This is a genomic window from Nostoc sp. UHCC 0252, assembly GCF_034931145.1.
Taxonomy (GTDB): domain Bacteria; phylum Cyanobacteriota; class Cyanobacteriia; order Cyanobacteriales; family Nostocaceae; genus Nostoc.
Genome location: NZ_JAYGHE010000003.1, coordinates 44219 through 101889, shown reverse-complemented (window position 1 = coordinate 101889; position 57671 = coordinate 44219). Strand labels below are relative to the sequence as shown.

General features: G+C 40.7%; 53 protein-coding genes, 1 pseudogene and 1 CRISPR repeat array (1 of these 55 cut by a window edge). Of the genes and pseudogenes, 24 read left to right on the top strand and 30 right to left on the bottom strand.

The annotated features are described in order from the left end of the window. The 3 genes from cas4 to cas2 all read left to right on the top strand — a co-directional run. Positions 1-337, top strand: partial view of a CRISPR-associated protein Cas4 gene (cas4, locus tag VB732_RS02645; protein WP_323229262.1) — the 3' portion only. 257 nt of this gene lie to the left of the window's left edge; 337 of the gene's 594 nt are visible here — the last part of the coding sequence; the start codon falls outside the window, past its left edge; it ends in the stop codon at positions 335-337. A 149-nt stretch (positions 338-486) separates the two neighbouring features. Continuing rightward, positions 487-1491 carry a type I-D CRISPR-associated endonuclease Cas1d gene (cas1d, locus tag VB732_RS02640; RefSeq protein WP_323229260.1) on the top strand — a complete coding sequence of 335 codons (1005 nt, stop codon included), beginning with the start codon at positions 487-489 and terminating at the stop codon, positions 1489-1491. 46 nt (positions 1492-1537) lie between these two features. Further along, on the top strand, positions 1538-1825 hold the full coding sequence (gene cas2 / locus VB732_RS02635) for a CRISPR-associated endonuclease Cas2 (protein ID WP_323229259.1): 288 nt from the start codon (positions 1538-1540) through the stop codon (positions 1823-1825). A 268-nt stretch (positions 1826-2093) separates the two neighbouring features. Further along, positions 2094-3863: direct repeats of the CRISPR family, unit length 37 nt; unit sequence ATTGCAATTTATCAAAATCCCTATCAGGGATTGAAAC. A 61-nt stretch (positions 3864-3924) separates the two neighbouring features. On the opposite strand, the gene VB732_RS35920 is transcribed toward cas2, so the two are convergent. Together VB732_RS35920 and VB732_RS02625 are read right to left on the bottom strand one after the other, a co-directional pair. Beyond that, positions 3925-4467 (bottom strand): DUF29 family protein, encoded by a 543-nt coding sequence (locus VB732_RS35920; RefSeq protein WP_416235723.1) that lies wholly within the window; start codon positions 4465-4467, stop codon positions 3925-3927. Between the two features lie 104 nt (positions 4468-4571). Then, complete coding sequence (locus tag VB732_RS02625; RefSeq protein WP_323229258.1) at positions 4572-5195, bottom strand: class I SAM-dependent methyltransferase; 624 nt, start codon at positions 5193-5195, stop codon at positions 4572-4574. Between the two features lie 94 nt (positions 5196-5289). Between VB732_RS02625 and hemH the strand changes: the two genes are divergently transcribed. Continuing rightward, the gene (gene hemH / locus VB732_RS02620) at positions 5290-6456 is read left to right on the top strand and encodes a ferrochelatase (protein WP_323229257.1); all 1167 of its coding nucleotides are present in this window, start codon (positions 5290-5292) and stop codon (positions 6454-6456) included. A 125-nt stretch (positions 6457-6581) separates the two neighbouring features. Here hemH and VB732_RS02615 read toward each other — a convergent pair whose 3' ends face one another. Then, positions 6582-7121 (bottom strand): DUF4126 domain-containing protein, encoded by a 540-nt coding sequence (locus VB732_RS02615; protein WP_323229255.1) that lies wholly within the window; start codon positions 7119-7121, stop codon positions 6582-6584. 454 nt (positions 7122-7575) lie between these two features. Here VB732_RS02615 and VB732_RS02610 point away from each other — a divergent pair. Further along, positions 7576-7790, top strand: a pseudogene (locus VB732_RS02610) (transposase); the annotation flags it as partial. A 175-nt stretch (positions 7791-7965) separates the two neighbouring features. On the opposite strand, the gene VB732_RS02605 reads toward VB732_RS02610, so the two are convergent. From VB732_RS02605 to VB732_RS02595, 3 genes are all read right to left on the bottom strand, one after another. Further along, positions 7966-9561 carry a nickel-dependent hydrogenase large subunit gene (locus VB732_RS02605; RefSeq protein ID WP_323229254.1) on the bottom strand — a complete coding sequence of 532 codons (1596 nt, stop codon included), beginning with the start codon at positions 9559-9561 and terminating at the stop codon, positions 7966-7968. A gap of 192 nt (positions 9562-9753) precedes the next feature. Next, on the bottom strand, positions 9754-10716 hold the full coding sequence (locus VB732_RS02600) for a hydrogenase small subunit (protein WP_323229253.1): 963 nt from the start codon (positions 10714-10716) through the stop codon (positions 9754-9756). A gap of 511 nt (positions 10717-11227) precedes the next feature. Next, entirely contained in the window at positions 11228-12043 is an 816-nt protein-coding gene (locus tag VB732_RS02595; RefSeq protein ID WP_323229252.1) for an Rpn family recombination-promoting nuclease/putative transposase, read from the bottom strand. 467 nt (positions 12044-12510) lie between these two features. Here VB732_RS02595 and VB732_RS02590 point away from each other — a divergent pair, with 467 nt between their 5' ends. From VB732_RS02590 to VB732_RS02530, 13 genes are all read left to right on the top strand, one after another. Beyond that, on the top strand, positions 12511-13479 hold the full coding sequence (locus tag VB732_RS02590; protein ID WP_323229251.1) for a hypothetical protein: 969 nt from the start codon (positions 12511-12513) through the stop codon (positions 13477-13479). Positions 13480-13533: 54 nt separating this feature from the next. After that, positions 13534-13800 carry a hypothetical protein gene (locus tag VB732_RS02585; RefSeq protein ID WP_323229249.1) on the top strand — a complete coding sequence of 89 codons (267 nt, stop codon included), beginning with the start codon at positions 13534-13536 and terminating at the stop codon, positions 13798-13800. A gap of 7 nt (positions 13801-13807) precedes the next feature. Continuing rightward, positions 13808-14032, top strand: coding sequence for a hypothetical protein (locus VB732_RS02580; protein WP_100900555.1), 225 nt, complete (start codon positions 13808-13810; stop codon positions 14030-14032). A 56-nt stretch (positions 14033-14088) separates the two neighbouring features. After that, entirely contained in the window at positions 14089-14934 is an 846-nt protein-coding gene (locus VB732_RS02575) for a NifU family protein (protein ID WP_323229247.1), read from the top strand. A 239-nt stretch (positions 14935-15173) separates the two neighbouring features. Beyond that, a complete protein-coding gene (locus VB732_RS02570; protein ID WP_323229245.1) occupies positions 15174-15416 on the top strand; it encodes a hypothetical protein in 243 nt (80 codons plus the stop codon). A gap of 142 nt (positions 15417-15558) precedes the next feature. After that, positions 15559-16773: a hypothetical protein gene (locus VB732_RS02565; RefSeq protein WP_323229244.1), complete on the top strand. Its 1215-nt coding sequence runs from the start codon at positions 15559-15561 to the stop codon at positions 16771-16773. 20 nt (positions 16774-16793) lie between these two features. Beyond that, positions 16794-19139, top strand: coding sequence for a carbamoyltransferase HypF (hypF, locus tag VB732_RS02560; RefSeq protein WP_323229243.1), 2346 nt, complete (start codon positions 16794-16796; stop codon positions 19137-19139). Between the two features lie 82 nt (positions 19140-19221). Beyond that, positions 19222-19497, top strand: coding sequence for a HypC/HybG/HupF family hydrogenase formation chaperone (locus VB732_RS02555; protein WP_323229242.1), 276 nt, complete (start codon positions 19222-19224; stop codon positions 19495-19497). A 245-nt stretch (positions 19498-19742) separates the two neighbouring features. After that, positions 19743-20921: a hydrogenase formation protein HypD gene (gene hypD / locus VB732_RS02550; protein WP_323229241.1), complete on the top strand. Its 1179-nt coding sequence runs from the start codon at positions 19743-19745 to the stop codon at positions 20919-20921. 59 nt (positions 20922-20980) lie between these two features. Further along, on the top strand, positions 20981-22069 hold the full coding sequence (gene hypE / locus VB732_RS02545; protein WP_323229239.1) for a hydrogenase expression/formation protein HypE: 1089 nt from the start codon (positions 20981-20983) through the stop codon (positions 22067-22069). 13 nt (positions 22070-22082) lie between these two features. After that, positions 22083-22424, top strand: coding sequence for a hydrogenase maturation nickel metallochaperone HypA (hypA, locus tag VB732_RS02540; RefSeq protein ID WP_323229238.1), 342 nt, complete (start codon positions 22083-22085; stop codon positions 22422-22424). Beyond that, a complete protein-coding gene (gene hypB, locus VB732_RS02535) occupies positions 22415-23266 on the top strand; it encodes a hydrogenase nickel incorporation protein HypB (protein ID WP_323229237.1) in 852 nt (283 codons plus the stop codon). Before hypA ends, hypB begins: the two co-directional genes overlap by 10 nt. A gap of 214 nt (positions 23267-23480) precedes the next feature. Continuing rightward, positions 23481-25064 (top strand): alpha-amylase family glycosyl hydrolase, encoded by a 1584-nt coding sequence (locus tag VB732_RS02530; RefSeq protein ID WP_323229236.1) that lies wholly within the window; start codon positions 23481-23483, stop codon positions 25062-25064. A gap of 583 nt (positions 25065-25647) precedes the next feature. On the opposite strand, the gene VB732_RS02525 is transcribed toward VB732_RS02530, so the two are convergent. From VB732_RS02525 to VB732_RS02500, 6 genes are all read right to left on the bottom strand, one after another. Beyond that, a complete protein-coding gene (locus VB732_RS02525; RefSeq protein ID WP_323229234.1) occupies positions 25648-26022 on the bottom strand; it encodes a hypothetical protein in 375 nt (124 codons plus the stop codon). Beyond that, positions 26012-27019: an LLM class flavin-dependent oxidoreductase gene (locus VB732_RS02520; protein WP_323229233.1), complete on the bottom strand. Its 1008-nt coding sequence runs from the start codon at positions 27017-27019 to the stop codon at positions 26012-26014. Before VB732_RS02520 ends, VB732_RS02525 begins: the two co-directional genes overlap by 11 nt. Before the next feature lie 135 nt (positions 27020-27154). Then, the gene (locus VB732_RS02515; RefSeq protein ID WP_323229232.1) at positions 27155-27517 is read right to left on the bottom strand and encodes a hypothetical protein; all 363 of its coding nucleotides are present in this window, start codon (positions 27515-27517) and stop codon (positions 27155-27157) included. 261 nt (positions 27518-27778) lie between these two features. Next, entirely contained in the window at positions 27779-28090 is a 312-nt protein-coding gene (locus VB732_RS02510) for a hypothetical protein (RefSeq protein WP_012407155.1), read from the bottom strand. A gap of 2 nt (positions 28091-28092) precedes the next feature. Beyond that, the gene (locus VB732_RS02505; RefSeq protein WP_174710804.1) at positions 28093-28374 is read right to left on the bottom strand and encodes a hypothetical protein; all 282 of its coding nucleotides are present in this window, start codon (positions 28372-28374) and stop codon (positions 28093-28095) included. Between the two features lie 44 nt (positions 28375-28418). Then, a complete protein-coding gene (locus VB732_RS02500; protein WP_323229231.1) occupies positions 28419-28841 on the bottom strand; it encodes a hypothetical protein in 423 nt (140 codons plus the stop codon). A gap of 995 nt (positions 28842-29836) precedes the next feature. On the opposite strand from VB732_RS02500, the gene cysK reads away from it, so the two are divergent. Continuing rightward, the gene (gene cysK / locus VB732_RS02495; protein WP_323229230.1) at positions 29837-30796 is read left to right on the top strand and encodes a cysteine synthase A; all 960 of its coding nucleotides are present in this window, start codon (positions 29837-29839) and stop codon (positions 30794-30796) included. A 224-nt stretch (positions 30797-31020) separates the two neighbouring features. On the opposite strand, the gene VB732_RS02490 is transcribed toward cysK, so the two are convergent. From VB732_RS02490 to VB732_RS02480, 3 genes are all read right to left on the bottom strand, one after another. Next, positions 31021-36513 carry an AAA family ATPase gene (locus VB732_RS02490; protein WP_323229229.1) on the bottom strand — a complete coding sequence of 1831 codons (5493 nt, stop codon included), beginning with the start codon at positions 36511-36513 and terminating at the stop codon, positions 31021-31023. A gap of 344 nt (positions 36514-36857) precedes the next feature. Further along, positions 36858-37343 (bottom strand): ArsC/Spx/MgsR family protein, encoded by a 486-nt coding sequence (locus VB732_RS02485; RefSeq protein WP_323229228.1) that lies wholly within the window; start codon positions 37341-37343, stop codon positions 36858-36860. Between the two features lie 56 nt (positions 37344-37399). After that, positions 37400-38011, bottom strand: a complete 612-nt coding sequence (locus VB732_RS02480) for a cupin (protein ID WP_323229227.1) — start codon at positions 38009-38011, stop codon at positions 37400-37402. Between the two features lie 36 nt (positions 38012-38047). On the opposite strand from VB732_RS02480, the gene VB732_RS02475 reads away from it, so the two are divergent. Continuing rightward, positions 38048-38215 (top strand): hypothetical protein, encoded by a 168-nt coding sequence (locus VB732_RS02475; protein WP_323229225.1) that lies wholly within the window; start codon positions 38048-38050, stop codon positions 38213-38215. Here VB732_RS02475 and VB732_RS02470 read toward each other — a convergent pair. From VB732_RS02470 to fdxB, 5 genes are all read right to left on the bottom strand, one after another. Then, the gene (locus VB732_RS02470; RefSeq protein WP_323229224.1) at positions 38212-38697 is read right to left on the bottom strand and encodes a hypothetical protein; all 486 of its coding nucleotides are present in this window, start codon (positions 38695-38697) and stop codon (positions 38212-38214) included. The genes VB732_RS02475 and VB732_RS02470 overlap by 4 nt on opposite strands. An 86-nt stretch (positions 38698-38783) precedes the next feature. Next, a complete protein-coding gene (locus VB732_RS02465) occupies positions 38784-39371 on the bottom strand; it encodes a heme-copper oxidase subunit III (protein WP_323229223.1) in 588 nt (195 codons plus the stop codon). A 160-nt stretch (positions 39372-39531) separates the two neighbouring features. Continuing rightward, on the bottom strand, positions 39532-41220 hold the full coding sequence (gene ctaD / locus VB732_RS02460; protein WP_323229222.1) for a cytochrome c oxidase subunit I: 1689 nt from the start codon (positions 41218-41220) through the stop codon (positions 39532-39534). A 154-nt stretch (positions 41221-41374) separates the two neighbouring features. Next, the gene (locus tag VB732_RS02455) at positions 41375-42364 is read right to left on the bottom strand and encodes a cytochrome c oxidase subunit II (protein WP_323229221.1); all 990 of its coding nucleotides are present in this window, start codon (positions 42362-42364) and stop codon (positions 41375-41377) included. Positions 42365-42925: 561 nt separating this feature from the next. Further along, the gene (gene fdxB / locus VB732_RS02450; protein ID WP_190730863.1) at positions 42926-43219 is read right to left on the bottom strand and encodes a ferredoxin III, nif-specific; all 294 of its coding nucleotides are present in this window, start codon (positions 43217-43219) and stop codon (positions 42926-42928) included. Between the two features lie 1401 nt (positions 43220-44620). Between fdxB and VB732_RS02445 the strand changes: the two genes are divergently transcribed. After that, entirely contained in the window at positions 44621-46216 is a 1596-nt protein-coding gene (locus tag VB732_RS02445; protein ID WP_323229219.1) for a helix-turn-helix domain-containing protein, read from the top strand. 135 nt (positions 46217-46351) lie between these two features. On the opposite strand, the gene VB732_RS02440 is transcribed toward VB732_RS02445, so the two are convergent. Beyond that, on the bottom strand, positions 46352-47329 hold the full coding sequence (locus VB732_RS02440) for a sucrase ferredoxin (RefSeq protein WP_323229218.1): 978 nt from the start codon (positions 47327-47329) through the stop codon (positions 46352-46354). Positions 47330-48378: 1049 nt separating this feature from the next. Between VB732_RS02440 and VB732_RS02435 the strand changes: the two genes are divergently transcribed. Next, positions 48379-49131, top strand: a complete 753-nt coding sequence (locus VB732_RS02435) for a Mut7-C RNAse domain-containing protein (RefSeq protein WP_323229400.1) — start codon at positions 48379-48381, stop codon at positions 49129-49131. Positions 49132-49142: 11 nt separating this feature from the next. On the opposite strand, the gene VB732_RS02430 is transcribed toward VB732_RS02435, so the two are convergent. Beyond that, a complete protein-coding gene (locus VB732_RS02430) occupies positions 49143-49376 on the bottom strand; it encodes a hypothetical protein (RefSeq protein ID WP_323229217.1) in 234 nt (77 codons plus the stop codon). Positions 49377-49572: 196 nt separating this feature from the next. Between VB732_RS02430 and VB732_RS02425 the strand changes: the two genes are divergently transcribed. Beyond that, positions 49573-49830, top strand: coding sequence for a hypothetical protein (locus VB732_RS02425; protein ID WP_323229216.1), 258 nt, complete (start codon positions 49573-49575; stop codon positions 49828-49830). A 45-nt stretch (positions 49831-49875) separates the two neighbouring features. On the opposite strand, the gene VB732_RS02420 is transcribed toward VB732_RS02425, so the two are convergent. From VB732_RS02420 to VB732_RS02410, 3 genes are all read right to left on the bottom strand, one after another. After that, the gene (locus VB732_RS02420; RefSeq protein ID WP_323229215.1) at positions 49876-50466 is read right to left on the bottom strand and encodes a Uma2 family endonuclease; all 591 of its coding nucleotides are present in this window, start codon (positions 50464-50466) and stop codon (positions 49876-49878) included. A 52-nt stretch (positions 50467-50518) separates the two neighbouring features. Next, complete coding sequence (proB, locus tag VB732_RS02415; RefSeq protein ID WP_323229214.1) at positions 50519-51622, bottom strand: glutamate 5-kinase; 1104 nt, start codon at positions 51620-51622, stop codon at positions 50519-50521. A gap of 287 nt (positions 51623-51909) precedes the next feature. Continuing rightward, a complete protein-coding gene (locus VB732_RS02410; protein WP_323229213.1) occupies positions 51910-52449 on the bottom strand; it encodes a YqeG family HAD IIIA-type phosphatase in 540 nt (179 codons plus the stop codon). A gap of 592 nt (positions 52450-53041) precedes the next feature. Between VB732_RS02410 and VB732_RS02405 the strand changes: the two genes are divergently transcribed. Then, positions 53042-53842 carry an RMD1 family protein gene (locus VB732_RS02405; protein ID WP_323229212.1) on the top strand — a complete coding sequence of 267 codons (801 nt, stop codon included), beginning with the start codon at positions 53042-53044 and terminating at the stop codon, positions 53840-53842. Positions 53843-54083: 241 nt separating this feature from the next. On the opposite strand, the gene VB732_RS02400 is transcribed toward VB732_RS02405, so the two are convergent. The 5 genes from VB732_RS02400 to VB732_RS02380 form a co-directional block, all read right to left on the bottom strand. Next, a complete protein-coding gene (locus VB732_RS02400; protein WP_323229211.1) occupies positions 54084-54656 on the bottom strand; it encodes a DUF3727 domain-containing protein in 573 nt (190 codons plus the stop codon). A 141-nt stretch (positions 54657-54797) separates the two neighbouring features. Then, complete coding sequence (gene ruvX, locus VB732_RS02395) at positions 54798-55274, bottom strand: Holliday junction resolvase RuvX (protein ID WP_323229210.1); 477 nt, start codon at positions 55272-55274, stop codon at positions 54798-54800. Beyond that, positions 55271-56512 (bottom strand): GNAT family N-acetyltransferase, encoded by a 1242-nt coding sequence (locus tag VB732_RS02390; protein ID WP_323229209.1) that lies wholly within the window; start codon positions 56510-56512, stop codon positions 55271-55273. The genes ruvX and VB732_RS02390 overlap by 4 nt, the downstream gene beginning before the upstream one ends. Positions 56513-56735: 223 nt before the next feature. Beyond that, positions 56736-56942, bottom strand: a complete 207-nt coding sequence (locus VB732_RS02385) for a hypothetical protein (protein WP_012407131.1) — start codon at positions 56940-56942, stop codon at positions 56736-56738. A gap of 124 nt (positions 56943-57066) precedes the next feature. Next, entirely contained in the window at positions 57067-57558 is a 492-nt protein-coding gene (locus VB732_RS02380) for a hypothetical protein (RefSeq protein WP_323229399.1), read from the bottom strand. Between the last annotated feature and the right edge of the window lie 113 nt (positions 57559-57671).

Sequence of the window (57671 nt, the reverse complement as noted above, 5' to 3'; positions counted from 1 at the left end):
AATTTATCCAGTCGAATACAAACGAGGACGCAAAGGCGAATGGGATAACGATGAGTTGCAAGTTTGTGCCCAAGCCTTATGTTTAGAAGAAATGACAGGAAAACCAGTTAACACTGGATATGTCTATTATGCCCACTCCCATCAACGGCAATTAGTAGAGATTAATGCAGAGTTACGGCAAAGTGCGATCGCAACTATTCAATCTGTCACAAATCTCCTAGAAACAGGAGCAATGCCAAAACCAGTTTACAGCAAACGCTGCCAAGGATGCAGCCTTTATTCGCAATGTTTGCCCAAAGCAACCGATAAAGTCAAAAGTTACCAAGAAGTAAATTAAATCATACCCCAAAACCATCATGTAGAGACGCGATAAATCGCGTCTTAAAAGACCAATTGTCTACACCAGCAACCCTTGCTAACCCGTATTTAATTATACCCGACAAATCTATTCACCCAAGCCCAAATTATTACTAGGAAGAATCAAAAATGGGAACACTTTACGTAACACAAGCCGATGCTTTTATCGGTAAAGTTGACGAACGTCTCACCGTCAAAGCTGAACAAAAAATAATCTTGGATATCCCTTTAATTAAAATAGAGGGAATTGTAGTACTAGGACGGGCTACTATTTCTCCCGCCGTCGTCAATGAACTTTTAGAACGTCACATTTGCTTAACATTTCTCACACAAAACGGACGATATTTAGGGCGTTTAGAACCAGAAGCTACTAAAAATATCTTTGTTCGTAAAGCCCAATGGCAAGCTGTGGGAGAATCACAACCAGCAATCCATTTAGTTAGAGGATTTGTACGGGGTAAATTGAAAAATTACCGCCATAGCTTACTTCGCACTCAGCGAGAACATCCTGATACTGACCTGAATAATAACATCACTCGATTGGAAAACGCGATCGCACCAATCGAAAAAACTAGCAGTATTGATTCCCTCAGAGGTTTAGAAGGTGCTGGTAGTGCAGCCTATTTCGGTTGTTTTCAACAACTAATCAAAACTTCAGAATTCCGATTTAAAGCCAGAAACCGCCGTCCACCAACCGATCCGGTTAATGCCCTACTGAGTTTCGGGTATTCATTGCTACGTCATGATGTGCAAAGTGCTTTAAATATTGTCGGCTTCGATCCTTATCTAGGATACTTACACGTTGAACGTTATGGTAGACCTTCCCTAGCCTTGGATTTGATGGAAGAATTTCGTCCCTTAATAGTGGATGCTGTAGTGTTGTCGCTGATTAACAAGCGATCGCTAACCCTAACTGACTTTACCACCGAACCCCTCAGTGGTGCTGTGTCTTTAACCAAAGAAGGACTGCATACATTCCTTCGCGCCTACCAACAAAAGAAACTATCGAGTTTCAAACATCCAGTCATGGGAAACAAATGCACCTACCAAGAATCCTTTGAAATTCAGGCGAGGTTATTAAGTAAATACCTCATGAACGAAATCGACAAATATCCTCCCCTAGTTCTCAAATAACTTGTAATTTCTCCCCATTCCCCATTCCCCATTCCCTATTCCCTTCATGTATATTGTTGTCAGCTACGACATTCCAGAAGATAAACGCCGGACTAAAATCCATTCGATTCTTAAGTCTTACGGACAATGGATGCAACTGAGTGTGTTCGAGTGCGATATCACTCTCACTCAGTATGCTAAACTGCGATCGCGTTTATCTAAATTGATTAAACCCGATACCGATAGTGTGCGTTTTTATTTTCTCTGTGGCTGTTGTCAGCGAAAAGTCGAACGCATTGGCGGAGAACAGCCACGAAACGAAACAATTTTCTTTGCTGAATCTCCTTCAGGCTAGGTTCCTGCATCTCAAATGCGCGGAGGGGTAGGTGTACAAATTTCACAGCTAGAAAAAAGTGCTTCTATCCCAACTCCAGCAAGGCTTTCAACCTCTTAGTCGCCTAATCCTCATCCGCGCAATCTCTGAAATGCTTATCAAAACACGATTTCAGCCTTTAAATTTTCCTAGCGCTCTTTCCAAACGAATTCTCTAATGCTATGATTGCCCTTGAACCGCGAAACTGCACCTTGAAAACTAAATACAGCTTGGGTTTCAGGCTCCTGCTATTGCAATTTATCAAAATCCCTATCAGGGATTGAAACAAATATTGCCAAATCTGAGGAATGGCTGCTAAGAATTGCAATTTATCAAAATCCCTATCAGGGATTGAAACCAAGCTTCTTTACCTATACAATTTTTACCACCAAATTGCAATTTATCAAAATCCCTATCAGGGATTGAAACCCCCAGTTCCAAGTACTGCAACTGCGGGAGCTATAAATTGCAATTTATCAAAATCCCTATCAGGGATTGAAACCAATGGAAACCGCATAATCTTTTTGGCGCTCAAGATTGCAATTTATCAAAATCCCTATCAGGGATTGAAACTTGTTTATATAGATTGATGCTAAGGGGAATTTATGATTGCAATTTATCAAAATCCCTATCAGGGATTGAAACCTTTAGCTCCTCAGTTCTGGTTTAAATTCTCATGATTGCAATTTATCAAAATCCCTATCAGGGATTGAAACAAATAAATTCTATTACAGAATTAATTGCCTGGATGATTGCAATTTATCAAAATCCCTATCAGGGATTGAAACACAAATCAAAGCAGCTTACGAGTGGGCAAAGAAAGAATTGCAATTTATCAAAATCCCTATCAGGGATTGAAACAATTAGCCACTTCTTTGGATGCTCATTTAAGTGTATTGCAATTTATCAAAATCCCTATCAGGGATTGAAACTTCCTTCGAGGTACGCGGCTGAGATTTCGGCGCAATTGCAATTTATCAAAATCCCTATCAGGGATTGAAACTTTGACTTTACTAGCAATCGCAAATCATAGCCCATTGCAATTTATCAAAATCCCTATCAGGGATTGAAACAGAACTTATGTTGAAAGAGATTTAGTCCCGCGTATTGAAGCAACAGATTGCAATTTATCAAAATCCCTATCAGGGATTGAAACTGACGCAGATGTAACAGGACAAGTTATCAATACAAATTGCAATTTATCAAAATCCCTATCAGGGATTGAAACCCCGATCTAAATAAGTACCATGCAAAAGTTAAACAATTGCAATTTATCAAAATCCCTATCAGGGATTGAAACATCTTCTCTATGATTAATTGTATCCTGGAAATTGCAATTTATCAAAATCCCTATCAGGGATTGAAACTTTTTATAAGCGATCGCATCATCTGGATCAAGAAATTGCAATTTATCAAAATCCCTATCAGGGATTGAAACGCGAGAGACAATAGCAATCCCTAAACTGTTGGATTGCAATTTATCAAAATCCCTATCAGGGATTGAAACACCGCAGACGATTGGGATTATCTGCAAGCAAATGATTGCAATTTATCAAAATCCCTATCAGGGATTGAAACAAAATTATGACCAACACACTGGCAGAATTCATGAAAATTGCAATTTATCAAAATCCCTATCAGGGATTGAAACACTGGTGGCCCCTCATAGTTAGCAGCATCAAAATTAGATTGCAATTTATCAAAATCCCTATCAGGGATTGAAACATCCGACCGATTATCTTCATGCTTACGACTTGAGTATTGCAATTTATCAAAATCCCTATCAGGGATTGAAACAATCCAGAAGCTGTTGATATGCTCGTTCGGATGGCAGAATTGCAATTTATCAAAATCCCTATCAGGGATTGAAACGAAGCTACGGTAACTCAATCCACAGGAGTAGCAGCAGAATTGCAATTTATCAAAATCCCTATTAGGGATTGAAACATTAGCATATTGTAAAGCGTTCTTTAATTGAGTGAAATTGCAATTCATCAAAATCCCTATTAGGGATTGAAACAAACTACCCCAGAATGACCACTTGGCGCGGACGCATTGCAAATTGCAATCTATCAATTTTTTTACCGCCTACCTGCTTTCCAATCTTCTCCACCGATTAGCTGAGTTAAAGTTTCAGCCACAGATAAGGCTAACTCTTTAGCTGAATAAGAATAAGTTAGTGCTAAAAACTTCAAAGCAGTCTGATTTATCTGGTTTTTGTCTACCATTTCAGCCAGTTGGAATTGATTATATGCCCCACTCATCACTTCTTCACTAGCATCTGCGTTGGCGTAGCCCGCCGCAGGCATCGCATCTTCAATAATTTCTTCTTCTATCAAATTCTCCCATTCATCTAAATTAATATAGTAAGATGTTTTATTATCTTTAAGATTCAGCTTTTTAATTTCTCGGATAGAATTACGAATAGAATTAGCCCATGAACCAGTTAATCGTTGTTCTACTTGGTTCTTAATCAAATGAATCAGCAGAATCCTTAAATAAGCTTGGATATTCCGCAAAATAGCTTGTTTACTCATGCCTTCTAATTCATCAACAATTGCCAAGGCATCTGTGTAACGTCCTTCCTGAATACAAGTTCTGAGGTCTATTAATTCCTGTGTCATGTTTATTAACCTCAAAATTTAATCATGCTAATTTGAATATAACAATTACTCATCTTTGATGGATAGAGCAGGTAAAATACCTGCTTTTATTTAAGCAGTATGCTTCACTTGTTAGCCTGTATCACTTGCAAACTGCCACCTGCGTATAAAGTTGGCTCACTCACATTAAACCCAACTTCACTTAACAATCCAGCCAAATCAGTTTTCAACAATTTCCAAGCTGTTTCCGTCTCAAACAAGAACAAAAATAGTGAGATTCCAGGCCAAAATATCGGATTTGTTGGAGCGTGAAAATCTACCAGTGTAAACACCCCTCCTGGCTTCAACACCCGATAAACTTCATTAATAATTTTTCGTAATTGCTGAGGCTGCATCTCATGTAATGCAACGCTGATATGCACCACATCAAACAGATTATCTGCAAATGGCATCTCCTCAGCAAAAGATTCAACATAAGACGCTTCAGGGACATTTAGCCGCGCCCGTTCCAAAGACTTAGGTGAGGCATCCAATCCTGTTACATTTTGTGAAAATTTTACTAAAAATTGTGTTGTTTGACCACTACCGCAACATAAATCCAAAACCTGACTATCTGAGTGAATTGTTAAGCCTTGCAAAGCAAGTTGCCGAAAACGCGCTTCACCACCTAAACTTAAGGCTGCTAAACGAGAGATACCATCATAAAACCACTGATAGCGGTAACTCCAATCCCTTAAAATTGTTGCCATTGCATATTTCCTTGCTATTAAGCTTTATTATTTAATAAAGATATATTGTTAACATTAGTAAAAAATCTGAAAAGATTGGGGGAAAGTAACAGCTATGGGTCGTGTAGGCGTCTTATTACTCAATCTCGGTGGCCCTGATAAGCTAGAAGATGTCGGGCCGTTTTTGTATAACCTATTTTCCGATCCAGAAATTATTCGCCTACCGTTTCGCTGGTTGCAAAAGCCCTTAGCCTGGTTTATTGCCTCGCGGCGAACCAGAACATCTCAAGAAAATTATAAGCAAATCGGTGGTGGTTCCCCACTGCGGCGGATCACAGAAGCGCAAGGTCAAGCTTTAAAAGAACAACTGGGTCATTTAGGACAAGAAGCCAATATCTACGTGGGAATGCGTTATTGGCATCCTTATACAGAAGAAGCGATCGCACAGATCACGCAAGACAATATAGAACACCTGGTAATATTACCACTATATCCCCAGTTTTCTATCAGTACTAGTGGTTCCAGCTTCCGGCTTTTAGATAAGCTTTGGCAAGAAGACCCAAAACTTCAGCCCATTGAATATACCGTTATTCCTTCTTGGTACAAACAACCGGGCTACCTCCAATCAATGGCCCAACTCATAGCCCAAGAACTTGAGCAGTTTCCTAATCCAGACGAGGTTCATATATTCTTCAGCGCTCACGGCGTTCCGAAAAGCTATGTTGAAGAGGCTGGCGACCCTTACCAGCAAGAAATTGAGGAATGTACTGCTCTGATTATGCAGACCCTCAATCGTCCCAATGTTCACACCTTAGCTTATCAAAGTCGTGTCGGCCCAGTAGAATGGTTGCAACCTTATACTGAAGATGCGCTCAAAGAATTAGGCGCACAAGGCGTTAAAGATTTGGTTGTCGTGCCAATCAGTTTTGTCTCAGAGCATATTGAGACACTGCAAGAAATTGATATTGAGTATCGAGAAGTAGCAGAAGAATCAGGAATTCACAACTTCCGCCGCGTTCCTGCGCCTAATACCCATCCAGTATTTATTAATGCACTTGCAGACTTAGTAATTGATGCGCTGAAAAACCCCAGCTTCAAGCTTTCGCAAGCAGCCCAAATGAAAAAAATGGTGAAAATGTACCCCCAAGAGCGTTGGGAATGGGGTCTAACTACTAGCGCTGAAGTCTGGAATGGTCGAATTGCTATGCTAGGCTTTATCGCCTTAATTATCGAGTTGATTACCGGTCACGGCTTCTTGCACATGATTGGGCTTTTGCAATAAAGGGAATTGGGAGTTGGGAAGAGGACTTGGGGACAAGGAAAATTGGGGACAAGGGGAAAGTATTTGTTTCAAGTTCTCACCTCTTGTCCCCTTGTCCCCCTGCCCCCTGCCCCCTGCCCCCTGCCCTATCCCCTTCTGTGATACCAGTCATACCACTGCTTGGCGCTACGAACTGCAAACCAAAGCAGTATTAAAGCAATTAATCCTCCTTGCCAGGGAGCATCAAAGGCAAAAAGTACTAGAGCAATGCACAAGGTATCTTGAAGAAAGACCGCCCACAAGGGTAAGCCACGTAAGCGATAGAACCAACCAACTTGAACTAGCTGAAGTACCAAAGCTAATGAACCCCCAATACAGGCAATCAACCAGTGTGGTGTTGCTGTTGCATTAGCGACTGCTAAACCCATAATTGCCCCCACGATGGGAGACATGAATAACTGAACCAGTTGTAACAATCTTTGTCCCCATAGCTTTTTTGAGGCTAATAGTTCAACTAAAGACCAAAAGGTGAGGCAGCCTAACAATAGTGGTGGGGAAATGTGAGATAAAATTGGAACTTGTGACCATAAGTTACTACCCTGCAATAGTCCAATAATTAGCAAAGGTATGCCTATTCTCATTCCTGCTGCGGCAGAGGCAGAAAGTGTGGCTAGGATTTCAATCATTAAGGTACTCGTAGGACTAACAAATAAGTAAGTATTTGTTATGTATACTACCCAGTGCTAAGAATAATTCCAGCATTAAACATCCGGTATTCAGCAATAGACTAGGATGTTGACTTTGATGAAATTTAGTGATTTTCGGTTCATGCTATTTTTGTGAGAGTCAAAAATATCTCTTTTGTCATTGCGAGCGGAGCGAAGCAATCCCAGGCGATTGCTTCACTCCGCTCGCAATGACTACACAAATTTTGCATGATTTTTTACCTCCTCAAAAGGCATAGAGTTAAAACCCTAGCAATAGACCTCTTGCAAAAATCCTTGAATCACCCCTCCCCTTGTGAAGGCTATCTATTACCCAGATATTTCTTAACAAACAGACAAAATACTTAAAATTTAGACCAAAACGGTTGATGGATATAGTTGTGAGAGAAAGTATAGTTGTGGGTGATGGTGCATCATGCAAAAATGGGCAGAGTCAGAATTGCAACAAGCAGACTTAGGGGATACGAGAAGAAACAAGCGCCTTGTACGTATTGTGAAAGATTTGGCAGCCCAGCTAGTAGCGTACCTCAAGCTTGGGGAGACATAGCAGCGACAAGTGCAGCGTATGATTTTTGGAATTTACCATATTTTCAGCCATCAAATATCCGTAATGCCCACATCAAAAGCACTTGTTTAACATAGTAAAAAACACAGCTAATGACTAACTGAATAAATAATTAGCCATTAGCTATCAGGACTTACGCAAAATCATGAAAAAACGAACCGCAAAGGACGCAAAGGACGCAAAGGAATAAGGTTTCAGAGAGTTATTGCGTAAGTCCTAGCTATTAGAAAGTAGCATCCTTTAAGCAGTCCGAAAACGCGCTAACTCTTCACCAGTCTTCGCATCGTGGGCGTGGACTGTACACACCAAACATGAATCAAACGATCGCGCCACATGACCAACTTCCACTGGATCGCTAGAATCGTAAATGGGTGTCCCAATTAAAGCTTCTTCAATGGGGCCGCGGATTCCTTCACCGTCACGAGGGCCGATATTCCAAGTACCTGGGGCAATCACTTGGTAATTTTTAATCTTACCACCCTCCACTTCCACCCAGTGAGATAAAGAACCGCGTGCTGCTTCGGTTGCACCCCAACCGCGTCCATCTTTTTCTGTGGGTTTGATATACCAAGGGTCGTTTAATTTGAATTCGCGCAAACAATGTTCAGCTTGCCGATATAACTTGACAAGTTCGTGAACTCGTGCTAGCTGACGCACATGAATACTAGCACCACCCATCTCTTTGAATACATCTAGGATAAATCCGTCGTAGTGTTGCCAAGATTCGCCATGTTTACCACCGGCGACTAATTGACGCGCTAAGGGGCCAGTTTCCAAGCGTCCGAAGTCTTTGTGCAGGACTGCACTCGACCAAGAATAGGCGTTATCGAAGTCCTTTGTATTGATTGCAGTGGGTTTAGTGGTGCGATCGCTAGGGTGAATATCCTCTGTCCCCTCATCGTACCAAGAGTGAGTTGTATTCTCGCGGGTAAATGACTGATCCATTAAAACGTGAGTGTCTGCGAAGCTGTCGTACACTCCACTTTTCATGATCATTGCCGCATTTCGCCCTTCGATAGTCGGCTTTTGGTATTTATCTTCATGGGCTAAATATCCCCAAGTCACATATTTACCAACACCAGCGCCATATCTATCTAGACCGATATCTAAACCCATGCGCCAATAAAAACCTAAGTCGGAATCTCGATGATTTCGGTCTTCATCCAACCAGTCTCTAAAGTCATCATAAGTTTGGATTTGTTCATAGCGTTCTAATGAACAACCTAACCACACTGGTTCTAACCAATTAGTGCGGAAATATTCGAGAATCGCCCAAGCGCGGGTAATGTCTGTTAAGGTTGGGGCGCACATCACGCCACCGGGAACCATGTAGCTAGAATGTGGCCATTGTCCGCCTAAGAGTGCATAAATTTCTACGGGTTTAGCGGAAATTGTTATGCCTAGTTCGTAAGATTTGCCAGTGAAGGCGGCAAAGCGTTTAACAGCTTCCTCATAAAAGCGACTATTGCGGTATTTTCTATTTGTTAAGTCAATAGCAAACAAACCATAAAAATAGCGGGGGATGCTTTGAATTGTCTCGACAATTTGACCGAGATTTCTCGCCAAAATTGCATTGCGAGGAACTTCTGTTTCCCAAGCTGTATCTAATGCCCAAGATGCACAAGTTAAGTGAGAACCGCCGCAAATACCGCAAATGCGAGGTGTAACTATTAATCCGGCTTGGGGGTCTTTACCGCGTAGGATAACTTCAAATCCGCGAAATAGTTCCGCGTGTGTCCAGGCGTTGACTACTCTTCCGTGTTCAATATCGACTCGGACATCTAAATCGCCTTCAACTCTACCAACGGGCGAAATGTCTAATGATTGAATTGTCATTTGTCATTTGTCCTTTGTTATTTGTCATTTGTCCTTTGTCATTAGTCATTTATCATTGGTAATTATTCACTCGCCTCCCTGTAAAATGGTCGAAATACTTGATTTTTCGTTGAAGGGTAGAGGGGAGTATGAAAAATTATAGTCATTGGTCAAATCACAAAGGACAAATGACTAATGACCAATGACCAATGACTAAACTGTAAAAAAGTCTTCTTCTGCCCAAGGTGGCGCTGCATCTTTTGCAACCATTGTGAGTAAGGCGTAGTCTTTTTTGTTGACTCCTGGCGGTAATTCTTTGGGAACTCCCATTACTGTTTGGGTTTTAAATACGGTTCCTGGTTTGAGGTCAAAGAAGGGAAATTCTGGTTCTGTGCAACCTAAACAAGGCATTCCGGCGCGAGTTTTGGATGAGACGCGGTTCCATAAGATGCGGTTGCAGGAGGAATGAGTCATGGGGCCACGACAACCCAAGTCATAAAATAGGCAGCCTTTGCGCTGACCAAATTCGGCGGTTGATGCTTTGTAGGCAAAGTGGACGTTGCGGGTACAACCTGTTTGGGTATAGGTGTTGAAGAAGGTTTGAGGACGATTAAGTTCATCGAAAGCAATGTCTGCTATGCGTCCAGTAGCGATCGCAACTAATATCTGCGTAATCCAGTCGGGATGGGCGGGACATCCAGGTATATTAATTACAGGTAATCCGGCTTGAGACACAAAGTCTTTCCCTAAAAAGCCGCCTTCTTGACGTTTGAGAAATTGTAAACCTTCCGATTCGCTGGGGTTGGGTGACATGGCAGGAATTCCTCCCCATGTGGCACAATCTCCCACGGCTACAATAAATTTAGCGACTTTGGCGAGGTCTGCTAACCAATCTTTCATGGCGCGATCGGCAAACCGATTCCATTCACCAGTGCCGTTGGGGGCGTTAACAACGCTGCCTTCAAATACCAAGATATCTAAAGGAATTGTGCCAGAAATACAATCCCGCAGCAGCTTTTGTAAGTTGTTACCTAGTTCCAATCCCAAGGAAGGATGCCAAAGTAAATTGATGCCAAAGTCGGCAATTAAATCGCAGACTGTCGGTTCTTCGGCATTGAGAAATGACATGGTGTTGCCTGAACAAGCACCACCTTGTAGCCATAGTACGTTAGTCATCGGCTAGGTATTTTTCTATTGTTTACCATGCATGATGTAGGTGATAATGCTTGTAAAGTCTCACCTGTTTATCAATATTTATTTTTTAATTTTAAGATATTTTTTGTCTAATTCACTTTCATTAAAAAAGAATTAATCATTAACAATAACTGAGTTTTTATCAAGCTCATTTTAAATGATTATCTCTATTGTATCTGTAACATATTTAACAAATAAAGAATAGTAAAAATATTAGCTTTTTTTTGACATCATGACATTAAATAACCTTTACGTACTGAATTTATTTTGGTTATAGCTCTGTTATGAACAATAAGATCCCCGACTTCTCAAAGAAGTCGGGGATCTTAGTCTCTCGATTTTCACAACTAATTTAGGATTACTATATAAACTGTTAATTTGTGCAAAAGGATAAGTATTTGAAGCAGTTAGATTTTAATGCAATAACCGATTCAAATTCAGTAAAATCTTGGGGTACAACACTTTGCACCCCGTCAGCTATATATAAGTTGTTTTAAGATTTTGGTTGTGCAGCTTGCCTAACAATTTGTTCGTCCAAACCTAACGCTTGAGCTATCTGTTCAATACTCAAACCCAACCTTAGTAACTGGGGTATCGTTTCTAACTTACCTTCTTGCCTACCTTCTTGTTTACCTTCTTGTTTGCCTTCTTGTTTACCCTCTTCAAAAACATCTTGGTAAAATCTAGTTTGCCTTAAGTCATTTAATCCAAACATTTTTCCTATCTCCTCCTGGGTCAATCGTGGCAACTTATAGATTAATATCGTCTCTATCAATTGTATAATTTCCCTAATAGTAGCGACATCTGGAATTTGCTGTCGGGCACTGTTGACTATCTCTATAGCTCTTGTTGTCGCAGTTGATTCGGGTTCAATGATGAGTTTAACTGTCTCTATACCGATTGATGATGTTTCAATTGAGCTTAATTCGTCAAGATAGACGCGAGTTACTCGTTGGGAGTTGAGTAATTCTGTATATCTTTCGGTATCTCCAGTATCAACGCTGCGGTTGGGGAAGATGACAACACCACGCCAATTGTTGGTTAATTCAGTTTTGTCGAGATAGTTAAAGATTTCAGTAAATAAGCGTGAGTAGAATTTTTTGTCTGGTTGAAATTGCACTTCAGCAAAATAAATCGGTAAGTCTGGCGTATTTGGGAGAAAAACACCATCGATTCTAAACGCCAGTTGTTTGACTTCTACTGAAGAAAATTGGTAAACATTAGCTAGTTGGGGCGGTTGGTTAATCAGTTCAAAGAAAGTAGTAGGAATACTCTGAAAGATCCGATAGAAGATACTGTCTGTTTTCAAGGTAGCTTGTTTTACAGTCGTTGATGAATATATTTTACACTTCGACGATCCCGTGACAAATCTTTTGAGTATACAAAAATTAACTGGTAAGATAGTGCATATATGTATGTCAACAATTCAATAAATAATATTCGGATTGTGTCGAGTGATGATACAAAAAGTGTTTTCAAAATATTAGGTGTTTAAAGCTGACATTAATATTAGCAATTACCCCCTAGAATTTTAGAAATAGGGTGTTTTATAGTAAACAAATTGATTCGGCATGGGGTATTGGATATTGGACATGGGATCGATTTCCCTAGTCCTTAATCATTAGCCCTAGTCTCAGATAAAAAAGGGGAATTCCGCCTAAAGGACTCGAAGCCTGCGTAAATCAGTATGGCCCGTGATGAAATGCGTAAACGTGTCTCGTTCGTTCATGGGTGTTAACAGACTCAATTCCCAATTGGCTAGAGTACGGCAGAGTTATGACCCCCAGCATTACAGATTCAGCAGTGAAGGCTGCGGTAGCAGCTGTTGCTTCAGAGTCAGCCTCAGCAGAAGAAAAAATCCAGATGCTGATTGAGATAGCACAGGGTTTTCAAAAAAAGCCCAAAGCTGCCCAAGACTTGCGAAATGCAGTTGGGTTATATTACCGGGCCTATGAAATGTGTGGTGAGGAGTATCCCCTATTAAAAGCCAGGGCCCAGGTGGGTATGGCGGGGACGTTACAGGCAATACCGGATGCTGATTACCAACTGTTGATGCAAGCTAAAGTCGGTTATGAAGAGGCATTACCGATTTTACAACAATTAGCAACGCCAGAGGAAGTGGCAGAGACGCAAATGAATTTTGGGCTGGTGTTGCAGTCGCTTGTGCCATTCAATTTGGCGCGGATAACCGACAGCATCCAGGCTTATCATGAGGCGTTGCGGGTGTTTACTTGGGAGGATTACCCCCAAGAATACGCGATTTTGTATAACAATATTGCGATCGCTTACCTTTCTATGCCCCTAGCATCAGAACGGGAATACTTGCGTCAAGGGTTAGCTGTGCAATCATTTGAGGTGGCACTAAAGCACATTAATTTGATTGACCATCCTAGAGAATATGCGATGTTGCAAAACAACTTAGGCAACGCTTTGCAATATCTAGTGAGTTCCCATCCTGTGGAGAATAACTTAAGAGCGATCGCAGCTTATGACGAAGCGTTAAAAGTGCGTAATCTCAAAGATACACCTTTAGAGTACGCTAACACAATTTCAAACAAAGCCAACGCCCTATTCAATTTACCAGACGACCCAGAAAAACCGGAAGCTGGTAATCCTAAAAATCTTTTGCAAGCGCGTGCTTACTATCAAGCTGCTTTAAAAGTATTTACGGAATATCAACAAATTGAACAAGCAGAGGTGGTAGTTCAAGCACTACAAGATGTAGAAGCAGAAATGAAGGGTTAGGAGTTATGAGCCTCATTTAATTCCTATCACTTTAACAATGAGCAAAAAAACAGCATGAGAGATATTTTAACAACGCCAAATCTGATAAATTTTCTCACTAGTTTAGCAGATGGCGAGCTGAACATAGCAACAGAATTAGTGTGGCTAATCATAGCAGCAGCCTTATCTATGGTTGGCGGTGCAATTGGTGGAATGCTATTAGCTGGAAAGGATATAGGCTATCAGTTTTCAGCAATGCTTGGAGCATTATTTGCCCCTGCGGGTGTAATTCCCGCCATCCTCTTAGGGCTTGCCGCCTTAAATTTCTTGGCAAATTATTAGGAGAAAAATGTTAGAGATAGGTTGGTTTTCTGCTAAGTTATTTTTTAAAGGAAAACTACTACGCGACCCAGTGTATTTTGTCAAGCAAACTACTATTGGTATTGCTGTAGGTTTCTTACTGCTCGTGTTACTCGCACAAGCCCCGATTCCCTTCTACCTACCAATAATATTATCTAGCTTAGTAACGGGCATGATTATGCCATTCCTCCTCAAAGACTTCAAAATGAAGTGATTTGTCATTGATGAATAACCAATGCCTAATGTCCAATGACAAATGACAAATGACAAATGACAAACCTGGAAGAATTGGTTCAAGAAATTAACCGTTTTGAGGCAATTATATCCGAGTGGGATGAAAGCCAACGGTGTGTAGCAGTAGGTTTAAAAAGAGCAATTGAAGCTTTGCATAAGGCTGCATTTACTAATTTGATTAAAAGCCTGAAAGAAGAATCAATGCCAGCTTTGCGCCATGCAGTTGCAGATGAAGTAGTCTATGCAGTGCTACTTTATCATGAATTAGTCAAACCACCAAAACCTCCGCTTTCACAACGCATTCAGATAGCACTTGAAGAAGTTCGCCCAGCTTTAAAAAGCCATAACGGTGATGTAGAATTAGTGGCAATTAAACCACCAGATACAGTAGAAGTTAAATTAATCGGAACTTGCAGCAGTTGTCCGACTTCTACTTTAACTTTATCTCAGGGAATAGAACAGGCAATAAAAAACCATTGTCCCGAAATTACCAAAGTAGTGGCAGTCAATAACAGTTCTACTGTTAATAACGCTCATTCTAGTTTAATCAGTCCGTTTTCTGCAAAAATAACTTGTACTTGGATGAAAGTAGCGACCCTTGATGAAGTTCCTGAATTTAGCGTAGTGGTAGTACAACTTGCTGGTACTTCACTAATTTTACATCGCCAAGGTGCTACAGTAAAATGCTATCGTAATGGTTGCGCTCATTTAGGATCTCCCTTAGAAAAGGGTAAAGTTGAAAATGGTATTATTACCTGCCCTTCTCACGGATTCCAGTACAAATTAGAGACAGGTGAATGCTTAACTGCACCTGATATTTCGCTTCAGTCGTATCCAGTCAAGATTAAAGGCGATAAGGTTTTTGTGAAACTGCAAAAATGATGCAAAGGTAACACGGCAAATATACTTGACGATTAGTCAATCACAGCTACTTTGCTTTTTCATTTCAGTAGTTCGCGCATTGCTTTTAGTATTTTGTGCAAGCCAAATGTCTGAATGCTTCCTCAATATCTTTAAATTAATTCTCATTTGTGTAATTTAGGTATTGATTTTAGTGTTTTGAGAAAGTAAAGAGGCATATTACTTTCTCAAAAGGTCATTTGACTTATTCAAACCCCTGTTTGCTTACTCATTTTGGTGTTTTCCGCAAGCAAAATCAGCTTTTACTTTCTCAAAAGCAGCTTTCACTTATTCATTTTGGTGTTTTCCGTAAGCAAAAGCAGCTTTTACTTACTCATTTTGGTGTTTTCCGTAAGCAAAATCAGCTTTTACTTTCTCAAACCCCAGTTCGCTTACTCATTTCAGTACATCGCGCACTCATGCAAAAGATTCGCCATGTAGCAAAAGTTACTAAGGTTAGCTAGATTTTTTTAGAATTGATTAATACCGAAGTTGATTAAAAGTTTGAACTGAATTTGAAAGAAGCATAATGCAAAACTGTTACTGTTGTTACACGCTAATCAAGATTAATGTTTTTAAATAATTATTAGCGTCTAACTGCGGTTTATGGATATCCCAATTATAATTAATCCCATATCACAATTACCGCTAGAAGGAACAGAAGTTTCTCAATATTTACCTCTATTACCTCAAGGTGCAGAGGTAATTTTAGGCAATATTATTGAACCAGAACAATTAGTTATACCTGTAGCACCTAATGCCACAACAATGTTTGGGCCTCGTGGTGCTTGTTTGTTATCAGAAACTGGCCCTTTATGGGTATCAGATACTGGACATCATCGATTATTAGGATGGCAAAATTTACCTACAAGAGATAGTCAAGAGGCTGATTGGGTAATTGGACAACCTGATTTTTACCATGAAGGACAAAATGCTAAAAATACACCGGGAAGGGCAACTTTAAGTGTACCAACAGGGATTTGTGCTTGCGGCGAAGGGTTAGCTGTAGCAGATGCTTGGAATCATCGGGTTTTAATTTGGAAAAACTTACCAGAAGATAGCAATGTTCCAGCAGATTTGGTGTTAGGGCAAGTTAATTTTACTGATAATGAACCAAATCGAGGAAATCAGCAAGCATCTGCTAGTACAATGCACTGGCCTTATGGTGTTTACTATCATCAAGGACGGCTATTCATTGCTGACACTGGTAATCGAAGACTATTAATTTGGCATCAGTTACCAACAGAAAATGGTCAACCTGCTGATTTAGTTTTGGGACAACCGGATATGATATCTCGTAATGAAAACGGCGGTGATTCTCCAAACGCAGCGAGTATGCGTTGGTGTCACGACATCGCCTTTTGGGGAGAGAATTTGGTTGTCAGCGATGCAGGTAATCACCGAGTAATGATTTGGCAGGGAATGCCTACAGAAAATAATACTCCTTGTGCAGTAGTTTTAGGACAAAAAAGCTTTGATTTTGTGGAAATGAATCAAGGAGTTTATTATCCTAGTGCTAGTAGTTTAAGTATGCCTTATGGTGTAGCAGTGGCTGGAGATTGGTTAGTAGTGGCAGATACTGCTAATTCTCGTTTGTTAGGATGGAGAAAGCCAGAATCAATTTTATCACTGCAAGGTGTAATGGCAGATGGGTTAGCAGGACAAATAAATTTTCAAAACAAAGGTGAAAATCGTAATTTTGGATTGCCAAAACGAGATAGCTTAAATTGGTGTTATGGCATAAAACTTTGTGGCAATACGGCAGTAATTGCTGATTCTGGAAATAACCGAATATTGCTATGGCAGTTTAATAATTCGTAATTTTTAAAAGTAAGATTTGTATGGCGACTGAAGAAATTAGAGTTCGCGGCACAGTTCAAGGAGTAGGGTTTCGTCCTACTGTATATCGTCTTGCTAAAGCCTGCGGTTTGGGTGGAGATGTTTGTAATGATGGTGAAGGTGTATTAATTCGGGTATCCGGTAGTGAGGAAGCAATAACCAAATTTATTGCCAGATTGCAAACAGAATGTCCACCATTGGCAAGAATTAATCAATTAGCAAGAACTCCTTATGAAGGTGACTTAAAATTTGATAACTTTGTGATTTCTACTAGTATTAGTAATGCCATTAAAACAGAAATTACCCCTGATGCAGCCACTTGTCCACAATGTCAACAAGAAATATTCGACCCTTTTAGCCGCTTTTATCGTTACCCCTTTACTAACTGTACTTATTGCGGCCCTCGCCTGAGTATTATTCGTGCCATTCCTTACGACAGAAGCAATACCAGTATGTCTGCGTTTGCTATATGTCCCGAATGTGCAAAGGAATACAATGATGTTGAAAACCGCCGTTTTCACGCCCAACCTGTAGCTTGTCATGCTTGCGGCCCCACAGCTTGGTTAGAACGTGCTGATGGTAAATCGGTTACTGCTTCCATGTTTTCTATGCTAGATGATGTGGATGCCGTTTGTACCTTGTTGCAAAAAGGCGAGATTGTCGCAATTAAAGGGCTAAGTGGTATTCATTTAGCTTGTGATGCGACTCAGGAAACCGTTGTACAAAAACTGCGTCAGCGTAAAAAGCGCTATCATAAACCTTTTGCTTTAATGGCGCGAGATATTAAGGTAATTGAAGAATATTGCACAGTCAACGCCAAAGAAAAAGAATTATTGACAAGTTCTGCTGCACCAATTGTTTTGCTACAAGCGACAGGTAAAAAAGTAGCACCATCGATAGCATTGGGGCAAAATACCCTTGGTTTCATGCTACCTTATACGCCTTTACATCATTTAATTCTCCGGCGGATGAATCGCCCAATTGTTTTAACAAGTGGTAATCTTGCAGATGAACCACAATGTATTGATAACGACGAAGCAAAAGATAAATTAGGGACAATCGCTGATTACTTTCTTTTTCACAATCGAGAGATTATTAATCGAGTAGATGATTCAGTGGTGAGAGTTATCGGTGATAAAATTCAAACAATTCGCCGTGCTAGAGGATATGCACCAGCATCTATTAGCTTACCACCGGGACTTCATAATGTACCGCAAATTTTAGCGATGGGTAGTGAGTTAAAAAATACCTTTTGCTTATTACGTGAAGGAGAAGCAATTATCTCTCAACATTTGGGAGATTTAGAAAATGCTGCGGCTTTCAATGCCTATCAAGAGACTTTAAATTTATACTTAGATTTATTTAAACATAAACCAGAAGTAATTGTCATTGATAAACATCCAGAATATCTCTCAAGCAAACTTGGTAAAAAACTGGCAGATACAAATCAAATTCCAATTCATCAAATCCAACATCATCATGCTCATGTTGCTGCTTGCATGGCAGAAAATAGAATTCCTTTAAATTCTTCTCCAGTATTAGGTATTGCTTTAGATGGATTAGGCTACGGTGATGATGGTACGCTCTGGGGCGGAGAATTTCTTTTAGCAGATTATCGCCAATTTCAGCGACTAGCAACATTTAAACCAGTGGCAATGATTGGTGGTGAACAAGCAATTTATCAGCCTTGGCGTAATACTTATGCCCAATTAATATCTGCTCAACTTTGGGATGATTGCCAACAACAGTACGCTGATTTAGAAATCGTAAAATTTCTGAATAAAAAACCGCTAAAACTACTCAATCAACTTATAGAGAAAAAAATTAACTCTCCTCCAGCTTCTTCAGTGGGGCGATTGTTCGATGCAGTAGCGGCGGCTATCGGTATTTGCCCTGAAGAATGTAGCTATGAAGGACAAGCTGCGATCGCAATGGAAGCTATAGTAGATGTTAGCAGCTTAAATAATGATAAAGAAACGCTAATTTATCCTTTTAACTTTAGCATTTCAGATAGTATTTACTATATAGACCAGCGTCCAATGTGGCAAGCCTTACTTAATGACTTGCAGCAGCAGATTCCACAACCAGTTATTGCTGCCAAATTTCATAAAGGTTTAGCTAATGCCATCGTGGAAATGGTTAAGCATCTTTACCAAGAAAATCTGATTAATCAGGTAGCTTTAACCGGAGGAGTATTTCAAAATTGTATATTGTTACAGCAAGTTACCAAACGATTAGAAACATTGGGAATAAAAGTACTCACTCATAGCTTAGTTCCAGCTAATGACGGCGGCTTATCTTTAGGACAAGCAGTTATTGCAGCCGCGCAATTAATACATGAGTCTTGATATTTTACAAGCTTTCTGTCACAAGTAATTTTCTCTGTGTTCTCCGCGCCTCTGCGGTTAGTTTATCTTAAAGAATAAAAAAATGTGTTTAGGAATCCCCGGACAAATTATAGAAATTACCAACGTTAACCATAAATTAGCACTAGTTAACATTGGTGGTGTTAAGCGCGAAGTAAATATTGCTTGTATCGTTGATGAACAACATCCTCCCGGAGCCTGTATTGGTGATTGGGTATTAGTTCATGTTGGCTTTGCAATGAATCGAATTAACGAACAAGAAGCAGCAGAAACATTACAACTTTTTCAAGAATTAGCAGCAGCACAAGCAGGAATTAATACTTGTACCAATTCTGTATGAAAATGCGCCTATAGTGCAAGAAATAAAGAACGAACCGCCAAGAGCGCCAAGTACGCCAAGAAATAAGAAATTAAGAGATTTAGCGCAGCTTTACAAAAAAATGGTATTAAATAATAGACTTTTCTTGTCTCACGTAAAGAAAGGGTTTAAAACTCACCTCTTTCTTCCTTGGCGTTCTTGGCGTCTTGGCGGTTCGTAAAAAAATTCCCTACCACAAAAGCGAAATTAACTATTCCTAAATCCTTATGAAATATGTTGACGAATTCCGCGAACCGGAAAAAGCAGAAGCCATACTCCGCGAAATCGCCAAATTATGCCACCAGCTAGAAAAACCCATCAAAATCATGGAAGTATGCGGCGGACATACCCATTCCATATTTAAATATGGTATCGAAGAAATATTACCCCAAACCATCGAACTAATTCATGGCCCTGGTTGTCCAGTATGCGTTATGCCAAAAGGGAGATTAGATGATGCGATCGCAATCTCCCAAAATCATAACGTCATTTTTGCCACCTTTGGCGACGCAATGCGAGTTCCCGGTTCCAAAACTACTTTGCTGCAAGCCAGGGCACAAGGTGCAGACATCCGTATGGTGTACTCTCCCTTAGATAGCCTGCAAATTGCCAGAGATAACCCTGACAAAGAAGTAGTCTTCTTCGCATTAGGCTTTGAAACCACAGCCCCCAGCACCGCCTTCACCATCCTGCAAGCCGCAGCCGAAAAAATTCATAACTTTAGTATGTTTTCCAATCACGTTCTCGTGATTCCCGCCCTGAAAGCACTATTAGATAATCCCGACTTACAACTAGATGGATTTGTTGGGCCAGGCCATGTCAGCATGGTAATTGGCACAGACCCTTATGAATTTATTTCCCAACAATATAATAAGCCAATAGTTGTTTCAGGATTTGAACCCTTAGATATTCTCCAATCAATTTGGATGCTATTGCAACAGCTAGTAGAAAATCGTTGTGAAGTCGAAAACCAATATAACCGAATTGTCCAAAAAAGCGGAAATACAGTAGCCCTACAAGCCATAAATAAAGTTTTCGCCATCCGAGATAGTTTTGATTGGCGCGGCTTAGGTGACATCCCCTATTCAGGATTAAAAATTCAACCTGAATATGCCCAATTTGATGCCGAACTTAAATTTATCATTCCTAACCTCAAAGTAGCCGACCATAAAGCTTGTAAATGTGGAGAAATCCTCAAAGGAGTCTTAAAACCTTGGGAGTGTAAAGTATTCGGTACAGCCTGCACCCCAGAAACCCCCATTGGTACTTGCATGGTATCTTCCGAAGGCGCTTGTGCAGCCTATTACAAATATGGACGACTCTCGACCATTGCCAAAAGAACAATCACCCAAAAACCAAAAATAACTCAAGAACCTCTCCCCGCCTGCGGCTTCACCTCAGACTAAAGACTCCGCGTACCTCTGCGCTTCCCTCTGCGTCCCTTTGCGTTTAAAAAAAATTTAATATGAATTTCCCCCCCACAAACCCAATCCAAAAAATAGAACAAATCCGCCGTCGCCAAGGAAAAGTGCAAGATACTCACATAACTCTCGCACATGGTAGCGGTGGTAAAGCCATGCGCGATTTAATAGATGATATCTTTATCAACAATTTTGATAACCCAATTCTCTCACAATTAGAAGACCAAGCCAGCTTCAACCTAGCCCCTCTCCTCCAACAAGGAGACAGACTGGCATTTACAACAGATTCTTATGTTGTAGACCCGTTATTTTTCCCCGGTAGTGATATAGGAGAATTAGCCGTAAACGGTACAGTTAATGATTTAGCTGTCAGTGGTGCTAAACCTTTATATCTAACTTGTAGCGTAATTTTAGAAGAAGGATTACCTGTAGAAACCTTACGCCGTGTCGCAAACAGTATGAAAGCAGCCGCAGAAAAAGCGGGTATTCAAATTGTCACTGGTGACACAAAAGTTGTACATCGTGGTGCTGCCGATAAACTCTTTATTAATACTGCTGGTATTGGTATCATCCCGCGAGGAGTTAACATTTCCGCCCACAATATTAAACCTGGAGATGCAGTAATAATTAATGGTGAAATAGGCAATCATGGTACAGCAATTTTAATTGCCCGTGGGGAATTAGCCTTAGACACTAATATTGAAAGTGATTGTCAGCCGTTGCATAGTTTAGTAGAAACTATTCTCCATGCATGTCCCCAAGTTCATGCTATGCGAGATGCTACACGCGGTGGTTTAGCTACAGTATTAAATGAATTTGCCCTCAGTTCCAATGTGGGGATTCGTCTGTACGAAGAATCTATTCCAGTGCGGGAAGAAGTCAACGGAGTTTGCGAAATTCTCGGTTTAGACCCATTGTATTTAGCTAATGAAGGTAAGTTAGCTGTAGTGGTTCCAAAAAAGAATGCTGAAAACGTTTTATCCGCTATGAAATCTCACCCAGCAGGCAAAGATGCTTGTATTATTGGCGAAGTTATTCCTTCACCCCCAGGTATCGTATTATTAAAAACAATTTTTGGTGCTGAAAGAATTGTTGATATGTTGGTAGGCGACCAATTACCACGAATTTGTTAATAGATTTTATAGTATGCACGAACTTGGAATTACCCAAAATATTGTGGCAATTGTGACTGAACACGCCAAAGGTGCAAAAGTACAGCGAGTTTTATTAGAAATTGGCAAACTTTCAGCCATTATGCCCGACGCAATCCGATTTTGTTTTGATATTTGCACCCAAGGCACAGTTTTAGAAGGGGCGACATTAGAAATTTTGGAAATTCCTGGCTTAGGGCGATGTCGCCAATGCGGCGCAGAAGTTTATTTAGATAAACCTTATGGAATTTGTAATTGTGGAAGCGTGCAATTAGATTTAATTACTGGTGAAGAACTTAAAATTAAAGAAATAGAAATAGAGGAATTATGTGTGTAACCTGCGGTTGTTCTGATGATGGCGAAATAAAAATTACAAATTTAGAAACAGATGAAGCTGAACATCATCATACTCACACTTTACCAGATGGAACTGTCATCACTCACTCCCACAGTCATGACACTCATATAGAAGCACCTCAAATTCATGCCAAAATACACAATACAACGATATCTTTAGAACAGGATATATTAGCAAAAAATAACCTGCTAGCTGCCCAAAATCGGGGATGGTTTAAAGGTCGAAATATTCTTGCTTTAAATTTAATGAGTTCTCCCGGTGCTGGGAAAACAACTCTTTTAACTCGCACTATTAATGATTTAAAACATCAATTATCTATTAGTGTCATTGAAGGCGACCAAGAAACTGCTAACGATGCCAAAAAAATTAAAGAAACAGGTTCTAAAGTCATCCAAATCAATACCGGAACAGGCTGTCATTTAGATGCCTCAATGATAGACAGGGGTTTACAACAACTGAATCCGCCACTGAATTCTGTTGTGATGATTGAAAATGTCGGAAATTTGGTTTGTCCAGCCTTATTTGATTTGGGAGAAAATGCAAAAGTCGTGATTCTCTCCGTCACAGAGGGAGAAGATAAGCCGATAAAATACCCGCATATATTCCGTGCTAGTGATGTAATGATTCTCACTAAAATTGATTTGCTACCTTACCTGCAATTTGATGTTCAAAAGTGCATAGAATATGCTAAGGAAGTAAATCCCCAAATTCAGATTTTTCAGGTTTCTGCAACTACTGGTGCTGGCTTAAAAAATTGGTATAAATGGCTAACTGAAAAGGTAACGAACTTGTCAGCACTAATTTCTTTGAAGGATACGTAATTTTTTTAACGAACCGCAAAGGACGCAAAGGACGCATTCGCGCAGCGTCTCGCAGAGAAGGAAGAGAAGGAAGAGAAAGATAATTTTAAAAACCTATTATCACAAACTTAAGCCACGGATTTACAAAATCCCTCTGTGGGTTAATGAAAACTGGAAGTATTTTTGCAAGATATGAGATGCATACTGCCATTTTCCTATCTGTGCGTAAATCCTCATGGCTAAAGTTGAAGAATTGACACCCCAGCAACTCTCCGAAACAGACCTGAAACCACGAGGGAGAGTTTATCCGAGTCCTATCAATTGGCGCGACCAGTTTTTGTACCAATTGCTATTAGATAGGTTCAGTGACGATAATGAAAATCACAGGGAACTTTTTGACCACATTAACCCTTCCAAATTCCAGGTTAAGGACAAAGCCGACTGGATGGCAGCAGGTACAAACTATGTTGGTGGTACTCTTAGGGGAATTAAGAGTAAGTTAGACTACTTGCAACGATTGGGAGTAACAACGCTGTGGATTAATCCACCTTGGCGACAACATTCTGAATTAGAAGCTTACCACAGCGATCGCATCCAAGAATTTTTAGATATAGACCCCCACTTTGGCACTCGTCAAGATTTAAGAGATTTAATTGATGCTGCCCACGATCGCCGGATGTATGTAATCCTTGATGTAATATACGACCAGAGTGCTGATAACTGGTTCAACAGAGATGAGGTAATTGCAGCTAGAGCCAGAGTTTATCAATATTGGATTGCTCTTTCTGACTGCGATGGCTTGCGGATAGACAGCCTCAAGCACGTTTCTCCAGAAGATTCCCGCAAATTCTGCACAGCTATCCGTGAATACGCCGAATCTATCGGTAAAGACAACTTTTTACTGACTGGGGAAATAACCTCCGGTAGTATGGCTGGTGCTTACATAGACATTATTGCCCGCAACCTCAGTGCTGTATTAGATAACGTTCAGACTCCTAATGAATTAGCTGCATTTGCAAAAGGTTTAGTACACCCCAAGCAATTTTTCGATTTATATAGCGAAAACAACCTCGCTGGAGAATACCGCCAAATTGGGATATATCATGTCTCCATCTTGGATGACGATGATATGTCATCCCGGACTAACAAGCAGCGATTTGCCGCATACAGTAATGTCCCTAATCTTTATGAGCAAGTTGCTCATGCTGTCGCTGTGCAATTAACTATGCCAGGAATTCCTGTTATTTATTATGGGACAGAACAAGCTTTTGATGGGAATGAAGGTTATCACGATAACAGCATAGAAGGTGGAAGCTTTGCCAAAGATAGATATATCAAAGAAGCAATGTTTGGCGGTGCTTTTGGCGCATTTCAAACAACAGACTGTCATTTCTTCGATATCGACCATCCTACCTATTTGCGGATAGCTGCGATCGCGCGTATCCGCAACAGTCACGATAAAATTGGTAAAGCATTGCGCCGTGGACATCACTACCTACGCGAAACATCCTTTTATGACTCCCCCTTCTCGATTCCCGGACAAGGTGAATTAGTTGCTTGGTCACAGACTTTATTTGACACAGAAGTGCTGATGGTGCTGAATACCAACGGCTTAGAAAATCGCGGTGCAGAAGTAACAGTAGATACTTACATGCATTCTCCAGACTCGACTATGACCTTTTTATACAAAAGCGATTGGAGCGATTCATATTTACGCTACCCACCGCGCGGACAAACTGTAGCTGTACAACATCATGACGACCGTCGCGCAACTGTGCGAATTGATTTGCCTCCTTCAGGAATGGCGATTTTGGCGTAACTACAGCTAACAATCTGTCTGTCTGATTACTTAATTAAACCCGAAGAACCTTACTCCTTAATCCTCTCCACTTGCTAAGGCTACGGTGTACACACAAGCCTTACCGCAGCCATATCTTTGTTAAGGGACTTCCAAATAAAAAAATATCCTAAAACTGACTCAAAAATCTTCTCTATTTCTCCTATCTCTGTGTTCTCTGCGTCTCTGTGGTAGCCTGCGGCAAGCCCTCCGGGTTCAGCAGTCGCTCATGGGGGAAACCCCCAAGACCGCGCTGCTTCACCGCTTTGCGTCTACGTTCATTTGGATAATTGATTTCTTGGAAGTCCCTAATAAATCTCGCACTGCGTTTCTATTCCGCCTCGGAATAAATTCCGAGTCTCATAGCCCAAGTCCACTCAAGTGGACTGAATTAATCATTTAGTCCACTTGAGTGGACTTTAGCTATCAGCCCTGAACTTCAGTTCTGGGCGGGATATCGGTCAGCGTGACAGTTCCACTCTGACAAAAATTGCAACACCCTGCACTTTAGGAGTACAGGGTGTAAAACAGCTATATTTTGTGTGATTCCCAGTTTCTATTTACCTCAAAGCCAATCTCGATAAGCTGATATTTCATTTACGCTGATTTCAAATGGCATCCCCTTGCCAAATGGCGGATAAACGCGAATTTTACCATTGCTAGCAAACCGCTCTAACCTATTACCCAACTGGGCAATATTGCTGACTATATGCCAGTAAGATACTAAGTCAGGGCAGTCAACAATTAATGTTAGGATGCCAGCATTTGTTGTGAGATACCACTGACAATTAGATAACAGTACTCGCGTAATGCGATCGCAGGCTTGATAAAAGCATCTACCTGTAGACTGTTCTAGCTCCATTTGCAGCATTCCATCCTCTTTTGTTACCTCAGATGGAGGTAAATCATCGGGAGGAAGCTGGTATAGTTTAGAAGACATAATTTCGCACCTCTTGGTTGTAGCGCGTCAAACTCTCCAGGTTTTTTTGCATATCTGAGGACGAGGGTTTGAGTGCTAACGTACCTAAATTTAATTCGTCCTGAAATTTCTTGATTTTGTCTCGACAAGTCTCCACATCACCGATAATTGAGTTTTCAATCAAATAATCTTCGTCGAAACAAATGTTTGTGCGGTCAAATGGTTTTTGGTTGGGATTCGCACTATTTTGCAATACTTCAGCCGAATTAGCTGTCATTTTCTGGCTAAATTGACGGATGAAAGGCAATGCCTCACTCACTGCTTCATCAAATGTTTTGGCAACATAAAAAAAGCGTGCCAGCACGAAGTTTTCTGCACCACTAGAATTTAAGGCTCGATATTTAGCAACAGTATCCTTCAATCTCTGTAGGGAGAATGGCGGCCCACCCATCAAGCTGAAGGAATGTTTAGCAGCAAATTCGATACCATCATCGCCACCAGTGGCAACATACACTGGTACTTTACTCTGCAACGGTTTTGGGTAAATTGTTAAGCGATCGCATTGATAATACTTGCCATTAAATGATACATCAGTTTCATATAACAGCTTGTGAATCAGTGCGATCGCCTCTAACATTCTGGGACGGGCTTCACTTGGGAGTGTCGCAAAATGTTTGTTTTGTTGAGGAAAGGGGCCGCCTTTAGCAACTCCAAATAATAATCGTCCATTGCACAGGTTATCCAGAGTGGCGATATCTTCCGCTACCCGAATCGGGTTATGGAATGGCAGTAACACCGCCGCAGTCCCTAATTGGATAGTTGAAGTCAGCCCCGCCAAGTGTGCCATTAACAGCAACATGGAGGGGCTGAGATTGGATTCACTAAAATGATGTTCACTCACCCAGGCTGACTCAAAACCTAAACTTTCTGCCTGTTTTATCAGCGCGACTTGCTCAAAGATGGCCCGACGAGCATCTTGGTGATGATTATCGTAATTGCAGAAAATTCCAGTTTTCATTACTTGCGTTAATACTTTGTGCTGGCTATTCTAGTGGTCAATATGTTCGTAGTAAGCACTTTAGTGCTTAAATATTTGAGGAATAAAGTCCCCACTACAAACATATTTACTCCTCTCAATTAATGCGATCAAAGACTAATTTGCAACCCACTGTAACTCCAACCATAGACGTGGGTTATTGTGTTTGATGTTCGACATCGGATCGCGCAATAATCGCTTGGCATTCATGCAGACTACTTGTACTAGACCCATGTTGTCTGCTACTTCTCTGAGTATTTCTTTGTGGGCTTGAACACAGGAAATCATTTCGGCAGAGCAATAAATTCCTATATATTGCAAGCGTCTCGCAGGTCGTCCCCAAAAACAGGTGATGACTTTCACATAACACCCGTCTAGTAATTCTCCAACCTTTGGGTAGTATTCGTTGAGGACTCTTGTGAATTCTTTGGCTAAGATATCTTCAGCAATCATTGGAACTGATATTTCTGTAGCGTCCATCACGCTATTTAATATAACATAATTTTATCAATTAAACATGACAAAATACCTTTTTAGGCTTAAATAAAATATTAAATATTACAGAAAAAAGAGGTGTACCTATTTGGTCTCACCTCCGATTTGCGTAAAGCATCTTTATATTGAATGAAATATCAAAGTAGCCTCGTACCCAAAACTTTGATATCAAAAATTATGAATCCAAACAAAATGTATTTAGTAGTACATTTAAATATTGAATTCTAAACATTGAATTTCTAATTATTATCGAGCATTGCGCTCACAAACTAAAACCTCCGCTATGATATCTGGTACATTTACAAAGTCTGTAAATCCTTCAGAACCACGGATTGGTGATATAAATGTATAGTTTGGATCGCACGCTCCAGTATCATATACTTGAATAAACCATCTATCGGGAAATCCTTCTACACCTAATTCCACAGTATACCAACTCTCGCCAATCAGACGAGAGTTAAAGATTGTGAACCACTCCCGATTCTCTTCTGAAATATTCCAATCTGCCATGAGCAATTCTAAAGCAATTTGCCCCGCATCTGTTGAAGTCAACAACATTTTTACTCCTTATTTGCGACTTCGGTATTCTCAACTTCGGTATTCGGAACTTCTGGGTATAAACCCAGTTCTTTAGCTAGCTCACGCGCTACAAAAAATAAAAATTTGGCACCATCTTGATTGCCTTCATGGGCAAACATAGTTGCAACTTGTAACATTGTTTCTACGAAACCAGAATCAATTAATTCTGGCTTACTTTCCAAAACTTCTGGTTCCTGACCATTAGGGCATTTGAGCAATTCATCAATTAGGTTAAAATACAATTGCTGGCGTTGTTCTGACATGGTGTTTTGTTTTGGTTGATTTTAGTGAGTGAATTGGGAATTGGTCACTGTTCTATACTTTGCTGCCACAGCCTTTCTAACATTTCAACTTGTTCTTTTAAGACAGCCGCACGATGTACAAGATATCTGTCGTAAAAGAGAATACCTAACCCAACACAAATAGGGGTTAACAAGAAGAACCATTGTAGGATAGCGGCAAATTTATATTTTTCAGCAACAGTCAGCATTTGATGAATCACATTACGATCAGAGGATTGGATGCTAGTCTGAGGGGAATGTGTAACCTCTGTCTGGGGAGCCAAGGCGGGAGCATCTTTAGTAATCTTGTTAACTTCGTAAGTTAAATTCTGAGATTTTACTAAGTCCAGATGTCGCTCCCAAATTATGCCAAATACTACTAGCCCTGGAGAAAGCATTGTTAAGGTAACTACACAAACTGTAAGGACATTTAAAACTTTTGCTTTCATCTTGGCTCTCCCTTGCTAGGTAGTCTGCACCCAGTAAGAAAATATCCTTTGCTGTTTATTTCAAACAGTTTTGATATTAAAATATGTGTAATTGGTAATTTTCACAATCATAAGTTGTCAAATGTTTTTCTAATTTTCACTGACTCCTGACCAATGAAAAGTTACCAAAGTTTTCGCAAAACGTAGGATTATTCAATTACAAAAAACGCACTTAGATTCGGAAATCTGGTTTCATCTTACTCTCAAAAGGGAGATTAAGAAGTCCCCCCTAGTTCACTCAGCTTTCGCTCAGGAATGTTGGGGGGTAGAGGGGAATCTCTGCGTAAATCCTATACGATTTATATCAGCCGCTCTCCACAAAACAGTTTACCCCAGCCCCGTTAAGATTATTAAATTCATTAGAATAGTACTCAACGGCTGTAATCCCTATCAGATAAGTATTGTAAAAAAATATTGGGGTATGGGTGCTAGTGTTTTTGAGATGGGGTACTAGTGTTTTTGAAGTGGGGTTCTGGTGTTTTTGTACTCAATCTAAAAGCAATATAGGCAAAGCTTTGGAACTGTTTTTAATGCAAGTTTTAGTAGACAAAATCTGTACTCAAAACTAAATATCGATGTCTTTTGATAAAGATAAACTAATAAATTCAAAAAATCCATTAAATGTTTTGAAATTCAGTTATATTTCCCTAACAAATAAAGAATGATGATAAAAATTATTCATATATACAGAAATATAAAAATTTATCTTAGCCTAAGAGACAATAGTCAGCAATTCTAAATGGTAAAATAAAAGAATGGCAAGCTAGACATCTGCTGAAGTGAGAATCAATGAGAGCATCTGATAAAAGTTCTGCCTAAACTTTCAGATTTTGTGGTTTAGTTAGAATACATAGTATATGCACTCATTGACACTAAACTGCAAAATAAATACACAAAAGCTGACTGTTATAAGTAAATACTCTGTACTAAGATTTAGAATTATTAGGAGTTAAATAATGCGGATTGCTCAAGACATAACAGAACTGATCGGACGGACTCCTTTAGTTCAACTGAACAAAATTCCTCAAGCTGAGGGAGTAGTAGCAAGGATAGTTGTCAAATTAGAAGGGATGAACCCAGCCGCTTCGGTGAAAGACCGCATTGGGTTAAGTATGGTACTTTCAGCAGAAGCGGCTGGCTCAATTGAGCCTGGAAAGACGATTTTAGTTGAGCCTACCTCTGGGAATACAGGAATTGCTCTAGCGATGGTAGCAGCAGCGCGTGGCTACCGTTTGATTTTGACAATGCCAGAGACGATGAGCCAAGAACGACGGGCTATGCTCAGGGCTTATGGTGCTTCTTTGGAGTTAACACCAGGCGTTGAGGGAATGCGGGGAGCTATTCGCAAAGCTGAAGAAATTGTGGCTAATACTCCTGATGCTTTTATGCTGCAACAGTTCCGCAACCCTGCTAATCCCAAGGTTCACCAGGAAACCACCGCAGAAGAAATTTGGACAGATACAGACGGGGAAGTGGATATCGTCATTGCTGGGGTAGGTACTGGTGGAACCATTACTGGGGTTGCAGAAGTACTCAAACAGCGTAAGAAGACTTTTCAGGCGATCGCAGTTGAACCCAGCAACAGCCCAGTTCTCTCAGGTGGTGAAGCCGGGCCACACAGAATTCAAGGTATTGGTGCCGGATTTGTCCCCGATGTTCTGCGTCTGGAATTAGTTGATGAAGTAATTAGAGTCAGCGATGAACAAGCGATCGCTTTTGGGCGACGTTTGGCAAAAGAAGAAGGCTTATTGTCTGGGATATCTTCTGGTGCAGCTTTGTGTGCCGCAATTCAAGTAGGCAAACGCCCAGAAAATGCTGGACGTTTAATTGTAATGATTCAACCTTCCTTTGGCGAACGTTACCTCAGCACACCCATGTTTCAAGACTTGGCTTTAGAAACTGCTGGTGTCCGGTAAGGATAATTGTAGGTGCGTACAGCTACGTTAAAAGGGCGGTTATAAACCGCGTCTACACAAGCAAAACCCACCTCCGTGGGTTCAAACCCTGGATTTTTCCTTAGTCCGCCTCCGCGGACTTTGTTTGTGTAGGCGCGTAAAGCCTTCTCTACGAGAGGCTTCGCCAACGGCATAGCTTCGCTTAACGCATAGCGTGCCGGAGGCTCTATTCTATTCGCTGGGGTTTAAGTTGACTGACAAACTGGAATGCGGATTTGAAACTCCGCTCCCTCGCCGGGTTCTGAGGTGCAAGAGAGTGAACCACCATGTTTTTCGGTGACGATTTGGTAACTAATCGACAAGCCCATACCTGTGCCTTTGCCCACAGGTTTTGTAGTGAAGAAAGGATCAAACAGACGTTGCCGAACGGACTCTGGTATACTCAGACCATTATCTGCAATCCGAATTTCGACTTTATGAGCATCAATTTGCTCAGTGTAAATAGTAATAGTTGGAGTTGTTATTTGTCCTTGATTGTCCGCTAATGACTCTTCTAAAGCGTCGATCGCATTACTCAACACATTCATAAACACTTGATTTAGCTGCCCTGCATAGCATTCCACTTGGGGCAAGTTGCCGTAATGTTTAATCAACTCAATACCGACACGATCTGACTTTGCTTTGAGGCGATGTTGCAGAATCATGATAGTACTGTCGATTCCCTCATGAATATTAACGGCTTTAATCTCGGCTTCGTCCATACGTGAGAAGGTTCGCAGGGAAGCAACAATTTGCCGAATTCGGTCTGCGCCAACCCGCATAGAAGACAGTAGCTTAGGCAAGTCTTCTAGCAGGAAATTTAAATCGATCGCCGCCGCTTCTTGCTGAATCTCTGGATGTGGAGATGGGTAATGTTTCTGGTAAAGTTCCAGCAGTCCTAGCACATCTTGGGTGTAGCCGTTGGCATGAGTTAGGTTGCCAAAGATAAAATTGACTGGATTGTTGATTTCGTGGGCAACGCCAGCTACTAGTTGCCCTAAGCTTGACATTTTCTCAGTCTGCACAAGATGAGCCTGAGTTTGTTGCAATTTATGCAAAGATTTTTCGAGTTGTTCCGCTTTTTCTCGCTCTCGCATTTCGGATGCTTGCAAAGCTTCATTATTAGCTTCGAGTTCTTGTGATTTAGCTTCCAGTTGTTCCGAGTAAGCTTGCAGGTTAGTGTAGAGACGAGCGTTATCGATCGCAATCGAAATTTGTGCTATCAACAGACTCAGCACATTTACCCGTTCTGGGGTAAATGCACCAGAAATGAGATTATTTTCCAAATAAAGAATACCAGTAAACTTGCCAGAGTGAATCAATGGTAAACACAAAATGGACTTAGATTGGTAAGTGGTGATATAAGCATCAGCTGCAAAACGGGAGTCTTTAACAGCATCGTCTAAAACCAGATTGTTTCTGGTTCTTTCGACATAATTGAATAAAGCAACCGGGAGTAAGGGTGAATTAGTTTTATCTTCTGCGTTAACAACAACACTAACCTCCTTACCTACAACTATTCCCGTCGCTTCTAGGATCCATTTATTCTTGTGTTTAGCAATAAAGTAACCTTGTTGAGCGCCAGCATTTTCGATGACATTTTTCATCAATTTTTCGAGCAAGCGACTCAGCACCATTTCTTCTGACAAGACTTGTGAAGCTTTCATCACCGTGATTAGATCGAGAATTTGACTGCTTCCGGTAGTCGTAGAGCTTGTTTGAATAGTTTGCAAGTAATTCGTTTCTAGTTTTTCTGTATTTGATTGCACAATCAATTGGGGATAGCGTGCTTCTAAATCTTTGACTTTAGCGATCGCACCCCAATTGCCATAGGCGTAGTAAGCATTTGTCATGTAGGTTTGAGCGATCGCTTCTTTACCCCATGACAAATAGAATTTGGCAGCAAGTTCGTGGGCGAGTGCTTCTTCGTTGATGTACTCGTTTTGTTTGGCAAGTGCGATCGCGCGATCGTACATCTCGATGGCTTCGATTTTTTCCCCTAAAACCCGATGCCGTTCTGCTTCTACTAGATAGAATTTGTGTAAATGATTCATTGGCGCATGATGCGCCCATTTCTGCATTTTTTCTTGATTAGCTCGGACGCGATCGAGAATTGCCTTTTGCTCTAACTCTTGGCGATCGAAATACACCGCTAGCTGTACTAAAGAATCGTAAAAATGGAATAGAGGAACAAGAGGCAATCCTATCACTGCGTCCAAATATTTCTCTGCTATGACAGTATTTTCAATCGCTTCTGAGTAATTTTCAAACCAGTAACTAAGTAAAAGTTTGTTCCAATATATGTAGGCAACTCCCAATCTGTCGTTCGCTTGTTCGTGTAATAGAAAGGCAATCTGCTCATCGCAGGCTTCACCCTTTAGAAGACAGAGATTTTCACTTTTTCCGAGCAGATTTAATGTAGCCTGCCGATAGGTTTCTAGATAATGAAGCGGTGTTTCTTGCTTGATTTTATGAATAGCATCTCTATTGATTGCCATCTCTTTTTCAAGGACAGTCAGTTCTTTGCCGCTAAAGTAAGCGAGATAAGAGTACATTAGTAGACCATAAGCAGCAAATTCTAAATCACCTGTCTCCAGTCCGCTAGAGTAAACTGACACAAAAGGTTCTAAGGTTTCTCTCAGATGATCTTTCCAAGGTCGGATAAATGTATTTACTATCAGGAGTGTCTTGGCTTTGATTTCTTGAGCATTTAACTTTGACACTAGAGTTAAAGCCAATTGACCGAACTGATAACCTGAATCAATATCTCCTACAACTCCGCAAAGAAGAAGACCATAATTGGCATAAGCAAAGGGAGAGACAGAAGCATTACCATATTGAACGGATAAATTTACTTGTTTGCACACCGTCAATGGAACCAGTGCTGGCGCAGCCATGTATGCAGGAGCAAAGATACTTGACATAAGCCTCATCGCTGCTAATTTATAGCGATCGCTCATTTGAGGCAGGTCAGTTAAATCCTCAATTCGCTTTCCACTCAAAATTGCCGCAGTTTCCCCTAGTGCTTGCCCAATATCTGACGCGTTCGGCTCTTGGGGAAACTCCACCCCTAACTGCTTTAAAACTTGTAGCGCCGTATTAACTGCTTCTAGCAGCCTGTTTTGCCCTATGTAAGCTTGGATCTGGACTTCATACACATTCACTTTATCTAGCAGCGTTTTGGCACAGTTTTGTACTACCTCAACGAACCTCTGCATTCCTTCAAAATCACCGCTTAAAAAAGCTGCTTCTGCTGCTTCCTCATGCAGTGCTAATGTTAGGTCATACTGAGTGTGCCAACTATCTTTTGCTAACAATCCTAAACCGACTTGCAAATATTTTATGGCAGAATCATGCGCTGTAGCTGCTTTTGCTCTTTGACCTGCGATCAGATTGAGTTCAGCAAATTCATATTTTTCTGTTTCAAATATCAGTAAATCAGCACCGTAATTGAGTTGATTCACTAAAGCAAATATATTTTCTTTGCGTTCTTCTGATGTAGTATTTAGCAGCAGTAATTGACCAATTTTGAGATGCGTTGCTTTCTTCTGTTCATCAGGAATTAGAGAATACGCTGCTTGCTGTACTCGGTCATGTAAAAACTTGTAATCAACCTTGACATCTGTTAGGGTAACGCCGCCTAAATCCTCCTGATTAAACGCTAAGGGAATTTTATAATCCTGATTTAAGGGCAGAATTAACCCAGCTTGCAGCGCAGACCACAATTGCGCCGCAGTCGTTAGGGAAGATGCTTCGTTAACGATCGCTAATACATCCAGATTGAACGTGTTGCCAATACAAGCAGCCAGTTTGAGTACTTCTTGCGTTTTTAGAGACAGTTTACGAATATTTCTCGCGGTTAGTTCAACAACATTTAGATCAGTAAGACCGATCGCTTGAATATGTTGGATATTCCACTGCCATACTCCTGAATGAAACTCATACGTTAACAAGTCTTCTTGATGTAGAGTTTTCAGCAGTTGCGTTAAGAAGAAAGGGTTTCCTCCAGTTTTGTGGAACAGTAATTCTGCTAATGGCTTGCTGGCTTCTGTGTCATTCAACGTATCGCTAATTAATGCTTCCACATCGGTTAACTGCAATGGTGCCAAAACGATGTTATCTACTACCGCACCAGAAGATTGAATTTTATCCAAACTCATCATAAGCGGATGGGTGGGCGACACTTCGTTATCCCGATACGCGCCGACTAACAATAAATATTTGCGTGGCTTGCCGCCGTAGGCATCGCTATCTGTCATCAATAGCTCAATTAAGTTCAGCGATGCCGAGTCTGCCCACTGCAAATCATCCAAGAACACAACCAGAGGATGGTCTTGGGTCGTGAATACGCCAATGAATTGCCCAAAAATGCGATTGAAACGATTTTGAGATTCAGCCGCACCTAGTTGTGTTACGGGTGGCACAGTTCCAATAATTAGTTCGACTTCGGGAATCACATCGATAATGACTTGCCCATTCTCTCCCAACGCGCTTAGGAGTTTCTCTTTCCACACTTGGATTTGGGCTTCGCTTTCGGTGAGTAATTGCCCAATCAAGGATTGGAACGCCTGAATCAATGATGCATAAGGAATATTGCGCTTGAACTGGTCAAACTTACCTGCAATGAAATAACCCTTTGCTCCCACAATTGGTTTATGAACTTCATTGACAACACTTGTCTTGCCAATTCCCGAATAACCAGAGACGAGCATAAGTTCACTGCTACCACCTGCCACACGCTCAAACGCAGCCATCAATGTTGCCACTTCTGCTTTGCGTCCGTATAGCTTTTGCGGAATCAAAAAATGCCCGGATTTGTCCTGTCTTCCCGGTACAAAGTTTTCAATCTTTCCAGTCGTTTGCAGTTGAAACAAACATTCTTCTAAATCCGCTTTCAGTCCCCAGGCGCTTTGATACCGTTCTTCTGCTGTTTTCGCTAATAATTTTAAAATAATTGCACTAATCGCTTCTGGCACATCTCCCAGAACGCGACAGACAGTTTCACTACAGGGTGCGGCTGGTATTTTGGCAATGTGAGAGTGAATTAACTCCATCGGATCAACAGCTTGAAAGGGCAAAATACCCGTCAGCATTTCATACAAGGTGACACCCAGTGAATAAAAGTCGGTGCGATAGTCAACTGCCCGATTCATTCTACCGGTCTGCTCAGGTGACATATACGCAAGCGTACCTTCGAGCAAATTAGGATTGCTCAAGGTGGGATTTTCTTTATCAAGGCGCGAGGAGATACTGAAGTCAATCAGTTTGGCTTCCCCAGAATTGGGGTCAATTAAAATATTGTGCGGCTTAATATCTTTATGAATAATCTGTTGGGCGTGCAGTTCTCCTAAAATATTTGCTAGGCTAATCCCCACCTTGAGGAAAGTAATTAAAGTGGTTGTTTGAGTTGCAATCAGTTCTTGGAGCAAGCAACCTGGAATGTCTTCTAAAATTAAAGCCAGTCCATGCTGATAATTCTTTAACTCGTAGGCTTTAACAATGCCAGGAATTTGCAGAGGCTCAATAATTTGATATTCGTGGCGCAGTCTAGCTATGTCTTCTAAGAGCGGATGTTCGCATAGGAGAGTTTTGACAATGACAGAGGCGTTATCAGTTTCTCGCCGTCCACGATAAATGACGGTTTTACTACCGGAGTGAAGAGTTTCGAGGAGTTGATAACCAGATAAAGTAGCTGTCATTGTTTTCTCTTGCAATATAAGCATTCTTAATATGCCCATGCAAGTTTAGCGTTGTAACATTTGTGACAAAAATCAGCATAATTTCACGAGATGTTACAAATACTAATTCACTCCCAACTTGTCTACTGAGTTTGAGAGCATTGTTACATCTCAAACTCAATAACTCAAGTTTTAATAGATTACCTCCCTCATATCTTGCACTTAGCCCTGGCGATTAGAAATCGCGGCTATACAAACAAAGTCCGCCTACGCGGACTAATGCAAAATCAAGGTTTTCAACCCGCGCAGGCGGGTTTTGCCTGTGTAGCCGCGACTTCCAGTCGCCTGGTGCAAGATATCAGTTACTAATGTTTACAGTTGCCTTGCTTTTGGTGTTGTTGAGAACCTTGACCGTGATTATGATCTTTACCGTGGGAACAGTTTTGCAAATCTTGCTTCAAAAGCTTGTCGCTGATTTCTTGCAAGGATTCATCCACAGCTTGTAACCCAATCCAAGTATCAATCTTTTGGACATCAAATCCTACCTCGCGGCGATCGCCTACTTCTAACAAAGGACGGCGAATTAACAGTGGTTCTTTCAGCATCAGCGCCAAAGCGGTTTGTTCATCCACTTTTTCAGGAACCACCTCACCAGATTTTATCTTGGGGGCGGAAAGATTAAACCATTCGACTACGGGGCGATCGCCAAAAAATGAACGCAACCGTTCAGCTGTCCAAGCTTCTTTTAGCAGGTTCTGTGGTATCACCTCATGACCAGCAGCTGTTAGCAAAACTTTTTGCTTAACTCCACCTTTACAGCCTGGTTTGCTATAGAAAATTACCTTTGCCATGCAACTATCTCCTAATTACTCTTTAGCGCTAAAGCGCCAACTACGAACCGATGAAATTAAAAATTCCTAGCTTTATGGCTAACCAAATCAAACTCAAACCTCTCATTTGGATCGGTTTCGCCATAAATATTGAAAGTCACAGTTGGTTCATCACCCACTGCTTCTACACTGTGAATTGCATCGGGAGTAAAGCTAATAATGTCTCCTGGGAAGAGAGTTATCTCTCCCGTTGCTTCAATCTTGTCCTGAAATTCTGGGCTATTGGTGCGTCGCCAAAAAGTATTTTTTTCTTGGCCTTTTAGCACCGCCACGATTCCCCACGTTCCATGATTATGAATGTTTGAACGGGTTCCCGGTGCAAATGTTACTGTTTGCACTGTTAACGGAAAACCCAATTCATCATACAGGAGTAAAACAGAGGTTCCCGTTTGGGGTGAAGGTTCTAAATTTTGACTTTGCACCCAGTAGGAATTTACAATCAAGCGCCTTACAAGCATCCGAATTTCTGGCAGACAATTGGTTTCATTGTCGCTGCTATTGAGAACATCTTCCACCTCAGTTAAAAACCGATAAAGGCGGTAATTTTCTCTCAACAAATCCCACGATCTTACAGATTTACAGGCTTGATGCTGACCGTCCCCTGTTAGCAGCAAATCCCTACCTTTCATAACTTTTAAATTGATAGCGGAGAAGATTGGATCACAATGATCGGTGAGATATTAGGAATGTTACCTACAGGAAGTTTAGTAGGTATGTTAATAGGAGGGATGATAGAGTTACTATCAGTAGTCGCTCCTAATAGGGAATACGATTTAGTAGATAACCAATTGTTCATGACCGTTCACCTTGATTTTTCATCGCTGACTCATTAATCGTCTTCTTCTGCTGGACGTGTCAAAATATCCAGCAGAATCCCAGAACCAAAATCATTCTTTTCGTCTATCTGTTTGACTCTGGTGCTGATCTCTTTGGCTTGCTCAATTTCTCCTAACTTTGCTAGCACTAATCCAGAAGCAGCGTAAGCATTTAAGTACAATCGAATTTGTGGGTCTTCTTTGCGATTGACTAATATAAGCTTAAGTTGCTCCCAGTCATCAGGAAATTTCTCTAGTTCTTTAATTTTATCTAATAATTTGGCTGTTGTTTGTAGTGCAAGAGAATAATTATTTTTATAATAGAAAAATCTATATGCTGCTACCAATACATCTGTATTTTCACCAGTTTTGTCTAAAGCTTGTTGAATATATTTCTCTGATTCTGATGTATTTTCCCAATTTTGTGCAGCTAAAATTAGTAGGTTTTTGATATCATCTGGAACCTGGAACCATGAGAATTTGTTTGCATCAAGTTGCATAATAATTTTTTGCGCGTAGGCAATAGGGAATAGGCAATAGGCAATAGTAAAAAAGTAATAATAATTACCAATGCCTAATGCCCAAGTTAAAACAAAGTAAGAACGTACACCAAGGTGAATAATACAATCCAAATAATGTCTACGAAGTGCCAGTAAATTTCTGTCATTTCGATGAAAGTATGATTGGTTGCAGAATATTCACCAGGGAGACGCGATCGCCATAATGCACGTAATATCAATAACAGTCCCACAAAAACGTGCAAACCGTGGAACCCAGTCATGATATAAAAGCAGTTGGCGAAGACGTTGGTGGTCAGTCCGTATCCCAATGTTGAGTACTCATAAACTTGACCAGCCAAGAAAATTGCACCCATGATTGCAGTAATTGCGTACCACAGTTGCATTCCCTTAACGTTATTTTTCTTAATCGCCGTATCACCAAAGTGAATGACGAAACTACTAGACACCAGAATAATGGTGTTAATCGTCGGTACAAGTAGTTCTACTTCACTCCCTTCTGGAGGCCAAACTGGTGTAATACCTCGGAAAAATAAGAAAGTGGCAAAAAATCCCCCAAACATCAGGGATTCAGAAGCGAGGAACGTCAACAGCCCCCAAACTCTTAAATCTGGATGTTCTTCGTGTCCTGTACTCGGTGTTGTAGCTATAGTCATAGATTTTTCCAAGTTCGTAGCTTTTTTAAACGCAAAGGTACGCAAAGGGAAACGCAAAGGTACGCAGAGTCTTACTTCTAGCTCTCAATTCAAACTTTGCGCTCCTCTGCGCCCCTTTGCGTTTAAACTTAAACCCTCAATTCACCACGAATTGACGAAACTAAGCACTAGCTTCCGGTGTTGCAGATGGCTGTACTTCAGTACTATGACCATGACCGTAGTCATAAGGCCCATGAGTCACAACCGGCAACACTTCCCAGTTTTCAATTGCAGGTGGTGAGCTAGTTGTCCATTCTAAAGTCAAAGCTTGCCAAGGATTATCACCAGCCAAAGGCCCTTTCAACCAACTGTAGATCATGTTGATGGCGAAAGGAATTACCGATATCCCCAAAACAATTGAACCAAAGGTACAAAGTTGATTGAGGTCGATAAATTGGGGGTCATACATTGCCACCCGTCTGGGCATTCCCTTCAAACCCAACTCGTGCATGGGTAAAAAGGTCAGATTTGTGCCGATGAAGGTGAGGGCAAAATGAATCCGTCCTAAGCTTTCATTCAACATTCGTCCGGTCATTTTGGGGAACCAGTGATAAATACCGGCGTAGATACCAAACACGGAACCGCCAAACAGAACGTAATGGAAATGTCCGACAACATAATATGTGTCATGGACGTGAACATCAAAAGGCGCTGTTCCCATCGTCACACCACTTAAGCCGCCCATGACAAACATGGACAACAAGCCAATGGCGAAAAGCATTGCACCGGTGAAGCGGATTTTACCACCCCAAAGGGTAGCAACCCAGGCAAAAATCTTCACGCCAGTGGGAACTGCAACTATAAGAGTGGAGATAGTGAAGAACATCCGCATCCAACCGGGTGTGCCACTGGTGAACATATGGTGTACCCAGACGAACAAACCAACAACGCAGATAGCTACACTAGAATAAGCGATCGCTTTATAACCAAAAATTGGCTTGCGGGCGTGAACCGGAATTACCTCCGACATGATGCCGAAGATGGGCAGAATCATTAAATATACTGCTGGGTGAGAATAAAACCAGAATAAGTGTTGATAAATTACAACGTTACCGCCTGCATCTGGTTTAAAGAAGGATGTACCAAAGTTGAGGTCGAACAACAGCAGAACTAAACCGGCTGCTAATACAGGTGTGGAGAGAAGCGCCAGGATGGAGGTTGCCAAGATTGCCCAGCAAAATAGGGGCACTTGATCCCATTTCATGCTGGGAACCTTCATCATCAAAATGGTGATCACAAAGTTCAGTGAACCCAAAATTGAAGAAGTTCCTACCAAAACGATCGCAAGTATCCACATAGTTTGAGCAATTGGCGCTGTCACCAAACTCAAAGGTGGGTAAGCTGTCCAACCAGATTGCGAACCGCCAAAAATGAAACTACCTAATATCAATAATCCGGCTGGTGGGTTTAACCAAAAGGCGATCGCGTTTAGCTTCGGAAACGCCATATCCCTAGCACCGACCATCAACGGCACTAAATAGTTACCAAATCCCCCAATGGCGCTAGGGACAATCCACAGGAAGATCATGATCGTCCCGTGATTGGTCATGAAAGCGTTATACAAATTGGGGTCAAGTACATCTGATTCTGGTGTTGCTAATTCCACACGCAGAGCGATCGCCATCAGTCCGCCGATGAGATAGAAGACAAACGCCGTCACCAGGTATTGAATACCAATAACCTTGTGGTCAACATTAAATGTAAAATAATCTTGCCATTTCCACGCCTTCGGATGGGAGGTGTGGCCAGCCACCAATTCCGGTTTATTTCCTTCTGGTGGAGTATTCCGTGGAAATTCTACCTGCGTCATATTTTTGTCCTTTGTCCGTTGTCATTTGTCATTTGTTCTTTGTCCTTTGTCCGTTGTCATTTGTCCGTTGTCATTTGTCCGTTGTCATCTGTCCGTTACGAATAACTAATGACCAATGACTAATGACTCATGACCAATGACCAATGACCAATGACTAATGACCAATGACCATTGACTCTAAAGTTGCTGCACTGATTCCCATATCATGGGTGTGGGGCGCGAGAAACTCTGATGTTGATAAGTCGGCTGGATTAATTGCAACGACTTGATTGAGGTTTTGCTGTTGAGCAATCTGGTTTTCTGTCCGCCAGCTTTTATATTCTTCCGGCGTGTGGACAATTACCTCTGTCCGCATTGAACCGTGATAACCACCGCACAACTCAGCACAAACTACGGGATATGTACCTGGTTTGGTGGCAACAAATCGTAGTTCGGTAGGGATACCGGGAAGCGCATCTTGCTTCAAGCGGAAGTTTGGAACCCAGAATGAATGAATTACATCTTGTGCTGAAAGGTTGAGTTGAACATCAGCACCGACGGGTATGTGCAATTCCCCAGACGTAATGCCACTATCGGGGTAATTGAATATCCAGGCGTACTGTATGCCTTTGACATCAACAACTAAGTCGGCTGGTTTGTTTAGGGTTTGAGGAGACGCGCCAATACCGATTGTTGGGGCGATCGCTGGAGCAGTTGTTGCTTCAGAGGTATCGCTGAGTGTAGCTGCAAGAGCCGTTCCCGACTTATGAGCAACATGAGCGGCTGAATGAGGATGACCCGCAGGCTCAAAGCCGCCCATTCGGTTAAAAACATCTACACTGTAGATGCCCAAGCAGAGGACAATCACTGTTGGGATTGCTGTCCAAAAGATTTCTAAGGGAACGTTACCTTCCACTCGCACGCCATCGGTATCGTCACCCTTACGGCGACGAAACTGAATCAAGAAAAGTACAATTGTTCCTTCTACCACTAAGAAGAGTGCGATCGCAATGGTAAACATGACGTTGAAAAAACCGTCTACCAAAGGTGCTTGTAACGATGCTTGCACTGGCATCAAAGTGTGATTCTGACCAATCCAAATACTGATTGCTGTAACTACTATCCCAGCAACCAGAGTCCATAGTGAAACAGGAACTTGTTCCATACATGCTACCTGTGTAAACAGTCTTTAAAGGTGTGATTTTCTGGTATTAGGTATTAGGCACTGAGCATTATTATCTATTCCCCATTCCCTATTCCCTTTTCACTTATTAACTTTCTAACGTGCAGCCATTAAAAATGGGGGAAACTTCCAGATTTTTTCCATATCTTTCCCCCAAAAAAATACAAATTATATTTCAACTCCTATGAAAAAGTTAGCCCCCTGCTTTCAAAAAAGCTCGTTGTTCCAAGAGGGCACTGTTGACCTAATATTGATTAGGCTATATTAGCAGCAAGTTTAAATTTGTTAATAGCTAACATTTTGCGATTTACGGATTTGTTTACTGTGAACTATTTATTATAGCGTTTCCTAGTCTACTGAGGTACACCCAAATCTTGTTTACCAAGGTTAGTAGCTTTGAAAACGTACCTCACTAGGTTGGGAACCGCTATAGTGACAGTAAATACTTAGTATTCCCCTCAAATTACCTTGCCTAGCGCATTTGCACTTTTTACAAACAGTGCCTCCTTGAATTAACAACAATTTGGACTAACTTCAAAAACTTTAATTGTTTAATGCAACATGGGTGTAGCAATTTTTCGGACAAATCCGTGAACACGCTTCACAACCAATACAGTTTTCTGGAGAAGTAACTGCCATTACTTTCCGTTCAATTTCTTCATCATCTTCATCTTCTACAAATTCGCCTTCTTCATTGAGGGCTTTCAAACCTAGCACGTTGTACCCGCATACTTTAACGCATCTGCCACAGCCGATACATTTATCTTTGTCGATTTCTTGAGCAAATTTTGGTGTCCAAGCTTTACCGCCAAATGTCAAACCTGTTAGTTGCGCCATGAATAAATCCTCGGCATTTTTGCCTGTCAATCTGTTTGTGCATTAATCATCATATTATCCTAATCTTTTCTTTTTTTGTATTCAAAACTCACTTTCACATCATAAAAAATCGATGATTTTGAACACAATTATAAATCACTTTTTAAACTACAAATAGATGCAAATTATTGCCAACAATAATTGCTAATGCTTAAAATTATCTCGTTCTTCCGATCCGTATGGAAAGGCATTTATTGAGTCTCTGACTGCAAGCATTAACCCCTAATCAGCCACTCCCATGCAAGGCATAGAAAGGAGAGACTCACATCTTGCACCTAGCCCTAGCGATTAGAAATCGCGGCTATACAAACGAAGTCCGCCTGCGCGGACTAACACAAAACCAAGGCTTTTCAACCTGCGGAGGCAGGTTTTGTCTCGTGTAGCCGCGACTTCTAGTCGCCTGGTGCAAGATATAAGGAGACGCATAAATTACAGCTTTGAAATCTACCCTCGTCGGCAAAGCCTTATGTAAATGCAAGTATATTGATAAAAGTGATGATATTATTTTTCAAATACTTTTAGCTTTAAAGAAATAAATCTAGATAAACAGTATACATATATACAAAAACAAATGCTCATTAATTACATTTTGATATATGCAATATGTATTTTGCAAGGCAACAATTTGCAATTTAATTTGGTTCAACTATTTATATAAATGATGACAAAATAAATATTGTTTTTCCATTTAAATAAATATAATGGGTTTATGAAGGAAACATAATCAATTTATGAAGCAACTGTGATTTTTATGGCAGAATTCGATCGTGTCTTAAATATTAAAATTATTAATAAAGCAGATGAAATCCAATCGTATCAGCCTTAAATATGTTCTCAAAACACTTTATGCTTAAAGTTCAAATGCTCATCCAATACCTAATTAAATGAATATTAAGATATCTTTCTAAGCTCGGTACGAACAAATTAATCATTTTTTTCATGAAATGTATAGTTAATAAATAAGTTTTGTCCGGCTCGGTTTAAAAGCCTTAAATAGCTTCCGATTGGATGCAAAGTCAAAATATGGATGTGGGGAGTGAATATGGTGAGAATAATTTTTCTCGCCAGAAAGGTTATGTGGTAGCGAGTCATAAATGAAGAATCCAGAAGTCAGAATCCCGGAGTCAGAATCAGACCATAAAATCAACAATTTTGTGGGGGTCTTAAACCTATTTATTTATCTGCCAGCGATGCACTGAGCCGATCTTTGTGTCATACAGAATTAATTCTGTTAGCGGATAGCTAAGGTTTAGCCCTTTCTGAATTCTGAATTCTGACTCCTGAATTCTGTTTGATAGACAGGACTCATCCAGGGGAGACCTGAGACAGACATCTCAACGATTAGAGTGGGAAAAGAGCCTTATGCCTTATACAATTCCTAACAACAGTTGCGTTGGATGTGACAACTGCCGCCCCCAATGTCCTACGGGTGCAATCAGAATAGAGGACAATGAATATTGGGTTGATCCTGGTCTTTGTAATAATTGTGAAGGCTATTATTCAGAACCACAATGTGTAATAGCTTGTCCAACTAAGTCTCCCATTCCTTGGCAGTCTAAAAAGGGGAGATGCAAAGTGGAACCGAGAGATTCTACCAGTTTAGACTTGTTTTCTAACGGCAAGAATAATCCATTTGCTTCAGCGATCGCAATTTGGGAAGCTTGTAATGTACTAGGGCAACGCACATCGCTACATTGGGAAACCGATGAAGACGGGTATCTATGTTACAGCCGACAAGTCAATCAAGGTAAGGGTGCGATCGCCTTTCACATCCAAGATCCATTCAAAGTTAACGACAAGGCCACAGATATAGCAGCAATTGAGGCGCTTGATATCAGAGCCGCTTGCATACATCTGATTTTTGCAGCTTATGCTACAGCTTTAGATCAACCTTGGGAACAAGAATTTGCGATCGATGAGCGCCAAATCGAGAAATATTTGGGGATGGAGAAACGCAAAGATTTAAGCAAAGCTGCCAAGCTAGCTTTAATGAAAAATCTTGTTCAGCAAGCTTGCTCCCTAATTATCTCCATTGATTGGCCCCAACAAGGTCGAATTAACGGATTCTCTGTTACAAACAGCCGTTTATGGCACTTAGTAGATATTCAGCACCATTTTCAAGAAGACAATCTTGGATGCAAATATCTGATTGGGCTAACTTTTAAAATCAAAGCAGGCTTATGGGCGCAATATTTCTTAAACAAACAAGCATGTAAAGAGCGAACTGCATTCTATCAATACGGTAGTCTCCCTAAAACACTACTAACCACAGTTATGAGCATTTGGCAGCAACATGAAGGCGCAGTCCGATTAATGTTGTGGTTGCTGTTTAAAACCAAAATGGGCAAAGAACAACGCATCACCATTCCTACCTTGCTGCGGATTGCTTACGGTGAAGAAAAAGTTGCCCTTGCATCCAGACAACGGGAAGAACGCAAACGTCTGCTGCGAACCTTTGAAAGCGATTTGGAAATTCTCAATCACTATGGAATGAAGCCACTTTTTGATCCAGTTACTTACCCACCAGAAATTCAACCTTTGTGGGCGAAGTTAATCGATCTTCCCGAAGATCCAGATGAAGCATTAGAATTTTGGACTAACGACGGTGGTGCTGAAACTCGCCTCACAGACACAGGCCCCCGTGGTAAGTGGAATCTCTTAATGAATGCGCGGATTCTCGCTTTTGAACTCCCACCAGAATGGGAACAGCAAATATCAGAATCAGAAAAAAAGAAAACAAGAACTGCTAAAGCCAAAAGGAAGCCCAAAGCTACAAATGATTTACTGGGCGAACAGATTTTGCAGGCGCGAAAAAATTTGAATCTCTCCCAAAGAGAATTGGCAAAACTTACAGGTAAAAGCCAAAGCTGGATTCGAGATATCGAAAATGGTCGTTTAAAAGCCAAATTAGAAGACCAAATTCTGCTAAGGAAAGTTTTAAATATGGCTTCATCTTGATTGAGGATTAAGAATTTAAACGCAAAGGGACGCAGGGGAAAGTGCAGAGGTACACAGAGGTTTTATTACGATTTTTAGCAATCCTCTGCGTTACTTTGCGCTTCCCTTTGCGCCCCTTTGCGTTAAAAATCATTTCTATGTACTATAACTCATCACCTTATTAGAAGTAAGCCAAAGGCTACCTACAGCATATTTAGTAACTGTCAACTCTTGTGTGGCATTGCATGAACTCTTCAATTGTTGAGTCCTTGTTTCATCTTTTACGAGTTTCGCCTGGTAAGTGTAGAGAGAACCAGAAGGCTGTTCAAAACTCAATTCAGCTAGGATAGTATTATTATCTAAACTTTGCTCCAAAATTTTGCCTGCAACTTTGTAATTAAACCAATCCCATCCGTTATCAAGCATTAGTTCTCTTTCCAAAATTTGAAGTGCAGCAGGCAGAATTCCCCAGCCCCGATAAACTTTATGTAAGCATTGAATATCGCCAGTTCTAGTCAAAATCGATTTAAATGAATCTTGATCGAGACGACCATAGTATCTTCCTTCCGGCAAATCTATGATTGTTGGTGCAAACCGATGTCCACCAAAGTGCGATGATTTCCAAATTCGCACATTATCCAAGCAGAAATCAGCATTACTAGCTGTAACATGGAAGTAAAAAGGAGCGCCATATCTCGCACAGCACTTATCATGACTACCGTGGGTACAAACTAAAATATCTCTAATTGCACTAGTTTCTACCTCGGAATTGGAACTAATACCCCATAACCATTTTTGCACAACTGCTGCTACTTGCTCAATATTTTCTAGCTTAAACTCTTGCTTATGGTATCCATTACTTAGTCTCTCTTTCTTTTGATAAATCAACAGCGTAGTGTGATTTACTTTGTGTGAGACATCATTAGCAATTAAAAGAAATCTAATCGGTAGTTTAGCACGCTTCACTTCCTCTACCAAAACCCTCAAGTTCTGGGGAACCCATTTGGAATTAAAGGCTTCTGATGTCCAAGGTAAAGGACACTCAACTAAAATATAAGTTTGATAATTAGTGGCGCTACCAATAACATCTTCTCCTACTTGCCGTGACTCATCAGAACAAAAAAAAGTATTCATCTCGCTGTACTCATTAGCGTATTTTTTGGACAAAAGGTATTACAAAATACATTTGTGTTCTTAGCTACAATATCCTTGGCTAAAGGAGATAAAAAAGAACAATATTCATTTCCCAGTTAAAACTAGGTAGCCACTTTATAACATCATTATTGATCGAGGTATTTCCGGTTAATAAATTCTCCACAATAAAGATAAATAGTGTCAAGATAGATTTTTCCGTATGAGCGACGTTAATTTTGTATCTAGTTTTATTGTTATTTGGTATTTTATAAATTTTCATTTGCTGAAACTCAACTTTTCTGAACTTGCTTTCTTTGGTAAAATCAAATATATTAACCCTTATATATAGGCACAAAGCTACTTTGAAAGTTACTAAGGGTTAACTTGCTGATAATATCAATGTAGCTGATACTACAATTTAAAATATTGCTAGCAGCAAGATACTTATTTAAAGTTTTGGTGAAGTGATTTACATAGCTAGTTACCCATCCTGTTTTTACATATAAAAATATAATTTTTTGTTTTTCTTGTAAGAAACATATTCCTAAAGATAGATGTGGAAGCAGTCAATACAAGTTTATAAGTCTTTTTGCTCTATCCATTTATACATATTGCAAATTATTCTCAATTAAACTGGAAAAATAAAAACAATTAAACTAGGGATAAATGCTTTAATGTTCTGTATTTTATGCACTAAAACTTAATGTTCAAAGTTAGTGACTAATTATTGCCTGCGTCACTGACATCAACATTAACGAACCTGTTATTTACCCTTTTATTTAATCTAACTTCCTGAAACGTATGTCAGGGTTTGATTATATTCCTCTACTTTGACTGTAACTGAACTCAATAATAAATGCAAGTATTTGAGAATCTTTGTAATTTTATCCTCGTTTGTTGCCTCTGGATAGTTGACTAAATCAAGGTAAATGGGCATTTTATAGTGGAGATAGCTCCCTTGAGGAAGCATTGATTCTTTCAATACAATAGATAAAATTTCGCAATTGTGACAAATTGTTGCCAGTAGGGTAATCCGAATATCTGTGTCTATGGCGATCGCATATTTCTACTTCCATGCAGAATTGAATCATTTTTTACCACGGCATCACAAGCAGGTGAAAATCCCTCATTTTTTTGAGGAGAAAGCCTCAATTAAGGACATGATCGAGTCATTAGGTGTCCCTCATCCAGAAATTGATTTTATAAATGTTAATGGTGAATATGTAAATTTTTCTTACATAGTTTCGGATGGCGATACTATCAACGTTTATCCAATTTCAGCTAGGGATGTTATTATACCAAGCATTTCTGTTTTGCCAACACCGCTTAGTACTATTCGTTTTGTTGTAGATATCCATTTGGGGAAGCTTGCGACATCTCTACGACTTTTAGGTTTTGATACTTTATACCGCAATGACTACGAGGATGAGAAATTAGCCCAAATATCCTCTAGTCAAGGGCGGATTCTGTTGACTCGTGATAAGGGTCTATTAATGCGTAGTTTGGTAACGCATGGGTATTATGTTAGAAATACTAACCCTCAACAACAAATCGTAGAAGTACTGCACCGCTTCGACTTATTTAAATTGATTGCACCATTTAAACGGTGTTTGCGGTGCAATGGATTATTAGAATCTGTAGATAAACAATCCATTATTGAACAAGTACCAGAAAAGGTGCGATCGCAGATTGATGTATTCCAGCGTTGCCAAGACTGCGATCGCATTTATTGGAAAGGTTCGCATTATGAACGATTGCAACAATTTATTGATGGGGTACTTGAATTAAGAACAGGTGAGTAAAGCAATAATATTTATAAGTCCAATTGCAAGCTGCTTGCAACGGGAGTGTTAGCAAAATCACCTACATGCTCTGGGCTTCCCTCTTCGCCTTCAAAAGCATTCTTAATGGGATCATCCTCGATCTGTCCGCTAACTTCTTCCGGCTCAAGGGGAGCCGCCTCATTACCCTGATCGAGATTGATAGAGCGAGGAGGTTCTTTGGCGTGAGACAAATCAATTAGTGGTTTTGGTTGCTCGGTAGTCATAAGTTGCTAAATAACGTAGTTTTCTTTAGTGTTGAATTTATTTTGCTTTCAAACATCTTTCTTGAGAATGAAACTACGTATGATAATGATGTATAAGAAGCAGAAAAAACTATGACATTAATTTTAACTCTCGATTTTGGCGAAACTAAACTAGCAGCAGCGTTAGTAAACAAATGCTAGTACTGGCTTGGAAATTATGCGATCGCTCATTTACTCACTGCTAGAATACACAAAACCTGCTGCGATTTATGAGTCTCGTGTAGAAATTAACATTCTGAGCGATATTGAAGAAGAATTCAGAAGTCAGAATTCAGGAGTCAGAATGAATGAGTGGGGGATTCAGACCCACCACTCGATTCTTGCACCACTAAATCTCCGATTTAGTGGGGGAGCAAAAACGCCGTTTATTCATCCGCCACTCGCACAGAATTCAATTCTGAATTCTGGCTCCTGACTCCTGAATTCTGTTCGTTAAAATATTTTTTCTTATTTCAAGCTACTATTTCTGCTGAATACCCTGGCGAAACTCTCTAATAGCTTCCAAAGGAGACGATAACAAAAGACAACGATTGAGCAGGGATAAATCTAATTCTGCTAATAGCTCACTTTTAACAACTTTCTCATATTCTTGTTCCCGTAAGCAGTAGACTTCAACTGTGCCGTCTTCCCAAAACCAAACTTCTGGAACTCCCATTAATTTGTACTTCTGTAACTTGATGGGACTACCGCTAGTAATCACTACTTCAATGCACAAATCTGGTACAGGTTTGTCCGTTCCAAAGCAATAAGATAAATCTGCTTGATATTCTACTATCTCAGGAATAACCTGGCTAAAACTCCCACTGGGAAAAAATTCAATGCCCTGTTCCACAAAATACTGCCCCAAGAGCAAACCAATTAAACATTTAATTGCCTCATGAGGCTTGCTAATACTCACAATTTCTAAAATTCCCTCACAATAAAACAACCGCACCCCTGGTATATTTTCAAAGCTAGCTTGAATTGCTTTAAACTGTTCCCAACTTAATCCACGTTTGAAGAAGTGTTGTTCTTCTGGGAAGTTAACAGCATTTTCTAACGTTTGAGTCATAATATTTTTCACTCTCGCAGTTAGTACTTACGAAATTTATCTTATTTCCATCCTAAATCAAAACCAAATTATCCCGATGAATGACTGTTTCCACACCCGCATATCCTAAAATTGTGGGAATTTCTCGTGAATGACAGCCGCGAATCTTTTGTAGATCATTGCTGTTGTAATTTACAAGTCCTCTAGCAATTTCGTTACCGTTGCTGTCACACAATTGCACTGCATCTTGCGTGTCAAATTCTCCTTCTACTAGCTTAATTCCAGCAGCTAATAACGATTTTCCGCCTAGAGAGATTGCCGCGATCGCACCTTCATCTAAATACAATTTACCCGCAGGTAAAAGTCCGTAAGCTATCCAACGTTTACGCGCCGAAGTTGGTTCAGGTTGGGGTTCAAAATGCGTCCCAATCAGTTCACCTTGGATAATTTTTTCTATATTCTGGGGAAATCGCCCTTGAGTAATTACAGTCCGCACTCCCGCCGCGATCGCAATTCTGGCCGCCGAAATCTTTGTCACCATTCCACCAGTACCCCACCGAGAACCTTGGGAACCTATTTGTAATTGAGCTAATTCTTTAATGCTACTAACTAAAGCGATCGGTCGCGCATCTGGCACGGAACGGGGATCGGCTGAGTATAGTCTATCGACATCGGTAAGCAAAAATAGCCAATCTGCTTCTACTAAGCTGGCGACCAATGCCGAAAGGGTATCATTATCACCAAATTTAAGTTCGTCTATTGCTACGGTATCATTTTCATTAACTATGGGGATCACTCCCAGTCCCAGTAATTCCTGAAAAGTATTGTAGGCGTTGAGATAACGGCTGCGCTGTACTAAGTCACTACGAGTAAGTAATACTTGAGCGATCGCTTGTTGCAGTGTAGTAAAAAAATCATCGTAGATACGGATTAACCTACCTTGTCCAACTGCTGCTACAGCTTGTTTTAGTGCGATCGCTTTCGGACGTTCAGTTAAGCCCAACCGCGCACAACCCACGCCCACAGCGCCAGAAGAAACCAAAATTACCCGGTGTCCCTGGCTTCTCAAATGGCAAAGTGTCTCCGCCAAGGTAGCGATGGTAGAAAGTGCTAATTGTCCCGTTTCTGGTTGAGTAAGGCTAGAAGTACCGATTTTGACAACAATTGTTTTAGTCATTAGTCATTGGTCATTAGTCATTGGTCAATAGTCATTGGTCATTAGTCATCGGTCATTAGTAACTAACGAATGACAACGGACAAATGACAAAGGACAAATGACTAAAGAAATTGTAAAGCGCCAATCCCTCTATAGTGAAGGTTGACGCTTTACGGGAGTATATTTACTTAGTATGAGTTAGGGTCTTTTTTGGCTGACCCCATGTTATTAATACTTATGATCCCCGATTTCTTGCTTCCAGTAAGATTCCTTAAGCATTTCTTTAGATTTACTTTCCTGACGATTTCTTAACTTTTATGAATCTTACTTTTCTTAGGGGTAATAGAGGCTCCTAAGATTTCAGATATCCAAACTTCAAAGTTGCGGACGGGATGAGAGCGCAGGGCTGCGTCTGCATGGACAATCGGTTCAACTAAAATGGTAAACATCCCCAGGCGATTACCTGCTATGACATCGGTAAATAAGCGATCGCCTACCATTCCCACTTGATGTACTGGTAAATCCATTGCCCTGACTGCTGCCCTAATTTTACGTCGGGAAGGCTTGGCTGCACCCAAATAGTAAGGCAAGTTGAGCGATCGCGCAATTCCACCAATTCGCGCTTCACTCAAGTTGTTACTCACCAAACACAATGCAGTACAGGTGCGAATTTGCTCCACCCACTCTCGTAGTTCTGGGGAAGCCATCCCGACTGTAAAGGGTACTAAGGTTTCGTCTACATCCAACACCAGCCCCTTAAGCCCGTATTTTTGGATAATATCTGGTGTTAGATTCAACACGGAACCTTCTAAAATCAAGTCAGGTTGCAAAAGGTTGTTCCAGGCCATAGTCACCAGTCAAATTTAAATAGCTCAGACAAATGAGCATAACCCAATATAGTTTAGTTAGTCTAACTCCATCTTGGAATATCTCCCTGAACATTTTGAGATAAAATACCTAAAATTTTATCTATCTGTTGGATGTAATATAGCAATCCGATTTGATTTTTTAAATTACTTGCGTAGTCAGTGAACAGGGAAGAAGGAATAAAAGGTACGGAATTTTGTTCAACAATCAAATAGGAGTACTATAATTATTAAAATTCAATTTCAAAAACTTACAAAAATTCCCCTTTTCCACTGGATCATAAATTTTCATAATTTCATTTACTACCTGTTTATTAAACAGCTTTACTGCCAACATTACCGTTAAATGTCAATTCGTTATTAACCTAGCAGCGCTTGAGATTCGTTATGTTGGAAACGGGAAAATAGCAATATTTAATATTAAGATAGAATTTCTATAAATAGCCAAAATGTGTTAGTATTCAGGAAAAAGATTAAAATAAATTTATCGAATATAATTCTGACTTCTGACTTCTGACTCCTTCTTCAATGCTACTCTCGGAGATCAGCAGACAGAATATAGTATAGAGCGACAATGCAAAAACTCCTTTTTAATGACAGAGATAGATTTAGAGCGCAGGCCCTATTTCTTGGTGAAGATATTAACTTAAAGACTTTGGAGAATTACATTTGCTTGGCGACTATGCCAGTAATGGTTACAGTCGGTGAACACGGCTGTGCGGTACTGCTGGACTATGGTGCAGTCGTTCTGTTTAATCTTCAGCCTGCACAAAAGGTAGACTTCTTGACCAAACTATCCTCTCAAGTTAGTGACTCTTTTGCCGAGCCGGAAACAGAAGAGGTAGAAGTTCATCTCAACATTGCAGAAAGTGAGAGAGTTAAAGAAGGAAAAATTTTGTTACATGAATTTAGTGTAGAACGCTTGCAAATAGTGGCTGATATCCTCGCTAAAAGCGTTGTGTTGTCTCATTATGAAACTAGTTTAGCAAGTGTATTCGATCAAATAGAACCATTTGCAGCTAGTCTCCAGCGTGAAAACAGAGGAAGAAAGCAAAGTAGGGAATTACTGCGTCAACTTGGGACTACACTGTTAGTTCAACATAAAATTGTGGGTCGAGTAGAGATTATTGATAAGCCGGAATTGCTTTGGGAATCCCCACAGCTAGAAAACTTATATCTTCGCTTGGAAGATGAATACGAAATCCGTGAGCGTCACAATGCTCTGGAACGTAAACTAGAGCTAATTACCCAAACTGCCCAAACAGTGCTAGAGTTCATGCAGCATAGCAGTAGCCAGCGAGTAGAGTGGTATGTGGTGATTTTGATTGTGGTGGAGATTCTGCTATCACTGTACGACATCATTTTCAAAGGCTAACGCTCAATTTGGAGACAGTAAGAATTACTGCTTTTTTGAGCAGCAGCCCTGAGTCGGACGATCGCAGCCAACACTGCAAAATTCTATGCTTTTTTTAGGCTCTTAAACAACACCAATTATCCCAGTTTTGATATCAATGTTTCACTGATTCCACATTTAACAGGATATGGCAAAAGGTTTAAGTAAATTTTGATTAAAATGAAAATTCAAAATGAAAATGTAACATTTTGAATTTTGAATTTTATTCTACTTCATTAAAAAGATGTTCCTCTAACAGAGGTTGCACTTGGCGAAACTCTTCTGGAGAAAGTAATTCAGGTTCACCTGTTTTCGTTATCCGTGCAAAAAACAACAGAGGATCGAGGGGTGTATAAATTGCATACTCCTGATCTTCATCATAGAAGCTAGCAAGTAGCTGTAATTGCTCTGGATCTAAATCTGCCTCTTCATCTTCAATTTCTAAGGTGAAGAGTTCTGATTCTTCAACTGGCGGTAAATCACCTGCAACCGTCAAAGCATAAGCTGTGTTTTTCAATACCAGATTCTGCTCAGATAGTACAGCTTGAGCAGTGGCAAAAATTTGCTCAATGATGTTGTCGTCTTCTACCAGAACTGCTTCTTCTTCCTCATCGTCACCTTCCCAAGAAAAAATCTCTACAGGTGAGTCTACAGGAAGAAGTAAAACGTATTCTTGTCCATCTACCTCAAGGGAATGCTCTACATAACAGTCGAGCGATCGCCCTTTATCATCGGTTAAAGTGATGGAACCCGCATGAGCATTATCATTTTCTTCAGGAAATGGAGGGGAAAACATAGCCGAAATGTAAAAATTTAATAAATATCAGCAAGTTTGGAAATCGCTTAACTATTTAATGACATATTGTGTCAACGAAATAGTTTTACACGTAGATACAACTGCTGGTTAACCGTTTTCAGAATATCATGTTAAAAGGTATCAATATTCAATAGCCGTAACTGAACTACGGGAACTAGCACGCTTAACATCCAGCCATTGTTGCAAGATTAGAGCGGCTGCCTTCCGGTCAATCAAACCTTTATGGCGTGACGGGGAGCGGTTCTCAGCTATCAGCAGTTGCTCTGCTTGAAATGAAGTTAATCGCTCATCCACATATTCCACAGGCAGTTTCAGCGCTTTAGTAAGTCTTGTAGTAAATTTTTGAACTTGACGCGCCTGAAATCCTATTGAGCCATCCATTGAATAAGGTAAGCCCATAACTAGGATTTGCACCTCGCGTTCATTAACTATTTGCCGGATTTGCTCAACATCCTCCTCAAAAGATGTGCGCTCAATTGTGGTGATCCCAGTGGCAATTAAACCTGTGCGATCGCACCCAGCCACACCAATCCGCTTGCGACCAAAATCTAGCCCCAACGCTGAAATAAACGGTTTTGGCTGCTCCTGGGATATCACTGATTCTCCTGCTCTGCATCTACTGATTCCGTAATCGGCGATGCTTCTGTACTAGGGTTTTTTACCGGAAAGTTAATCGGTTCTGACTTGATTGGCAGTGGTTTATCTGAGGATGGCAGCTTTCCTGGTTGTATCCATGACATTCCACCTGGTATAGGTTTACGTGCTGGTTGTAAACCTTGCAGCATATCAGTCCACTGAATACCTTCTAGGGAGACAAATTTAGACTCCCGTAACTTGTGCCACACAGAACGAGACATCACTAATGTATGTTCTATCCGTTTTGCTCCAATTCGCTCTAAATACTCTTCTCGCTCTGCCTGATAGTCAGAGGAAGCTAGTTGTAAACCTTGCTGCGGAAAATCTTGGGCAATCCGAGCCAGTTGAGATAACAATTCTGGATAAAGCCAAGTGTAAGCAGGATGAACCGTCAACGTTGCCGCGTGGGGAACTTCGCCCTTTCGGTCAAGTTGCACCTGAAAATAGCCGATCGCAGCTTTGCGTTGTGGTTCAAATACGTAACCACTGACTACTTCTGTTTTAGTCAACCATTGCTTCACAGCATCAGTTAAAGCGCCAAACAAGCTGGTTTTAAAGTCGCGGGTATTTCTGTCAAAAACCTGACGTACCAGGGGTGGCATAGATGCCGTATCTAGTTGATATAGCAACTGAGCATCAGCATTACTCACTGGCAAAAGGTTGGGTAAATCTGGCTCTGCTTGTGCCAATTCAGCGAGTAATTCTGGCCCAATTTCCCAGTATGTCATTTCTGCCAGACGTTGGAATCCATTTTGTCGATATAGTGCCAGCGCCTCAATATCGTTGATGTTAACTTCTAGTAGCCAAGTCCGAGCTTCCAAAATGGATTCAAAGCAATGGCGCAAAAGTTGCGAACCGGTTCCTTGTTTATCGATACCACGCTCTAACAACACTTGATCGATGCGCCAAGTGCTGCGTGTCCGGTTAAAGGGTGACACTTGAATCATTCCTAGAAGCATCCGCCCTTGCTCTGCGACATAAGCACAGAGGCGATACTGAAGCGGGTTAGGGAACCAACTCAAAAACTTGAGTAATCCATACCAGCGACGCAGCATGAGCATCTGGCTGATGGCAAAACCTGCTCCTTGGGGAGTAAGGGCTGCGAATGACTCTTGAGTTATGCGCTCAATTCCGTCCAGATCCCGGTATTGGACTGGTCGAATAACAACGCTGAGGTTTCTGGGAAGTAATGAAGTCATTTTTATTCGAGCCGCTATTTAGCCTTAACTAACTGCTCTTTAAAGGAACTGCTGCAATAATATTAACTGCTTTTTGCCCTTTACTATTGCGCCAAAAGGGTGATTTTAGTCACTCAATACTTAAAAAAAGCAGAAAAAGCAGACATTATGAGCATACCATTGGCATTAACTCAACAACATCTGCCTTTATTTTATTGGAATTTTGATTAAAATTTGTATATATTTACAGCCCTTGTCGAGAAACTAGCTTTTCAAAGTGGGCTTGGGTTTGATGGAGTAATTGCTGGCGACTATCTACCAGTGTTTGTTTCAGGGATGGAACAAGATTGCGAGCTTGCAGAGTCATGTGAAGTTGCAGGTTGGCGACATATTCACTGAAATCTTGATTCACTTCATCTGCGCCCGCATCTGTTAATAAATTTGATTCCATTGCCACTGTGTTCTCCTGTGTTAATCCTATTCTGTTTCTCTTCATGACAAAAAATTATCATGTTGCTTGGACTAACTTCTTAATTTGCAATGAAGTTTAACGCTTCTTAGAGATAGCGTGCCCATTAAAATCTCAAACCAACACCACCTTGTACAGAGATAGCTGTACCACCGCTATCACGGTAGGCATCAAAAGCAATGATGGCATTGCCAAAAAGCACAGTATTGCTATTTGGGATCATATAATCAATACCCGGTTGTAAAGCAAAACTGATTTTATCGCCCACAGGAGAAGATCCACCACCACCAGCCAACACTAACCCAGCACCCAGGTACGCATCAGCTTGCCAGTTAAGGGGAAAATCGTAAGAAACCGTTGGTACAATTGCCGTATTACTACCAATTAACACTTGGGCCCGCAGTGAAAGCGGTGCTTCCAAAAGCTTGTAGCGCCCAGCTATTACTCCCCCAAATTGGATACCGTCAGTAAAACCAACAGTGGGGCCTATACCTATATAACTGCCATAAGCTACTTGAGCTTGTGCTGGTTTAGTAGTCGCCAGACTCAAGACCAAGCTAGCCCCCAAAACTGAAACCAAATATGGAATATACTTCATAATCGACTCCTCACACCAATTAGTCATTAGTTATTTGTCATTTGTCATTTGTCATTTGTCATTTGTCATTGGGCATCGGTTATTGTCTTTGTCCCCTTGTCTCCCTCATCCTC

Bases quoted from the DNA above. Each gene is read 5' to 3' on its own strand.
- VB732_RS02485 (WP_323229228.1), bottom strand. From the start codon at position 37,343: ATGGCAAAGGTAATTTTCTATAGCAAACCAGGCTGTAAAGGTGGAGTT.
- VB732_RS02515 (WP_323229232.1), bottom strand. From the start codon at position 27,517: ATGGACGCTACAGAAATATCAGTTCCAATGATTGCTGAAGATATCTTA.
- VB732_RS02385 (WP_012407131.1), bottom strand. From the start codon at position 56,942: ATGGAATCAAATTTATTAACAGATGCGGGCGCAGATGAAGTGAATCAA.
- VB732_RS02470 (WP_323229224.1), bottom strand. From the start codon at position 38,697: ATGCAACTTGATGCAAACAAATTCTCATGGTTCCAGGTTCCAGATGAT.
- VB732_RS02380 (WP_323229399.1), bottom strand. From the start codon at position 57,558: ATGAAGTATATTCCATATTTGGTTTCAGTTTTGGGGGCTAGCTTGGTC.
- VB732_RS02475 (WP_323229225.1), top strand. From the start codon at position 38,048: ATGATCGGTGAGATATTAGGAATGTTACCTACAGGAAGTTTAGTAGGT.
- hypE (WP_323229239.1), top strand. From the start codon at position 20,981: ATGAATTTCCCCCCCACAAACCCAATCCAAAAAATAGAACAAATCCGC.
- VB732_RS02405 (WP_323229212.1), top strand. From the start codon at position 53,042: ATGCAAAAACTCCTTTTTAATGACAGAGATAGATTTAGAGCGCAGGCC.
- VB732_RS02440 (WP_323229218.1), bottom strand. From the start codon at position 47,329: ATGAATACTTTTTTTTGTTCTGATGAGTCACGGCAAGTAGGAGAAGAT.
- VB732_RS02555 (WP_323229242.1), top strand. From the start codon at position 19,222: ATGTGTTTAGGAATCCCCGGACAAATTATAGAAATTACCAACGTTAAC.
- ctaD (WP_323229222.1), bottom strand. From the start codon at position 41,220: ATGACGCAGGTAGAATTTCCACGGAATACTCCACCAGAAGGAAATAAA.
- VB732_RS02465 (WP_323229223.1), bottom strand. From the start codon at position 39,371: ATGACTATAGCTACAACACCGAGTACAGGACACGAAGAACATCCAGAT.
- cysK (WP_323229230.1), top strand. From the start codon at position 29,837: ATGCGGATTGCTCAAGACATAACAGAACTGATCGGACGGACTCCTTTA.
- VB732_RS02425 (WP_323229216.1), top strand. From the start codon at position 49,573: ATGCGATCGCTCATTTACTCACTGCTAGAATACACAAAACCTGCTGCG.
- VB732_RS02575 (WP_323229247.1), top strand. From the start codon at position 14,089: ATGACAAACCTGGAAGAATTGGTTCAAGAAATTAACCGTTTTGAGGCA.
- VB732_RS02490 (WP_323229229.1), bottom strand. From the start codon at position 36,513: ATGACAGCTACTTTATCTGGTTATCAACTCCTCGAAACTCTTCACTCC.
- fdxB (WP_190730863.1), bottom strand. From the start codon at position 43,219: ATGGCGCAACTAACAGGTTTGACATTTGGCGGTAAAGCTTGGACACCA.
- VB732_RS02505 (WP_174710804.1), bottom strand. From the start codon at position 28,374: ATGTCAGAACAACGCCAGCAATTGTATTTTAACCTAATTGATGAATTG.
- VB732_RS02525 (WP_323229234.1), bottom strand. From the start codon at position 26,022: ATGTCTTCTAAACTATACCAGCTTCCTCCCGATGATTTACCTCCATCT.
- VB732_RS02445 (WP_323229219.1), top strand. From the start codon at position 44,621: ATGCCTTATACAATTCCTAACAACAGTTGCGTTGGATGTGACAACTGC.
- hypD (WP_323229241.1), top strand. From the start codon at position 19,743: ATGAAATATGTTGACGAATTCCGCGAACCGGAAAAAGCAGAAGCCATA.
- VB732_RS02455 (WP_323229221.1), bottom strand. From the start codon at position 42,364: ATGGAACAAGTTCCTGTTTCACTATGGACTCTGGTTGCTGGGATAGTA.
- VB732_RS02420 (WP_323229215.1), bottom strand. From the start codon at position 50,466: ATGACTCAAACGTTAGAAAATGCTGTTAACTTCCCAGAAGAACAACAC.
- proB (WP_323229214.1), bottom strand. From the start codon at position 51,622: ATGACTAAAACAATTGTTGTCAAAATCGGTACTTCTAGCCTTACTCAA.
- cas1d (WP_323229260.1), top strand. From the start codon at position 487: ATGGGAACACTTTACGTAACACAAGCCGATGCTTTTATCGGTAAAGTT.
- VB732_RS02430 (WP_323229217.1), bottom strand. From the start codon at position 49,376: ATGACTACCGAGCAACCAAAACCACTAATTGATTTGTCTCACGCCAAA.
- hypA (WP_323229238.1), top strand. From the start codon at position 22,083: ATGCACGAACTTGGAATTACCCAAAATATTGTGGCAATTGTGACTGAA.
- VB732_RS02500 (WP_323229231.1), bottom strand. From the start codon at position 28,841: ATGAAAGCAAAAGTTTTAAATGTCCTTACAGTTTGTGTAGTTACCTTA.
- VB732_RS02400 (WP_323229211.1), bottom strand. From the start codon at position 54,656: ATGTTTTCCCCTCCATTTCCTGAAGAAAATGATAATGCTCATGCGGGT.
- VB732_RS35920 (WP_416235723.1), bottom strand. From the start codon at position 4,467: ATGACACAGGAATTAATAGACCTCAGAACTTGTATTCAGGAAGGACGT.
- hypF (WP_323229243.1), top strand. From the start codon at position 16,794: ATGGCGACTGAAGAAATTAGAGTTCGCGGCACAGTTCAAGGAGTAGGG.
- VB732_RS02615 (WP_323229255.1), bottom strand. From the start codon at position 7,121: ATGATTGAAATCCTAGCCACACTTTCTGCCTCTGCCGCAGCAGGAATG.
- VB732_RS02390 (WP_323229209.1), bottom strand. From the start codon at position 56,512: ATGACTTCATTACTTCCCAGAAACCTCAGCGTTGTTATTCGACCAGTC.
- VB732_RS02580 (WP_100900555.1), top strand. From the start codon at position 13,808: ATGTTAGAGATAGGTTGGTTTTCTGCTAAGTTATTTTTTAAAGGAAAA.
- VB732_RS02435 (WP_323229400.1), top strand. From the start codon at position 48,379: ATGGCGATCGCATATTTCTACTTCCATGCAGAATTGAATCATTTTTTA.
- VB732_RS02565 (WP_323229244.1), top strand. From the start codon at position 15,559: ATGGATATCCCAATTATAATTAATCCCATATCACAATTACCGCTAGAA.
- VB732_RS02590 (WP_323229251.1), top strand. From the start codon at position 12,511: ATGACCCCCAGCATTACAGATTCAGCAGTGAAGGCTGCGGTAGCAGCT.
- VB732_RS02605 (WP_323229254.1), bottom strand. From the start codon at position 9,561: ATGACAATTCAATCATTAGACATTTCGCCCGTTGGTAGAGTTGAAGGC.
- VB732_RS02600 (WP_323229253.1), bottom strand. From the start codon at position 10,716: ATGACTAACGTACTATGGCTACAAGGTGGTGCTTGTTCAGGCAACACC.
- VB732_RS02585 (WP_323229249.1), top strand. From the start codon at position 13,534: ATGAGAGATATTTTAACAACGCCAAATCTGATAAATTTTCTCACTAGT.
- VB732_RS02510 (WP_012407155.1), bottom strand. From the start codon at position 28,090: ATGTTGTTGACTTCAACAGATGCGGGGCAAATTGCTTTAGAATTGCTC.
- VB732_RS02410 (WP_323229213.1), bottom strand. From the start codon at position 52,449: ATGGCCTGGAACAACCTTTTGCAACCTGACTTGATTTTAGAAGGTTCC.
- VB732_RS02530 (WP_323229236.1), top strand. From the start codon at position 23,481: ATGGCTAAAGTTGAAGAATTGACACCCCAGCAACTCTCCGAAACAGAC.
- cas2 (WP_323229259.1), top strand. From the start codon at position 1,538: ATGTATATTGTTGTCAGCTACGACATTCCAGAAGATAAACGCCGGACT.
- VB732_RS02625 (WP_323229258.1), bottom strand. From the start codon at position 5,195: ATGGCAACAATTTTAAGGGATTGGAGTTACCGCTATCAGTGGTTTTAT.
- hypB (WP_323229237.1), top strand. From the start codon at position 22,415: ATGTGTGTAACCTGCGGTTGTTCTGATGATGGCGAAATAAAAATTACA.
- VB732_RS02520 (WP_323229233.1), bottom strand. From the start codon at position 27,019: ATGAAAACTGGAATTTTCTGCAATTACGATAATCATCACCAAGATGCT.
- hemH (WP_323229257.1), top strand. From the start codon at position 5,290: ATGGGTCGTGTAGGCGTCTTATTACTCAATCTCGGTGGCCCTGATAAG.
- VB732_RS02480 (WP_323229227.1), bottom strand. From the start codon at position 38,011: ATGAAAGGTAGGGATTTGCTGCTAACAGGGGACGGTCAGCATCAAGCC.